The 57,671-nt window shown below is 43.0% G+C and carries 50 protein-coding genes, 1 pseudogene and 1 riboswitch (1 of these 52 only partly in view); of the genes and pseudogenes, 29 read left to right on the top strand and 22 right to left on the bottom strand.

The window, feature by feature from the left end; all coding sequences use genetic code 11:
* On the top strand, window positions 1–2,772 hold the 3' portion of the coding sequence (locus L2740_RS21445; protein WP_275974011.1) for a S8 family peptidase. Its footprint begins 2,136 nt before the window's first position; 2,772 of the gene's 4,908 nt are visible here — the last part of the coding sequence; its start codon lies beyond the left edge, outside the window; the stop codon is at window positions 2,770–2,772.
* A gap of 163 nt (window positions 2,773–2,935) precedes the next feature.
* Here the strand turns inward: L2740_RS21445 and rsuA are convergent, their stop codons facing one another.
* Window positions 2,936–3,628 (bottom strand): 16S rRNA pseudouridine(516) synthase RsuA, encoded by a 693-nt coding sequence (gene rsuA / locus L2740_RS05265; RefSeq protein ID WP_248469915.1) that lies wholly within the window; start codon window positions 3,626–3,628, stop codon window positions 2,936–2,938.
* A gap of 378 nt (window positions 3,629–4,006) precedes the next feature.
* On the opposite strand from rsuA, the gene L2740_RS05260 reads away from it, so the two are divergent.
* From L2740_RS05260 to L2740_RS05245, 4 genes are all read left to right on the top strand, one after another.
* Entirely contained in the window at window positions 4,007–6,091 is a 2,085-nt protein-coding gene (locus tag L2740_RS05260; RefSeq protein WP_248949061.1) for a M13 family metallopeptidase, read from the top strand.
* A gap of 184 nt (window positions 6,092–6,275) precedes the next feature.
* Window positions 6,276–7,061, top strand: a complete 786-nt coding sequence (locus tag L2740_RS05255) for a RelA/SpoT domain-containing protein (RefSeq protein ID WP_248949060.1) — start codon at window positions 6,276–6,278, stop codon at window positions 7,059–7,061.
* 244 nt (window positions 7,062–7,305) lie between these two features.
* Window positions 7,306–7,710, top strand: coding sequence for an SMI1/KNR4 family protein (locus L2740_RS05250; RefSeq protein ID WP_248469912.1), 405 nt, complete (start codon window positions 7,306–7,308; stop codon window positions 7,708–7,710).
* Window positions 7,711–7,760: 50 nt separating this feature from the next.
* Window positions 7,761–8,261, top strand: coding sequence for a DUF4447 family protein (locus L2740_RS05245; protein ID WP_248949059.1), 501 nt, complete (start codon window positions 7,761–7,763; stop codon window positions 8,259–8,261).
* Window positions 8,262–8,397: 136 nt separating this feature from the next.
* Here L2740_RS05245 and L2740_RS05240 read toward each other — a convergent pair whose 3' ends face one another.
* Window positions 8,398–9,021, bottom strand: a complete 624-nt coding sequence (locus L2740_RS05240) for a glutathione S-transferase family protein (protein WP_248949058.1) — start codon at window positions 9,019–9,021, stop codon at window positions 8,398–8,400.
* Window positions 9,022–9,264: 243 nt separating this feature from the next.
* Between L2740_RS05240 and L2740_RS21440 the strand changes: the two genes are divergently transcribed.
* The 5 genes from L2740_RS21440 (at window position 9,265) to L2740_RS05220 (ending at window position 14,344) form a co-directional block, all read left to right on the top strand.
* On the top strand, window positions 9,265–9,396 hold the full coding sequence (locus L2740_RS21440) for a hypothetical protein (protein ID WP_275974010.1): 132 nt from the start codon (window positions 9,265–9,267) through the stop codon (window positions 9,394–9,396).
* Window positions 9,397–9,407: 11 nt separating this feature from the next.
* A complete protein-coding gene (locus L2740_RS05235; RefSeq protein WP_248949057.1) occupies window positions 9,408–10,670 on the top strand; it encodes an Nramp family divalent metal transporter in 1,263 nt (420 codons plus the stop codon).
* A 182-nt stretch (window positions 10,671–10,852) separates the two neighbouring features.
* A complete protein-coding gene (locus tag L2740_RS05230) occupies window positions 10,853–11,869 on the top strand; it encodes a serine hydrolase domain-containing protein (RefSeq protein ID WP_248949056.1) in 1,017 nt (338 codons plus the stop codon).
* Window positions 11,870–11,954: 85 nt separating this feature from the next.
* Window positions 11,955–12,428 (top strand): YehS family protein, encoded by a 474-nt coding sequence (locus tag L2740_RS05225; protein ID WP_248949055.1) that lies wholly within the window; start codon window positions 11,955–11,957, stop codon window positions 12,426–12,428.
* Window positions 12,429–12,655: 227 nt separating this feature from the next.
* Window positions 12,656–14,344 carry an NAD-dependent malic enzyme gene (locus tag L2740_RS05220; protein WP_248949054.1) on the top strand — a complete coding sequence of 563 codons (1,689 nt, stop codon included), beginning with the start codon at window positions 12,656–12,658 and terminating at the stop codon, window positions 14,342–14,344.
* Between the two features lie 145 nt (window positions 14,345–14,489).
* On the opposite strand, the gene L2740_RS05215 is transcribed toward L2740_RS05220, so the two are convergent.
* Window positions 14,490–14,729, bottom strand: a complete 240-nt coding sequence (locus L2740_RS05215) for a hypothetical protein (RefSeq protein ID WP_248949053.1) — start codon at window positions 14,727–14,729, stop codon at window positions 14,490–14,492.
* 590 nt (window positions 14,730–15,319) lie between these two features.
* Between L2740_RS05215 and L2740_RS05210 the strand changes: the two genes are divergently transcribed.
* Together L2740_RS05210 and L2740_RS05205 are read left to right on the top strand one after the other, a co-directional pair.
* A complete protein-coding gene (locus tag L2740_RS05210; RefSeq protein ID WP_248949052.1) occupies window positions 15,320–15,631 on the top strand; it encodes a hypothetical protein in 312 nt (103 codons plus the stop codon).
* Window positions 15,632–15,748: 117 nt separating this feature from the next.
* A complete protein-coding gene (locus tag L2740_RS05205; RefSeq protein ID WP_248949051.1) occupies window positions 15,749–16,663 on the top strand; it encodes a hypothetical protein in 915 nt (304 codons plus the stop codon).
* 373 nt (window positions 16,664–17,036) lie between these two features.
* Here the strand turns inward: L2740_RS05205 and L2740_RS05200 are convergent, their stop codons facing one another.
* On the bottom strand, window positions 17,037–17,474 hold the full coding sequence (locus tag L2740_RS05200; protein WP_248469903.1) for a DUF3069 domain-containing protein: 438 nt from the start codon (window positions 17,472–17,474) through the stop codon (window positions 17,037–17,039).
* Between the two features lie 403 nt (window positions 17,475–17,877).
* Here L2740_RS05200 and L2740_RS05195 point away from each other — a divergent pair, with 403 nt between their 5' ends.
* The 3 genes from L2740_RS05195 (at window position 17,878) to queG (ending at window position 23,106) form a co-directional block, all read left to right on the top strand.
* Window positions 17,878–19,716, top strand: coding sequence for a diguanylate cyclase (locus tag L2740_RS05195; protein WP_248949050.1), 1,839 nt, complete (start codon window positions 17,878–17,880; stop codon window positions 19,714–19,716).
* Window positions 19,717–19,935: 219 nt separating this feature from the next.
* Window positions 19,936–21,822 carry a GGDEF domain-containing protein gene (locus L2740_RS05190; protein WP_248949049.1) on the top strand — a complete coding sequence of 629 codons (1,887 nt, stop codon included), beginning with the start codon at window positions 19,936–19,938 and terminating at the stop codon, window positions 21,820–21,822.
* Window positions 21,823–21,891: 69 nt separating this feature from the next.
* Entirely contained in the window at window positions 21,892–23,106 is a 1,215-nt protein-coding gene (gene queG, locus L2740_RS05185; RefSeq protein ID WP_248949048.1) for a tRNA epoxyqueuosine(34) reductase QueG, read from the top strand.
* A 53-nt stretch (window positions 23,107–23,159) separates the two neighbouring features.
* Here the strand turns inward: queG and L2740_RS05180 are convergent, their stop codons facing one another.
* From L2740_RS05180 to L2740_RS05160, 5 genes are all read right to left on the bottom strand, one after another.
* Window positions 23,160–23,372, bottom strand: coding sequence for a dodecin (locus L2740_RS05180; protein WP_248949047.1), 213 nt, complete (start codon window positions 23,370–23,372; stop codon window positions 23,160–23,162).
* A 157-nt stretch (window positions 23,373–23,529) separates the two neighbouring features.
* Window positions 23,530–24,078 carry a protein disulfide oxidoreductase gene (locus tag L2740_RS05175; RefSeq protein ID WP_248949046.1) on the bottom strand — a complete coding sequence of 183 codons (549 nt, stop codon included), beginning with the start codon at window positions 24,076–24,078 and terminating at the stop codon, window positions 23,530–23,532.
* Window positions 24,065–24,901, bottom strand: a complete 837-nt coding sequence (locus L2740_RS05170) for a DsbA family protein (RefSeq protein WP_248949045.1) — start codon at window positions 24,899–24,901, stop codon at window positions 24,065–24,067. The genes L2740_RS05175 and L2740_RS05170 overlap by 14 nt, the downstream gene beginning before the upstream one ends.
* Window positions 24,902–25,069: 168 nt before the next feature.
* The gene (locus L2740_RS05165; RefSeq protein ID WP_248949044.1) at window positions 25,070–27,127 is read right to left on the bottom strand and encodes a protein-disulfide reductase DsbD family protein; all 2,058 of its coding nucleotides are present in this window, start codon (window positions 27,125–27,127) and stop codon (window positions 25,070–25,072) included.
* A 137-nt stretch (window positions 27,128–27,264) separates the two neighbouring features.
* On the bottom strand, window positions 27,265–27,639 hold the full coding sequence (locus L2740_RS05160; RefSeq protein ID WP_248949043.1) for a hypothetical protein: 375 nt from the start codon (window positions 27,637–27,639) through the stop codon (window positions 27,265–27,267).
* A 589-nt stretch (window positions 27,640–28,228) separates the two neighbouring features.
* Between L2740_RS05160 and L2740_RS05155 the strand changes: the two genes are divergently transcribed.
* On the top strand, window positions 28,229–29,131 hold the full coding sequence (locus tag L2740_RS05155) for a LysR family transcriptional regulator (protein ID WP_248949042.1): 903 nt from the start codon (window positions 28,229–28,231) through the stop codon (window positions 29,129–29,131).
* Between the two features lie 65 nt (window positions 29,132–29,196).
* On the opposite strand, the gene L2740_RS05150 is transcribed toward L2740_RS05155, so the two are convergent.
* The 4 genes from L2740_RS05150 to L2740_RS05135 all read right to left on the bottom strand — a co-directional run bounded on the left by L2740_RS05150 (window position 29,197) and on the right by L2740_RS05135 (window position 34,060).
* Window positions 29,197–29,925, bottom strand: coding sequence for an HDOD domain-containing protein (locus tag L2740_RS05150; protein WP_248949041.1), 729 nt, complete (start codon window positions 29,923–29,925; stop codon window positions 29,197–29,199).
* Between the two features lie 260 nt (window positions 29,926–30,185).
* Window positions 30,186–30,785 (bottom strand): arylesterase, encoded by a 600-nt coding sequence (locus L2740_RS05145; RefSeq protein ID WP_248949040.1) that lies wholly within the window; start codon window positions 30,783–30,785, stop codon window positions 30,186–30,188.
* A 96-nt stretch (window positions 30,786–30,881) separates the two neighbouring features.
* Window positions 30,882–32,735: a TonB-dependent receptor domain-containing protein gene (locus L2740_RS05140; RefSeq protein WP_248949039.1), complete on the bottom strand. Its 1,854-nt coding sequence runs from the start codon at window positions 32,733–32,735 to the stop codon at window positions 30,882–30,884.
* 115 nt (window positions 32,736–32,850) lie between these two features.
* Window positions 32,851–33,054: riboswitch (cobalamin riboswitch) on the bottom strand.
* Between the two features lie 319 nt (window positions 33,055–33,373).
* Window positions 33,374–34,060 (bottom strand): hypothetical protein, encoded by a 687-nt coding sequence (locus tag L2740_RS05135; protein ID WP_248949038.1) that lies wholly within the window; start codon window positions 34,058–34,060, stop codon window positions 33,374–33,376.
* A 275-nt stretch (window positions 34,061–34,335) separates the two neighbouring features.
* On the opposite strand from L2740_RS05135, the gene L2740_RS05130 reads away from it, so the two are divergent.
* The 8 genes from L2740_RS05130 to L2740_RS05095 all read left to right on the top strand — a co-directional run bounded on the left by L2740_RS05130 (window position 34,336) and on the right by L2740_RS05095 (window position 42,363).
* On the top strand, window positions 34,336–34,713 hold the full coding sequence (locus L2740_RS05130) for a BlaI/MecI/CopY family transcriptional regulator (protein WP_248469888.1): 378 nt from the start codon (window positions 34,336–34,338) through the stop codon (window positions 34,711–34,713).
* Window positions 34,689–35,909, top strand: coding sequence for a M56 family metallopeptidase (locus L2740_RS05125; RefSeq protein ID WP_248949037.1), 1,221 nt, complete (start codon window positions 34,689–34,691; stop codon window positions 35,907–35,909). Before L2740_RS05130 ends, L2740_RS05125 begins: the two co-directional genes overlap by 25 nt.
* 199 nt (window positions 35,910–36,108) lie before the next feature.
* Window positions 36,109–36,564 carry an azurin gene (gene azu / locus L2740_RS05120; protein ID WP_248949036.1) on the top strand — a complete coding sequence of 152 codons (456 nt, stop codon included), beginning with the start codon at window positions 36,109–36,111 and terminating at the stop codon, window positions 36,562–36,564.
* Between the two features lie 227 nt (window positions 36,565–36,791).
* On the top strand, window positions 36,792–38,627 hold the full coding sequence (locus L2740_RS05115) for a pepsin/retropepsin-like aspartic protease family protein (RefSeq protein WP_248949035.1): 1,836 nt from the start codon (window positions 36,792–36,794) through the stop codon (window positions 38,625–38,627).
* A 13-nt stretch (window positions 38,628–38,640) separates the two neighbouring features.
* Complete coding sequence (locus L2740_RS05110) at window positions 38,641–39,204, top strand: GNAT family N-acetyltransferase (protein ID WP_248949034.1); 564 nt, start codon at window positions 38,641–38,643, stop codon at window positions 39,202–39,204.
* A gap of 104 nt (window positions 39,205–39,308) precedes the next feature.
* Window positions 39,309–40,133 carry an SAM-dependent methyltransferase gene (locus L2740_RS05105; RefSeq protein WP_248949033.1) on the top strand — a complete coding sequence of 275 codons (825 nt, stop codon included), beginning with the start codon at window positions 39,309–39,311 and terminating at the stop codon, window positions 40,131–40,133.
* 146 nt (window positions 40,134–40,279) lie between these two features.
* Window positions 40,280–40,543 carry a hypothetical protein gene (locus L2740_RS05100; protein ID WP_248949032.1) on the top strand — a complete coding sequence of 88 codons (264 nt, stop codon included), beginning with the start codon at window positions 40,280–40,282 and terminating at the stop codon, window positions 40,541–40,543.
* Between the two features lie 8 nt (window positions 40,544–40,551).
* A complete protein-coding gene (locus L2740_RS05095; RefSeq protein ID WP_248949031.1) occupies window positions 40,552–42,363 on the top strand; it encodes a tetratricopeptide repeat-containing diguanylate cyclase in 1,812 nt (603 codons plus the stop codon).
* 166 nt (window positions 42,364–42,529) lie between these two features.
* Here the strand turns inward: L2740_RS05095 and L2740_RS05090 are convergent, their stop codons facing one another.
* A complete protein-coding gene (locus L2740_RS05090; protein WP_248949030.1) occupies window positions 42,530–43,054 on the bottom strand; it encodes an NADPH-dependent FMN reductase in 525 nt (174 codons plus the stop codon).
* Between the two features lie 193 nt (window positions 43,055–43,247).
* On the opposite strand from L2740_RS05090, the gene L2740_RS05085 reads away from it, so the two are divergent.
* Together L2740_RS05085 and L2740_RS05080 are read left to right on the top strand one after the other, a co-directional pair.
* Entirely contained in the window at window positions 43,248–44,165 is a 918-nt protein-coding gene (locus L2740_RS05085; protein WP_248949029.1) for a LysR family transcriptional regulator, read from the top strand.
* 176 nt (window positions 44,166–44,341) lie between these two features.
* Complete coding sequence (locus L2740_RS05080; RefSeq protein ID WP_248949028.1) at window positions 44,342–46,519, top strand: cation:dicarboxylate symporter family transporter; 2,178 nt, start codon at window positions 44,342–44,344, stop codon at window positions 46,517–46,519.
* 66 nt (window positions 46,520–46,585) lie between these two features.
* Here L2740_RS05080 and L2740_RS05075 read toward each other — a convergent pair whose 3' ends face one another.
* Together L2740_RS05075 and L2740_RS21435 are read right to left on the bottom strand one after the other, a co-directional pair.
* Window positions 46,586–47,311: a pseudouridine synthase gene (locus L2740_RS05075; RefSeq protein WP_248949027.1), complete on the bottom strand. Its 726-nt coding sequence runs from the start codon at window positions 47,309–47,311 to the stop codon at window positions 46,586–46,588.
* 114 nt (window positions 47,312–47,425) lie between these two features.
* Complete coding sequence (locus L2740_RS21435) at window positions 47,426–47,956, bottom strand: type II secretion system protein (protein ID WP_275974009.1); 531 nt, start codon at window positions 47,954–47,956, stop codon at window positions 47,426–47,428.
* 284 nt (window positions 47,957–48,240) lie between these two features.
* On the opposite strand from L2740_RS21435, the gene pyrC reads away from it, so the two are divergent.
* Window positions 48,241–49,278: a dihydroorotase gene (gene pyrC, locus L2740_RS05065; protein ID WP_220779151.1), complete on the top strand. Its 1,038-nt coding sequence runs from the start codon at window positions 48,241–48,243 to the stop codon at window positions 49,276–49,278.
* Window positions 49,279–49,335: 57 nt separating this feature from the next.
* Here pyrC and L2740_RS05060 read toward each other — a convergent pair whose 3' ends face one another.
* The gene (locus tag L2740_RS05060) at window positions 49,336–50,115 is read right to left on the bottom strand and encodes a CLCA_X family protein (protein ID WP_248949026.1); all 780 of its coding nucleotides are present in this window, start codon (window positions 50,113–50,115) and stop codon (window positions 49,336–49,338) included.
* 171 nt (window positions 50,116–50,286) lie between these two features.
* On the opposite strand from L2740_RS05060, the gene ppiC reads away from it, so the two are divergent.
* Both ppiC and L2740_RS05045 read left to right on the top strand, forming a co-directional pair.
* A complete protein-coding gene (ppiC, locus tag L2740_RS05055; RefSeq protein ID WP_012156435.1) occupies window positions 50,287–50,565 on the top strand; it encodes a peptidylprolyl isomerase PpiC in 279 nt (92 codons plus the stop codon).
* A gap of 180 nt (window positions 50,566–50,745) precedes the next feature.
* A pseudogene (locus L2740_RS05045) lies at window positions 50,746–50,841 on the top strand (peptidylprolyl isomerase); the annotation flags it as partial.
* A 227-nt stretch (window positions 50,842–51,068) separates the two neighbouring features.
* Here the strand turns inward: L2740_RS05045 and L2740_RS05040 are convergent.
* The 5 genes from L2740_RS05040 to L2740_RS05020 all read right to left on the bottom strand — a co-directional run bounded on the left by L2740_RS05040 (window position 51,069) and on the right by L2740_RS05020 (window position 57,544).
* Window positions 51,069–52,145 (bottom strand): PQQ-dependent sugar dehydrogenase, encoded by a 1,077-nt coding sequence (locus L2740_RS05040; RefSeq protein ID WP_248949025.1) that lies wholly within the window; start codon window positions 52,143–52,145, stop codon window positions 51,069–51,071.
* Between the two features lie 175 nt (window positions 52,146–52,320).
* On the bottom strand, window positions 52,321–54,300 hold the full coding sequence (locus L2740_RS05035) for a flavohemoglobin expression-modulating QEGLA motif protein (RefSeq protein ID WP_248949024.1): 1,980 nt from the start codon (window positions 54,298–54,300) through the stop codon (window positions 52,321–52,323).
* On the bottom strand, window positions 54,284–55,321 hold the full coding sequence (gshB, locus tag L2740_RS05030; protein ID WP_275974007.1) for a glutathione synthase: 1,038 nt from the start codon (window positions 55,319–55,321) through the stop codon (window positions 54,284–54,286). Before gshB ends, L2740_RS05035 begins: the two co-directional genes overlap by 17 nt.
* 358 nt (window positions 55,322–55,679) lie before the next feature.
* Entirely contained in the window at window positions 55,680–57,284 is a 1,605-nt protein-coding gene (locus L2740_RS05025) for a PepSY-associated TM helix domain-containing protein (protein ID WP_248949023.1), read from the bottom strand.
* Window positions 57,281–57,544 (bottom strand): hypothetical protein, encoded by a 264-nt coding sequence (locus tag L2740_RS05020; RefSeq protein WP_248949022.1) that lies wholly within the window; start codon window positions 57,542–57,544, stop codon window positions 57,281–57,283. The genes L2740_RS05025 and L2740_RS05020 overlap by 4 nt, the downstream gene beginning before the upstream one ends.
* Window positions 57,545–57,671 lie beyond the last annotated feature (127 nt).

Genomic DNA, 57,671 nt, shown 5'->3' with positions numbered 1-57,671 from the left:
ATGATCCAGTCAGCATTAATGATGACGGCACAATCAGGTAAAGCCTATAACAACGATTATCCACCAACACTTGAAACTGCGACCTTCCACCAAATGGGTAGCGGTGTTATCAATGTTGCCCGTGCTGTAAAAGCCGGTCTAGTAATGGATGAAAATGGTGACAACTACCGCGCAGCTAACCCAATGGAAGGCGGTGATGTTACGGCACTAAACGTACCATATCTAGTCAATGCAGAGTGTAAGAGCACTTGTACTTGGATGCGTACTTTTACCGCAACTCAAGACGGCGAATGGACTGTTGATACTGAGGTCCTAGATATGGATGGCGCGCCATTCTTAGAGCTAGATGTTCACCCAAAAACCTTTACGGTAAAAGCTGGTGAAACACAGAGCATCATGGTCACGGCAAAAGTACTTGACGTAACCTCAGTAAATGCAAGTTCTGCTAATCTAGATTTATTTGGTAAGGTCAATCTAACCCCTGCAAATACATCGATTCCAGATCAGTACTTACCGGTTATAGCCAGCTTTAGCGGCTCAACCCTACCTGAAATCGTATCAGGCCTTATCCATCGCGATAACGGTACGTTATTAACTCCAGAACTCATGACTAAAGAGATCGCTGAACTGAATGTTAAAGTTCATGGTTTAACCGCGGGTAATGTTGTTGAAAGTCAACTGAGTGCTGCTTATATCGACTTTGAAGATCCTCAAACAATAGCCAATAACCCAGGTATTAACGTTCACTTCTTCGATGTACCAGAAGGAACCGCTCGCATAGTTTGGGAGCAGGTATCGCAAGATAAAGCTGCTGCAAGCTCACTCGATATCGGTATGGATCTCAATGAAAATGGTCTGGTTGAATGGTACGACGAAGCAATCTGTTATTCGTTTACCGATGTACAAGACTACTGCGCAATTAATAATCCGATGCCTGGTCGCTATTGGGCAATGTTAGGTAACTTCAAACGTCCTTGGGGTGATGAAGAAGACACATTAGATAGCATCACTACCAGCCTTGCGGTTATTCCAAGCACAGACAATGGCGATCTAAGCGTCACTGGCCCACAAACAACCAATGGTATTGATCCTTACAACCTAGCCATGAACTGGTCACTGGATGGTGCAACCAAAGGTGAGCGTTTTTACGGTTTAGTTGAAGTAGGTAATAGCGCTGACAATGTCGGTAATCTTGGCAAGATGGCGCTTAACTTAGTCCATGCCGGTGACGACCTGATGATTAGCACCAGCCAGCAGCAAGCTAAAGAAGGTGACATTGTTCAAGTAAACGTACAATTAGCACCAAACATGTTAGGTCTTGAGCGTGATGCCAACATGCGGATAGCCCTACCAGACGGCTTACAGCTAGTAGCAGATTCAGTAATGGCTAGCAGTAATAACCAAGACTTGGCCGATTCGCTGACAGTTGAAGGTAACCAAATTAATCTTGCAACTATGCAGCAAGCCAGTAATACACAAGCCCGAGAGTATCAATTTACTACCAGTGAAAATGACTTAACCTGTCGCGTTCCTGTAGGTTCAAATCCGTATTACTTAGACTTGTATAAAGAAGCTAATATTGAGCCAGAGTTTGCAATTAGCGGCCGCGCCAATGAGATCTTAACTATTCCACTTAGTCTATTTGGTATCGATAGGATCCCGCTTTATAACAACAACCCTGACTACATGGAAGAAGATGTTTTATCTATTTCACCAGGTGGTTTCATTCAGTTAGACAGCATGCCACTGTTCTGGTCATTGCACTTCCCAATGGATGGGCAATTCTTCCCAGATACAGTTATAGCGCCACTTTGGCGAGGCGATGGCATGATCATGCCTGAGTTCAACTTGAACACAGAGTCTTACGATGGTGTATCGCTTGCCTCGACAACTGACGGTCGTTACTTAATCGTTGAGTGGGACAACATGCGTCAAGAGTTTGCCTTTGGTGTTAACTTCGATCCTGACTACGATGCGCGTTATAGCTTTGAGCTCCTTGCCTCTACAGAGCTTAACTTTGCAGCAGGTGAGCATGAGTTTATTTTTGCCTACGATAAAATCAGTGGTCAGAAGTCGCACTTAGGCTCAATCGGTCTGCATGGTTTCCATGGTCCACGCGGCACCTTTGGTCCAGCATACGGTTACAGTGGTTCAAGTTTTGCTTTTGATGATGTCGATGAAAAAATCTCAGAAGGTCTAGTGGTTTGTGCTAACTACTTCGGTCCTGAGCAAACAGCCATTGATCTGTCATTCTCTGTACGTGTTGGTGCAGCCAGCGTAGGTCAAGATCTACAAATTGCTGTAGATAGCGACTACACAGGTAGCGACAGCATCACTACCAGTACTTCACTTAACGTGCCATCAAACCTTGCGATTGGTGCACTGAGTAACATGAGCGTTGATGAGAACAACAGCATCAGCTTTGAAGTCATGGTACAAGACAAAGAGAACACCGCTAATGGCATTCAAGTAGCTGCAGACAACGTGACTGCAACGGTTGAAGGCAATATGGTGACACTAACTCCTGATACTGATTGGCATGGTGAAACTATGGTGAGCGTAACAGCCCACGATATGGCTTTCCCGAATGATGCGGTTAGCACAAGTTTTATGCTTACCGTTAATTCTGACGGAACCGAACCGACAACAAGTACGCCACAACCAGAGGTGGCTGAGCCTGCACCGGAGACGGATTCAAGTGGTGGTAGTTTAGGTTTCTTAGGTCTTGCATTACTTGGCTTATTTGCAGCTGGTCGTAAAAAACTGCATTAATACCAAGATTTTTAGAGTACTAAGGTTAAGTAAACGTTTTCATTGTTTTCACAACGCTTAACCTTATTTTCTTCGGCCCTCAAATGAGGGCCTTTTTTTAGCACGAGAACGATTAACTGACTTGCTAAACACTTGCTTACTAATCTTTGTCGCTATAATAGCTTTATTTAACAGATTTAATCTCTGCATCAGTTAAATAGCGCCACTCACCCAGTTCAAGCTCAGCATCAAGTTCAATTGCCCCTACACTTTCACGGTGCAGTTTAGTCACTTTATTGCCAACAGCTGCCAGCATACGCTTTACTTGATGGTACTTACCTTCAGTAATCGTTAAACGTGCTTGATTCGAGCCTAAGATTTCAAGCTCTGCAGGCTTAGTTAAACCATCTTCATTATTAAGCTGTACACCATCTCTAAACTGCTGCACTAAATCGTCAGTCAGTGGCTCTGCTGTTTCTAATAAATAACGCTTGCCGCACTCTTTCTTTGGCGAAGTAATTTTATGTGACCACTGACCATCAGTCGTAATTAGCACCAGACCTGTAGTGTCTGCATCTAAACGGCCAGCAATATGTAAATCTTCAGGGCGGATAACGTCAAGCAAGCTAATAACTGACTGGTATTCTTCATCAATTGTTGAGCAAATTGTATCAACAGGCTTGTTTAACATGATAAAGCGCGGGCCAATAATAGTTAGCAGCTCACCCTCTAGGCGGATCTCATGCTCATCAGTGACCTTAAAGCCTGAGTTTTTAACCACTTCGCCATTACAAGTTACATCGCCACGATGTAGTGCTTTTTTGGCAGAAACACGAGAATGTGAAGTTGACTCACAAATAAATTTATCTAAACGCACAGGCAGAACTCAGCTATATAACCATAATGGCCGACATTATGAGGCCAGTGTGACTAAAGGGCAAAGTTTTGCGTACTTTCGATGGTAAACAAACAACATAGTTTTGCAGCGAGTCTGTGAAGTTCTATCAATAACAAGCTGTTCTTAAATGCTAGCTGGCGGCTTTTCATATAAGTAATTTTGTCAAAATAGTAATTAGTTACAAACTGACGCTTGTTGGAAGCACGCCAAAAACATTAACATAAGTAACCGTATGTATATTTATAGACCTAAAACAATCGGTAATTAAAGCGCACCAATATAGCGCTCAACTAGTCGTAATTGATAAAACAGACTAGATACAATAACAATTGACGATACAGACTAAAGGAAGAACAAATGAAAAAAGTACTCGTTGGGGGCTTCTGCGCTTCCCTTATCGTTGGCCTCAGCGCTTGTAATAGTGAACCTACCGAAGTAACGGCACCAGAAGCAAACAAAACAGAAACCGCTGTTGCGGTTGAGCAAGCGCTCACATCAGGCATCGACTTTGCTAATTTCGACAAATCAGTTCGCCCACAAGACAACTTCTATGAGTATGTAAACGGCACTTGGATTAAAGATACGGTCATTCCAAGCGATCGCACCAGCTCTGGTGCCTTTTACGACCTACGTGAAAAATCACGTGATGACGTAAAAGTCATTATCGAAGAAGTTGCCGCAATGCCAAATCTAAAAGATGGCAGCGACGAGCAAAAAGTGGCGGCTTTATATAATTCATTTATGGATGTCGATACCCTAAACAAGCTTGGCGTAACGCCTATTGCTAGCGAGCTTGAAAAAGTAAACGCGATTAAATCAAAAGACGAGCTAGTCACTTACTTTGCTCGCAGCCAAATTCAAGGCGGCGGCACGCCAATGGCGTTTTATATTAACGTCGATGCCAAAGACTCAAGCCGCTATGCCACTCATATTTGGCAATATGGCTTAAGCTTGCCAGAAAAAGATTACTACCTAAATCAGGACGAGCGCTTTGTGAATATTCGTAAAGCCTATCTTGAGCACATTGAAAAGATGTACAGCTTAGCGGGTCTGCCAAATCCAAAAGAGAGCGCAGCAGCTGTTTTGGCACTCGAGACCGAAATTGCCAAAAAGCATTGGGATGTGGTTGAAACGCGTGACAGCACTAAGACTTATAACAAATACCAAATCAAAGATCTGCCAACTTTAGCACCGGATATTAACTGGGACGGTTATTTAGCGACCCTTGGTGCTGACAAGCAAGCCGATATCATTATCAACCAACCAAGCTATATTCAAGGCCTAAACCAAGTCATTAAAGATACCGATTTAGCGACTTGGAAAACTTATATGCAGTGGCACGTGCTAACTCACGCAGCCAGCACGCTAAGTGAAGATCTTGATAACGAGAACTTTGAGTTCTTCTCTAAGACTCTAAATGGTCAACAAGAGCAAGAGCCACGTTGGAAGCGCGGGGTTTCAACCGTAAACAGCTTACTCGGTGAAGTTGTAGGTAAAGTGTACGTGAAACGCCACTTTAAGCCTGAAGCAAAAGAGCGCATGCAAGTGCTCGTTGAAAACCTACGTGGCGCATACGGCGACAGTATCGAGTCACTTGAATGGATGAGTGCTGACACCAAAGTCGCTGCTAAAGATAAACTGGCTAAGTTTGATCCTAAGATTGGCTACCCAGATCGCTGGGAAGACTACAGCAAACTCACCATTAAAGCCGATGACTTATATGGCAACAATGTACGTGCTAGCGAGCTAAGCCATGCTAAAGAGCTTGAAAAGCTAGGCAGCCCAATCCGTAAGTGGGAGTGGCACATGACGCCACAAACTGTAAACGCTTACTACAACCCAACCATGAATGAAATCGTGTTCCCAGCAGCGATTTTGCAGCCACCGTTCTTTAACATGCAAGCAGATGACGCCGTTAACTACGGTGGTATTGGCGCTGTTATTGGCCACGAAATGGGCCATGGTTTTGACGACCAAGGCGCTAAGTTTGATGGCGAAGGCAACATGCGTGACTGGTGGACCGAGCAAGATTTAACTGAGTTTGCCGCACGTGGTAAGGCGCTGGTTGATCAATACAACGACTACGCAGTATTTGACGACTTAAATGTTAATGGCGAACTAACTCTTGGCGAGAACATTGGTGATCTTTCAGGTGTAACCATTGCTTACCGTGCTTATAAAAAGTCACTTAACGGCAAGCCTGCACCTGTAATTGACGGCTTAACAGGCGACCAGCGTTTCTTTATTGGTTTCACCCAAATTTGGCGTGCAAAAATCAAAGAAGAATCAATGCGTAACCGTGTAGCAACCGACCCTCACTCACCAGCAGAGTTCCGTGCAGTAGGCGCATTATCAAATATGCCAGAATTCTACAGCACCTACGATGTTAAGCCGGGCGATGCAATGTATATCGCACCTGAAAAACGCGTCAAAATTTGGTAATCCAAGCTAGCTAAATTTAGCCTGTTTTGCACAAAATAAAAAAGCCGTTGAGAACACATTTCTCAACGGCTTTTTCACTTTTAAGCGATCTCTCCCACACTATGAACAAATGTTAATTTGCCATTCAGCGTAGCTTAAGCAATATCAAGTTAGATTACAGTCACAGCCACAAATTAGGACAGCTATGAACCGGATCTTACGGACATTTTTCATCTTCTTACTGTTACTGTCGACCCGTACAGCCTTTGCTCACACTGTTGATCACCAGCAAGGCAATACCAAGAATAACGGCAGTTACTGCGCCAAACTTGCTCTGTCTAAAAACCTTGATGGCCTTACCGCTATTCAGTCAATGCAATATCAAGTGCCGAGACAAACTAGCGCCGATCTCGACACCTTATACAGCCAAGCCAATGATGCTCAGCAAGAGCTAGCACAGCTACTTAATATGATCAGCAAAGAGTCTCAAACTCAATCAATACTTGCCGATATTAAAAGCCGTGAAAGAGCCGAAGCCAAAGTACAAAATAAGCTTGATAACGATGCTAGCCAACTTACCGACCTAGTACGCGCCAGCATTGTTAGTAACGATATTCACAACCTGATGCAAGCGTTTGATTTACTCAAAACAGACAGCCAAATTATTCAGGTTAAAAACCGCTTTGCAACGCCAAAAGAGTCTGGCTACCGTGACTTAAACCTGCTGGTAAAATTACCTAAATCTCAAATGATTGCTGAAGTGCAGCTACATCTAGCCGACATTGCAGAGATTAAAAGCGGCGCCGAGCATCAGGTTTATGAGCAAGTGCAATCAATTCAGGCATCGGCTAATAAACAGCAACGTGACTTAAGTGAAATTGAAACCGCAAAAATCACTCAGCTACGTCAAGAGTCACACAAGCTTTACCATAAAGCGTGGCTTAAATATAAGCGTAACGACCAAGCTAATATTATTAGCGCCGCGGCTTAATTCTCACCCAGTAAAACAAGCTTAAGCGAAACAGTTAAAATCAAGGAGCCAATATGGCTCCTTTTTTATTGTTTACCGCCCACCAGCTAGCCTGCATTAACGTCAATCACTATTACCAAAAGCCATGCTAGGCGAGCAACTTGTTATCTGATGGCTATATCTCATACATCAACCTGCACTTCTTAGCGATTTGGGTATATACTCCGCCCCAATAGTTAACAGACCCAAATGCCTCTAAGAACTTATGAACGATATCATTGAGCAACTCCAAGAAATGAGCGAAACGGTACCTGTACCGTTAGAGCTAGCAACTTTTGAACAAATTGTTGAAGTGGAAGAAGAAATTCTTATCCCACTACCAATGGAGCTAAAAGAATACTTACTTTATGCCAGTGATGTTATTTGCGGCAGCCTAGAGCCAGTAACCGCAAGCGACCCTAATTCGCATACTTACCTGCCAGAAGTGGCCGCGTATGCGTGGTCAATCGGCTTACCGCGTGAATATGTGCCAATCTGTCAGCAAGGCGATAGCTTTTTCTTCATTAGCCAAGAAGGCCAAATTCAACTTTGGCAAGATGATGAGATCTATGAAGACGACTCTTGGGAATCGTTCTGGGACTGGGCTGAAGAAGTTTGGATGCGCAGCTAATACAGCACGTATAAGCCCACGCGTCCACGAAAATTATTTAAGGAAACAACATGTCTAAAGAACTTGGCCTAAATGCCATTGAAATGCAGTACCTTCGTCATTCTCTTGCACTAACCACTGCGCAAGTTGCTGAAATCGGCAAAGTAACAGAAGCTGACGTCATCTCATGGGAAGCTGGCGAAAAGCCTGCACATATGCCTGTGCAAAAGAAGCTAATGGAAATAGATGAAGCGATTGAAATGCAAGTGCTTAATACTTGTGATGGTATCGAAGAGTTATTTAAGACTGAGCCAAAGCGCACCCTAAGCTTTGTGGTTTATCCAACTCAAGCTTTATATGCCCAGTACAACCCAGAGTTTTTAGGCACTTTGCCACTTGCTGAACTATATAACGTTTCGGCTTACCGCATTAAGAAAGAATGCAAACTCATGCTAGAAGTTGACGTGGTACTTGTGCCATTAGACTTTGAATCATACAAAGCATTCCGCGATAAAGACGGCTTAAAAGAAAGCCGTGAAAACCGCGCACTTTGGGCTAAAACTCAGCTATAAGCGTTAGATTCGAGGTCCTAGATTCTAGGTCCTAGGTACTAGGTCCTGCATTAAACAAGCATCCATCTATTTCATATAGTGGATGCTTTTTTATTACTGGGTTTTCAAGCCTAATAACATTACTACCAATAAAGGCTTATTCAGCTTTCCCCTCTTCTTTCGCCAAGCCTTTCACCATAGCTGCACGCTGAGTAATTCGGTCACGATACGCCGTCAATTTAGGTGGAATATCTTGCTCAAAACGGGTCGCCCACAACAATGTGTGACCCAATAAAATATCCGCCACGGTAAACTGCTCTCCCAATAAAAACTCACTATCAGGTAGCCACTTTTCAGCGATTGCCGCCGCTTTATCAAACTCCCACTTTGCTACAGGCAACATAGCCGCGAGTCGTTGTGGTTCGGGTAACGCAAACTTATGCTTGCCCATGCTCCAAAGCGGCTGTTCAAGCTCACTAATAATATAACTCACCCATTTATGGTGCAGTGCCGATTCATGCGTACCGGGCCTAGGAAGCAACTTACCCTCGCCATACTTCTCTGCCAGATATAATACAATGGCTGCAGACTCAGTAATCCCATAGCCATCATCAACTAATGCAGGTACTTTAGCGCAAGGGTTAACTGCTAAAAACTCAGGATCACGACCATCACCATTGGCAAAATTAATATGCTGATACTGCCAATCAAGCCCTAACTCTTCTAATGTCCACGACACCCGTAAAGACCTGCTACGTGGGATCCCATATAACTTAATCATCTGCGTTTCCTTATCGTAAATATCTTAAACAAACTAGCTGCAAACTAACCTACGCCGAGAAGCCAGCAATAGAAAGCCTGAGTTTGTTTCAAAATAATATGCCTTTAAATTAACCACAATATTGCTTAGGTTAGGGTTACAAGTCGTAACACCACAGTAACATCTAGTGTTCTTCACAGCTCACAAATACTAAACAGGGTTGCCGATACCCGAATAACTACATGAAACACTTAAGGAATGAACGTGGACAACAATCAAGAGCACATCATTAATCAAGATGAAAACAATGATGCTAGTGTTATCAGTATTTTACAGCAAATATCTGCTACGCTCGAACGTATTGAAGCCAATACTAACCACAATAAAAACGACTAACAGCAATCAATATGAATCAACAAAGTGCGACTCTCGCTAACCCCAAAATGAATCTATCACGACTTTTTAGCAGCATAGGACCTGGGCTACTGATGGCCGCAGCCGCTATTGGCGCCTCACATTTAGTCGCATCCACTCGCGCCGGTGCAGAGTTTGGTTGGCAACTTGCTTGGGTTATTTTGGCGGTAAACTTACTTAAATACCCATTTTTTGCCGCTGGCGCACGCTACACAGCAGCCACCGGCGAAAACCTACTACAAGGCTATTTAAAACAAGGACGTAAATACTTAATGGTATTTACGCTACTAAACAGTATTGCTGCGGTAGCCAGTACCGCTGGTGTTGCAATGCTCACCGCGGCCATGTTGACTCAATTTGTGCCTCTAGCAATTGATGTTCTAGCGCTACTGGTGCTGCTCTCTAGTTTGATTATTTTAATTTTTGGCCATTACGCCCTGCTCGATAAAATGACCAAGGTGATTATGCTCGCCCTCACCTTAACCACTTTAATTGCTGTAGCACTCGCCTTTAATGCACCAAGTTTGCTTGAGCCAAATTTTGTAAGTCAGTCACCTTGGCAATGGGCATATGTGGGATTTTTAGTGGCAATGATGGGCTGGATGCCCGCCCCGATTGAGGTCAGCGCATGGAACTCATTATGGTTAATTGAAAAGCAAAAGCTGCAACCAGTTAGTAAGCAACAAGCGCTGTTTGATTTTAACTTTGGCTACCTTATGACGGCTCTGCTAGCCGTAGTATTTCTCGCCTTAGGTGCGTTAGTGATGCATGGCAGCGGCGAGCAGTTCTCAGCGTCTGGAGTGAAATTTGCCAACCAGCTTATTAATCTCTACAGCCAAGTCATGGGCAGTGAAACCCGCTACCTTATCGGCGCAGTGGCGTTTTTATGTATTTTCAGTACCACAGTCACCGTAATTGACGGTTACAGCCGCACCTTAAATATGGGCTGGCAATTGCTAACTAAGCAAGGTGACAGTGAACGCAGACTAAACCTTGTAATGTTGGCGCTGTGTGTTTTTGGTCTTTGTATCATATTGTTTTTTAAAGGTGCTCTACTTCCTCTACTCGAATTTGTTATGATCCTCGCCTTTATGACAACAGTGGTTTTTGCTTGGCTTAACTATAAGTTGATGATCAGCACAGCACTTTTGCCAGCAGATAGGTATGGTAGCGCCATGCGAGTCCTTTCATGGCTAGGATTAATTTACTTAGTCAGTTTTGCCGCGCTCTTTATCTATTGGATGATAACCAAATAACGTAAACGGACACCGACACCTTAATGCACCTAATAACAAAAACACTTATAGGCTCAGTCGTTGTAGGCTGCTGCCTTTGGGCTGCAAACAAAGCAAGTGCAAATAGAACAGCAAATAGTGATCTCGCCAAACAACTGCCGACCATTATCAACCAAAGCGAGCGCCCTTTTAGTGGCGTGATAATGATTAAGCAAGATAGCCAACCTGTGTTTGCCTATATCTCTGGCGACCATATTGATAATGACTCAAGCTTTTTAATCGGCTCTTTATCCAAACAAGTAACAGCGACACTCGTTTTACAAGCCGTCGATGCCGGGCTAATTGATTTAGATAAAAGCGTCAGCCATTACTTACTAAAAGATGGCAATAAGCCTCGCGCCTATGTTCCGCCAAGTGTTACGGTATCGCAATTACTTAGCCACACATCGGGGCTGTTAAACCTTGGCGAATTACCAAGTTTTAAACCGGGAAGTCAATTTCAATACTCAAATTATGGTTACGCCCTACTTGGCGACATACTTGAAGTAGTTTACCAACTACCCATCAATGAACTAGTAAAACAGCTCAATCAACAAAATCAACTCGATGGCCTATTCGCCGAAACGGGCGATATCAATGACATTAAAACAACCCACGCTAACTTTATTTTAGGTAACAGCGAGACGTTAACTGAAGGTGCAGATGGAAAATCACTATCACAATTAACCCCGGTTGAACTTAGCATTGATAAGCCAATGATAGCCTTTGGCGGCATGGCTGCATCTGTTGAAGCCTATGGCCGTTTTCAAGATGCGCTGTATAACGGCAAACTGCTTAGCCCAAAGAGTCTGGCATTAATGACCTCTCCACAAGCCACACGCGAGCATAGGTGGGGCGTACTGGAATACGGCTACGGCACACAAATTAGCCGTGACGAACAACTCGTCGAATACAGTCACAGTGGCTATTTACCCGGTTATGTCAGCCTAGCTGTGTATTATCCTAAATCTAAAGTCAGTTTACTTATCTTAGAAAATACTGCTTGGGATCTCAGCGACCGAGAGCGAACCTTTGGCTTACACGATGATATTCGTAACAGTATTCGCAGCAGATTGATAGCGCTTGAAAATCGCCCGGTTGCCAAACTGTATCAGGCAGGTGTTAACGCAGTTGAAAATGCAATGGCTCCAGCAAATACGGCCGCAAGAGCTGCAGAGTAATTGCTATTTAAAGGCTAAATTCTGCTATACTTGCGCTCGATAATCGCGCAGCCGCGCGATCCTAAAGTTAGAAGAAATCAAATCCATGATTAACAATGATATTTTACGTAAAGTTCGCTATATCCTCGACTTAAGCAACGCAAAGATGATCCGAATTTTTGCTAAGACTAAGCACGAAGTGACACAAGAGCAAATGATCGACATGCTAAAAAAAGAGCATGAAGAAGGTTACGCGCCTCTTAATGACAAGAACATGTGTCGTTTCTTAGACGGTTTAGTGATTTACAAACGTGGCCTAAAGCCAGGTGCAGAAGCTCCAGAACCTGTATCTCAATTGACCAACAACCTTATCTTCAAGAAGTTAAGAGTGGCATTTGAACTACGTGAAGACGATATCATTGAAGCGCTAGAACTTGCAGAGTTCAACATGAGCAAGTCTGAGCTAGGCGCACTATTTAGAAAGCCTGGTCACAAGCATTACAAGCCATGTGGCGACCAAGTATTACGTAATTTCTTGATGGGCTTATCAATCAAGCACCGTCCAGAAAACGCTAACTAATTCAAAATAGAATTAGTCTATAAAGCGACTAAAAAAGCACTGCCACTGGCGGTGCTTTTTTATATCCGCGAATCTTTGTTTTAGCTCGCTAAATTAGCGGTTATTTAAACAAAAATGATGAAAATTTTTTGCCTAATTCCGCCGCAAACGCTAACAAAGATCACACTTTGTGTTAGTCTTCCGTGATTAGCGTCATCCATCCCACAATAACAACGAAAAGGTTTCCAATGGACGATAACAAACGCCCCCTCTATCTTCCTTTTGCCGGTCCAGCCATTTTAGAAGCCCCTTTGATCAACAAAGGTAGTGCTTTTACCGAAGAGGAAAGGATCTTTTTTAATCTTGAAGGCTTACTGCCGCACGTTATTGAGACTATTGAAGAGCAAGCATCACGTGCTTATGACCAATATAAAAACTTCAGCAATGATCTCGACAAGCATATCTATCTACGCAACATTCAAGATACCAACGAGACTCTTTACTACCGTCTAGTACAAAACCACATTACCGAGATGATGCCTATCATCTATACCCCAACAGTGGGTATGGCTTGTGAGCGCTTCTCTAAAGACTATCGCCGTAACCGTGGCCTGTTTATCTCTTACGCCAACAAAGACCGCATCGACGACATTCTTAATAACTCTACGCGCCAAAAAGTAAAAATCATCGTAGTCACTGACGGTGAGCGCATCTTAGGTCTAGGTGACCAAGGTATTGGCGGCATGGGGATCCCAATTGGTAAGCTATCGTTATACACCAGCTGTGGTGGTATTAGTCCAGCTTACACCTTACCAATCACTTTAGATGTGGGTACCGATAATCCGCATTTACTAGAGGACCCAATGTATATGGGCATGCGTAGCCCACGTATTGGCGGTGAAGAATACACTGAGTTTGTTGAAGCCTTTATGCAAGCCGTTAGCCGCCGCTGGCCAGATGCATTAATTCAGTTTGAAGATTTTGCGCAGAAGAACGCCATGCCACTGCTTGAGCGTTATAAAGATCAATACTGCTGCTTTAACGATGACATTCAAGGCACAGCAGCGGTAACCGTAGGTTCACTACTTGCCGCATGTAAAGCCGCCAAAAGTAAGCTAAGCGAGCAGCGCATTACCTTCTTAGGCGCAGGCTCAGCCGGCTGTGGTATTGCCGAGGCAATCGTGGCACAAATGGTGTCTGAAGGCATTAGCGAAGAGCAAGCACGCAAGCAAGTGTTTATGGTGGATCGCTGGGGCATGCTGCAGTCGAACATGCCTAACTTGCTGCCATTCCAGCAAAAGCTGGCACAAAACTGCGATAATATTGCTGACTGGGATAACTTCAGCGACAACATCTCACTACTTGATGTGGTAAATAACGCTAAACCAACAGTATTGATTGGTGTATCAGGCGCGCCGGGGTTATTTACAGAAGAGATCATCAAAGCGATGCATAGTCATTGCAAACGCCCAATTGTGTTCCCACTGTCGAATCCAACTAGCCGTGTTGAAGCAACGCCAAAAGACATTCTGCATTGGACTCAAGGCCAAGCATTAGTAGCAACCGGCAGCCCATTTGAGCCAGTAGTGGTTGACGATGTAACTTATGAAATCGCTCAGTGTAATAACAGCTATATCTTCCCTGGCATAGGTCTAGGTGTATTAGCTTCAGGTTCAAAGCGTGTTAGCGATGCCATGCTAATGGCATCAAGTCGCGCGTTAGCCGAGTGTTCACCGCTAGCGATTGATGGTGAAGGTTCACTGCTGCCTAAGCTTGAAGACATTCATAAGGTGAGTAAGCATATTGCCTTTGCTGTAGCGCGAATGGCGATTGAAGAAGGCCATGCCTTGCCTGTGACCCCAGAGCAACTGAATTATGCCATTGACGATAACTTTTGGATGGCAGAGTATCGACGTTATAAAAGAACTTCGTTCTAGTTCTGAACGTTAGTATTCGCAACGTTCATTAGCGAAGTTGAAATCAAAAGCAGTCATATTTGGCTGCTTTTTTGTTTTGGGCTTTGAGGTTATTTGGTCGTTAGTTTGCAATCAGGCTTCGCCTGACTTTTAAGTTAGACTGCGTCTAACAGTTAACATCATGGCTATGTCGCATATCAAGCTGCGCTTGATAAAAGTCGTGAGCTTCCAGCTCACACAAGGGAAAGAGGGGATCAACAGCAATCCCCTCTTTCACCGCCCCAGCCGCCCCGACGAAGTTACATGCATTAGATACGGGCCTCATACTCCAATAAAAATCGCCTAACGGCTCAGATGGGACATCCATGTCCCCCCAAGCCTGAACCATCATCCATGATGGCTCCACGGCATTTTCATCTCCGTATTTCGGCAACTTCGATGGGGGAATAGGTGTTTCCTGTAAGTGTCGTAGCTTACTTATCCCCAAAGTGAGTTCTGCCTTTTAGCTTCATGGCAGCTAATCGCCTGCGGCGGGCGTATGTGCAAACACTGCCGTGACACGCTATGAATACATCCTTGTAAGCTCGCCCATGACGAATAGCATCCCTGCTAAAAAGCCAGTTCGGCATCCTACCTCTCGTTCGATAGCTTGATAACTTCGTTATCTCTCACCATGTCATGGACCGTCACGTCCGTATCTACACTGAATTAGATAAGCATAATTCTGGTGATTTAGAGTTATGGCCATAAGGCTAATTTATTACCTGTCGCTAATTTGCTCCGCCCCCTTTATGTTGCACTTTATGCAATGTCGGAGCTTCTTTGTTTCACTCAGATAAATAAAAAAAGAGTCAGTTCTTTCCATACTTTAACTCATTGTTAACAGTATGGTTTACTGTTAGTCTTGAGTGATTAAAGTATTGGCGACCTGTTCTTATTAAGACCGTTCTTATTCGGAATTCAGCCTAATATACTGTTAAATGACAAGGAGGCATTGTGCCAAAAATTAGGATTCAACATTTTACAAAAACAAACTCTTTAATCGGTGACCCTGTTTTTATAGAGTCTGAATACGTTCCTCGTGTTGGGGAACTCTTAGATTCTGGGCATCTTTATGAACAGGAATTAAATAATATATTTATTGTTACTGGTGTGGTGCATCGTGTTACCAGTGAGGGTTTAATGCCCTGCATTACAGCTAAAAATTGGTATAAAGGTTTACGTGCTGAACTTCTAGAGGAGTTCGGTTGGTTGCCACAAACAATGGATACAAATTTTGGCTACGATGAAGATTTCTATTACGACTAAAGCCATTTAACAAGCGCTTAAACAAGGATAAATACTGGTTGATTCCTACGCTGCGCTTCGGATTTTAGCCAACCAGCATTTGCCTGTTAAGTGGGCGTTATATTTATGGGAGGCACCTTGGAATTTATCGATTTACTAGGTCCGACAATAGCTGGTTTAGCATTACTGTACACGTGGCGAAAAGACAAGGATAACACGAAAGAAATCAATAGGTTAATAGTCAGGCTTGAGGGGCTACACTCTGAATACTCGCATTTGAGGAATTCGGTAGCATTAAAAGAAGCTAGTGATGAGTATGTTTCCTTGCTCTATGAATCTAATGTGAAGCTCGTAGAACTTACTAAGAAGTTCATACCAACACTTGATAAAGCTAAGTTTGAAGTCTATTCCGTGCTCGAGAAATATGATGATAAAGTAGATCTATCACTTCACTTTCGGTGCATGGTTGATGATATATCCAAAATCATTTTGTCCAATAATTTAGACAATCCTGTGCTACTGAAGCATCAATTAAGAAATTTGAAATGGATAAATCAGTCGTTTGTTAGTGAGTGTGAAACTAAAAGTGATGGATTGATGAAGCTATTATTTTCGAAGAAAACAAAATTTGAGCCAACGGCTTCAGAAAAAATTGCGCGCTCATACTCAATTCAGAATGCATTCAAGGTTCTCTCTGCTGAATTGAGTTATGACAAAAGAAACGAGCTGTTTCAATCATTAATACCTTCAATGTTAGAGCATCGAGATAATTTTAACGTATTGGTGACGGAGATAGCTTTAATTGAAGAAGAGCTGAAAGAAGGGTTAAAAAGAAATTCTCTTGTACCAGATGCTTTTCAAATAAAAAGAAATGTCAATCTTTACTCTGAGTATTGTCGAACTTTAGTTACCACAAGAATGCTACAAGCTTTAACCTGCCATGATTTTGATGGATTAGAGAACTATGAAATCCCCCTTGCGCTTGAACATTTAATTTTTGCTTTAAGCTACATAAAGGTGTTTGAGACATTGTGTGAGCTGGAAAAAATATAACAAGAGACTATTGGATCCACAAAGGGGTCGGAGCGAATAACCAACATATAATGTTCTGCATTATTATAGCTCCGAATCCTCAGAGTAATGCTTGTCTAACCTAGTGTAGATGCGGCCGTGACCATCCATGACATGGATGTCATGGTCGAGCTTCCAGGGATGGACTTGCAGCGTGTCACTGCAGTATCTGCACATACGCCGGCCGCAGGCCATTGGAACCACTAATGGTTGATTTCAAGCAGTGCTTAAATAAGCTTACATTGCTAGCCTCGCTCTGTGAGATAGCAAAATACCCAATCACCACAAACAGAAACAAAAAAGGCTACAGAAACCCTGTAGCCTTTTTGACTTAACTTTTAGCAAAAAGTTAAAACTACTTTCCAGCAATCACAGCCTTAATGCTGTTAAGCATCGAACGGTCTGTTCGTGCTTTTTTCAACTTACGTACACTTTCTTTAAGCGAAGCGTCTGACAAGCGGGTGAAAATACCATTGTATTCTTTCTCAGCGATTTCATCGTCTGTATCAGCCATATCTGCAATGTCTTGTGCTACGCGGCTTAACTGGAACCAGGCGTTAGCAATGTAGAAACCGTGGAAATCTTCTTTTGGCAATAAGCTCTTAGCACTTGCAGGCAAGGCATCCCAACCGGCGCTGAATTTTAAGTCTTTATCTTCAATCAGCTCATTACAAAGATTGGCATAAGCTTCAAATAATCCCTCTGGGATATCGTTCATCGGCATTACGGTATTGCAAACATTAAGTGCCACTTGCTCGGCGCGCTCTTTATAAGCTTGAGTTACTTCAGTCATCTCTTTCTCTCTAAAATTAGCGCTGGTAATAGCACTCTTGGTGCAATTATATCAATCCTTGCTCAAATTCATTAGCCTTAAAATCATGGCTATTGCCAAAGTGAAGATAATGAGTATTTATCAGCCCCATAACGCTCTTATTTTTCGGCAAATATCTGCTAAAAAATAGCAATGCTATTGGCTGAAAGCTGTCGCGATTTTACTAAAGACCCTTACTACACAGACCGCTTAAGCTAAATGTAAAAAGACTTATAAAATGCATTTTTAACCAATAAAATTAGTACGTTAAAAAGAGATATAATTTATACGATATAGTGTATGCTTGCGCATGAATATCAATGATAGAGTCTGCTCAATGGCCAAGCCCGTTTTGTTAATAAGATTACTGCTTTTGCTAAGTCTGATGTCAATTAGCAATTTAAGTTATGCAGATCCAAATAATAATGCCAAAGCTGATGCGTTGTTTACTCGTATTGATAGCGGTGAGGCTGTTTATGATAATCAGCTTTACCACAAATTAGTTGCTGAGGTAGAGACTCTTATTGCCCACGATGATGTGGCGAGAAAACTTCGCTTAGCGCGTGCTCGTTGTTGGTCATACAATATTTTTGAAGAGGGTCAGGTTAGCGAGGCGCTCAGCTATGCAAAACATGCCCTTACCCATCCCGAGCTATCAAATTACCCGGACCACAAATTAGGGCTAGAGCTCTGCCAAAATTGGTATCTTGAGCGCGATGGCGATGTTGACACCGCACTCACTGGCTACAATAAAATACTGCAAAAAGCCTATGAAATAGAAGAATTGCGCCTTGTTGCAGACACTCGTGCCATGCGCGGCTATTTGCATTCATTCCAAGGTAACTTTACCCAAGCCTTAGAAGACTTAATTAGCGCGCAAACCTTATACGACAACCTCAAATTACCCATTTTTGTCGAAATAAACCTGTACGAAATTGCTAAAGCTTATCGCCGCTTTGGCGATCCTAAAAGTGCCATCCGCTATTTTAGAAAGCTTGAAGAACTTAAACGTAAAAACAACAACTTCGACTCAGCCAATACTATGCTGGCTTCGATTGCGATTGCAGAGGAAGAGCTAGGCAACTTACAACGCTCTAAGGCCTTATTTGAACAAAGCTATCGCTACTGGCAGCGCACAGGCGATACAGCCTTACAGGCAACAGTCGCAGTTAATATTGCCGGTACCTTAATTAAACTCGCTGAGTATAACCAAGCCAAACAATACTTAGCAGAAGCTGAGCTGACCATTTTTGAAAACGACCCCGGCTTTTACAGCTATATGCACTTGTTTTACGCTCAGGTTTATCTTGCAGAAAGCAAATTTGAGCAAGCACATAAGAGCATCGCACTTTCTCGCTCCGCATTTGAACGCCTGAAAAACGCCAGTGGTTTAGCGCAATTATTACAGATTGAAACCCAAGTTCTGCGTCAGCAAGATCTATGGCAACAAGCCTTTAATGCTCAGAGTCAATATATAGAACTAAGGCAACAGATAGATCAAAAGTTACTCTCTAGTTACACCACAGAGATGCGTACCCGTTTTAATACCGATCAGATTGAAAATGAAAATCGACACTTAATTGAAAACGAGCAGCTCAGAGAACTTGAGCTAGCTATGCTTGAGCAAAACAAGTTGCAGCAAGGCATTATTATCGTGCTTGGCGGACTAATTATTATCATTATCTCGCTATTTGCTTATAAACAGTCGCAAAAGAACAAATTATTGTCCACGCTCGCGCTTACTGATGACTTAACTAAGCTACCTAACCGCCGTTATATATATAGTAAAGCTCAGCGCTGCTTTGAGGCTGCGAAAATTTATGAACTACCACTGTCTTTTATTGCTTTTGATGCCGACTACTTTAAACGAGTAAACGATACATATGGCCATGACGTTGGCGATAATACTCTTAAGCTACTTGCCGATACATGTCGCTCAGTTTTAGGAGATAAATACACAGCAGCTCGCGTTGGCGGTGAAGAGTTTTTAATTGTGTTACCTCACACCGAAAAAGAACAGGCGATAATCGTCGCTCAGCATTTAGTAGAACAAGTTCGTAATGCTAACTTTAGCGCCTTCCCACCAGGGTTCTCAATCACCATCAGCGCCGGAGTTTCAAGCCTAAGTGTTAACGATCATAAACTACTGCCACTTTTGAAAAGAGCTGATGATGCACTTTATATAGCGAAGCATGAGGGGCGCGACCAAGTCCGCAGTCTGTAAAAAATATAAAGCGCTGCAATGCAGCGCTTAGGCAATACAAACGACCCAATGAAACATCAACAAACAGTGTAAACAACTTTAAACATTTATTTTTATTGCACCTTTTACGTGAGCAACTTTTACAACTGTGTACTACACTGTAAAAAACTATCCTTTTCAAGAGAATATGGTGTATGCTTGGCCATGTATATCAACGACTTCAATACAAAAACATTACAAATGGCAAAGTCTTTTTTCGTAGTAAAAGTTCTGCTTATTAGTTGCTTGCTTTTAGTCAGCAACCTAGGCTTTGCCAATTCTAAAAATCCCTTAAAAGCCGATGCCATTTTTACTGCGATTGATAATGGCATTGCGATCAATGACCATCAGCAATACCTTGCCTATATTGACGAGTTAGACAGCCTCATCGCACCAAATGATGCTTGGCGTCAATTACGTAAAGATCGTGCTCGCTGCTGGTCATTTGATATATACACTGAAGGTGAAATTGATAAGGCGCTAGCCTTTGTAGAAGAGGCATTAAAGAACCCACTATTGGCACAATACCCTAGCCATCAACTTGATTTAGCTATGTGTAAAGCTTGGTATTTAGAACAAAATGGTGAGGTTGAGGTCGCATTAAAAAGTTATAACAAAGCGGTAAATGATGCCTACAAAATAGAGGATTTACGCCTAGTCGCTGATGCTCGCAGCATTCGTGGCTACTTACACTCTTACCAAGGTAATTTTACCCAAGCACTTGAAGATTTAATCACGGCACAGTCGATGTATCAAAATCTCAACCTACCTGCTTGGGAAGAGCTCAACCTGTATGAAATTGCCAATGCTTATCGCCGACTGGGCGATCAAAAAAGTGCTATTCGGTATTTTAAGCAGCTACACCAAAGCAAAATTGCCAGCGGCAATTTTGATGTCGCAAATACAATCTCTGTTTCCATCGCTATTGCTGAAGAGGAGCTAGGTCATTTAGAACGGGCAAAAGCACGCTTTAATGAGGCTTATCTATATTGGGGCAAAAAAGGTGATCAAATGGGTCAGGCTACTGTTGGCGTAAATATCGCGGGCACTTTAATTAAGCTCGGTGAATTTGAGCAGGCTCAGCAATACTTAGACAGTGCAGCACCACATATTTTAGCTTCTGATGAAGGCTTCTACGCTTTTTTACACCTATTTCAAGCACAAATCTATCTAGCTGAAAATCAATTTGATAATGCTTTAGCAAGCGTTAACGAAGCCCGCGATGCCTTTGAACGTGTCAAAAACATCACAGGCTTAGCGCAACTGCAGCAACTCAAGAGTGAGATATTTGTAAAGCAACTAAACTGGCAACAAGCTTATGTCGCTCTCAACGAATATGTAAAACTGCATAATGAGCTCGACAAAAAACTACTCTCTAGCCATACCACAGAGATGCGTACCCGCTTTAACGCTGACCAAATAGAGCAGGAAAATAATCACCTAATTGAAAATCAGCAGCTCAGAGACATAGAGCTGGCCATGCTAGAGCAAAATAAGTTACAGCAGTGGATTATCATTATTTTAGGCGGCCTAATTCTGCTTATTCTTTCTGTTTTTGCCTACAAGCAGAGCCAAAAGAACAAGTTGCTATCAAGCCTTGCGCTAACCGACGACTTAACCCAGCTCCCTAACCGCCGCTATATTTATGACAAGGCTCAACTGTGTTTAGAGCAAGCGATAAAAGCACAAGTCGCGTTTTCAGTTATCAGTTTTGACGCAGATAACTTTAAAGCGATAAACGATAACTTTGGCCACGAAGTTGGCGATCTAGCGCTGAAATTACTAGCACAAATTTGCCGTAATGAACTAAGTGGTGACCAAGAAGCTGCGCGAGTAGGCGGTGAAGAGTTTTTAATTATCTTACCCAATACCAATAAAACTCAAGCTTACGAAATTGCATCGACTTTAGTACAAAAAATAAGTAACGCCGACTTCAAATCTTTCCCACAGGGTTTCAAACTAACCATTAGTGCCGGTGTTGCGAGTCTAAAGTCTGACAACCACAAACTATCTAGCCTATTAAAGCAAGCCGATAAAGCGCTGTATCAAGCCAAGGCTGATGGACGCAATCAAGCGCAAATGAGTTAGACACACGTATACCTATTTCCCTTGATTAACTGCTATCATTAGCGGTTAATCAAAGCCGTAAATAGATCTATGTCAGACTCACCTTCACAACTTGCTCCACTTACCAACTTAACCGCCGTTCAACTAGGCGAATTAGCCCTTAAAATTAAAGTTTGGGGGCAAGAGTTAGGCTTTGCGCAAATCGGAATTTGTGACACAGACCTTACAGATGAAGAGCCTAAACTGCAGCAGTGGCTAGACAATGGCTATCACGGTGAGATGGGCTACATGGCGAACCACGGCATGATGCGAGCCCGCCCACACGAGTTGCACCCTGGCACTCAACGGGTAATTTCAGCGCGGATGAATTACCTACCACCAGAAGCGGGGTTTGCCTTTAATCTTAATGATCCCAACCTAGCCTACATCTCTCGCTATGCAGGCGGCCGAGACTATCACAAGATGATCCGTAATCGCCTTAAAAAGCTCGGCGATAAGATTGAAGCAGAGCTAACAGGCCTAGGTATAACCAAGCCAAACTCACGCCCGTTTGTCGACTCGGCCCCTATTTTAGAGCGACCTCTAGCTGATAAAGCGGGTCTTGGTTGGACCGGCAAACACAGTTTATTACTCAGTGAAGACGTCGGTAGCTGGTTTTTTCTTGGCGAGCTATTAATCGATCTGCCACTGCCAGTAGATATCCCTGTAGCAGAGGGTTGTAAAACCTGCGTTGCTTGTATTAAGTCTTGCCCAACTAACGCCATTGTTGAGCCTTATATTGTTGATGGAAGCCGCTGTATCTCGTATCTCACTATTGAGTTACAAGGGGCGATTCCGCTTGAATTTAGACAAGCTATAGGTAACCGCATTTACGGCTGTGATGACTGCCAATTGGTTTGCCCAGTTAATAGTAAAGCGCCACTCACCGAGGAAAGCGATTTTCATACACGGTCGCAGCTCAAACAACCGCAGTTACTAGAACTGTTTGCTTGGAGTGAAGCAGAGTTTTTAAAGCTAACAGAAGGTAGCCCTATTCGGCGTATTGGCCATGCCCGTTGGCTAAGAAATATCGCCGTAGCCCTAGGTAACGCGCCTTATAACCAAGCCATAGTCCAAGCACTAGTGGCGCGCAAGCAATCTGATGAAGTCGATGACATGGTGCTTGAGCATATTGATTGGGCACTGGCAGAGCAAACCGCCAAACAAGGCAATATTGCGCAGAATGAACAAACTGCAGCATTGGTTAATCGAAAAACTCAAAGAGTGATCCGCAGTGTCGAAAAAGGCCTGCCGCGAGACGCATAAAAAATGGGCGCTAACTTAGCGCCCATTTTGTTTAATGCTATTTATTATAGCTACTACGCCTTGGGATCTAAGGTGAAGCCGACTTTAATTGTTACCTGCCAGTGCGCCACCATACCTTCTTCTAGATGACCTCGAGTTTCAACAACTTGAAACCAACGTAAATGTTTTAACGACTCGTTGGCCGCAGCAATCGCATTTTTTATCGCTTCATCAGAACTAATTGGAGACGATCCTGTTAGTTCGATGATCTTATAGGTATGACTCATAGTGACTCCAACAGTGTGCAAGTATTGATGTTAATCAGTATAGAACAACATCTGTTTTAGTCAGGTTTAAGCCATAATTATTAGCAATCTAGTTAACGCTCTTTAGTTTCTATGCCTTTAATAAGATAAGCCCATAGCAGTGATAACCATCATCACATTATGCAAATAGCATTCGCCACCAGATCCCCGGCAAGCTTGTAAAACCGCTAGTGTAATAAGCAAGCTCACCATCTTCAATCACCATGAGAGTCGGCGTGACTTGCATCGACCACTGCTGGGCAATTTCACCTTTTGGGTCGTTCACCACTGCAAACTCATACCCCTTATGCTGCAAGTATTGCTGCATTTTTTTATCAGGCCCTGATGTCATCGCCACACTCACTACCGGATAGCTACCCGCCATGATATTTACCGACGGGCTCACAAAGCTGCAAACCGGACACCAAGTGCCCCAAAAATACAGCAGCACAGGTTGCTCATGGCTCATCGCCAACAGATCTATTGCCTCGCCTTGCAGCGTAGTTGCTTGAATATTGGGTAAGTCAGTTTTAGGCATATCGCGGCTGCGCCATATATCCAGCGCAGCAGAGAACACAGTTAATAACACCAACATAAATAACAGCTGTTTCAGCCAGGCAAACAGCTTTTTACCCAAAGACTGCCGCTGACTACTTTCAGTCTGCTGCAGAGGGTCATTTATCGCCATTTTGCGCCTCCAATGCCAGTTCAACGTGCTGCTTTAACTGCTCAAATGGCACAAGTCCGGCAACAATTTGGTCGCCAATCACCATGCTTGGCGTGCCACCAATTCGCAAAGTACGCATAAGGTTCAAGTTAGCTGACACCGCATCAGCAACTCGGCTATCAGTATTGTTTAACCATTGCGTGGTGCCTGTGATACTCGCAACTTTAGCAATCGCTTGGCTGTCTAATCTGCGCGGTGCAGACATTAAGGTATCTTTTACTTTCAGATATTTCTCAGGCTCATTGAGCCAAACAGTTTGGGCGAAATCCACCGCATCAACTGCGCTTTGCCCTTGTAGTGGCACCATTTTGATAATGATTTTAAGCTGTGGAAACTCTGCCATTAACTTGTCTAATTCAGGCTCTAACTGTTTGCAATAAGGGCAGTTAAAGTCAGTAAAATATACCATGGTGATCTCGCCGTTTTCTGCACCTTTCCATGGATCAGTTGGCGTTTCAAATAACGCCTGCTGATTTGCTGAAATAATTTGCTCAATTCCAGCTTGCTCTTTCATCATCTCTCGAGTTTGCAGGGCAATAAACGCTTCTTTTAGTAGCTCAGGATCATTAACGAGCAGCTCTTTGACTATCGCTTTAACCTCTTGCTGCTGCGCTGCTGACAGGCTCGAATCGCTAGCACTAACAAGCTGACTTGTGGCTAACTGGCTACCGAGAAAGCCTATTGCAGTAAGGCTAAGTAATCCGATAAAGGTCAAAGCCGTCTTCTTGCTAAAACCGATAAAATTAGCACTTGTTAGTTCATTTTTGTTTAGTTGATTTTTCATAAAAGTCTCACTCGAGTCGCTGATGCCACTCAAAAAAAATGGGCTCGCTGCAGCCCGGTTATCAACTCAGGGCTGCAATAGATAGATGTGCGACAAAATCGTATTCATCGCCTTAGCAGTATTCGCTGTATAAGCCGTATAAGGGCTTATTAACCATATAAGTAGACGCTAGAACTTAGCCGACGCGGCATTAATCGCATTAATGACATCTGTGCTTGATAAGATCACTGGCAGCTCTATGCCATCGGGGGCGTTCGGGCCGTAGACCACATTAAATGGCACCCCAAAACGGTTGTGGCTTTGCAGATAGTCGGTAATCGGCTTCGATGGTTTTGTCCAATCACCAACCATCAATACCATCTCATCTGCTTTCAATTGGCTATAAACCGGATCTTGCAAGATCACCCCAACCTTGTTGGCTTTACAGGTAATACACCAGTCAGCAGTTACATCCACAAATACGGTTTTACCCGCGGCAACTTGCTGAGCAATTTCGGCTTCATTAAGTGGTCGCCAATCAAGGTCGGTAGGCAACGGCTGCGCCCATCTATCAGAAGTTGCAAACCCTGCAATAGCAACAACAGCAATACCGATACTAATACTGGCAATCGCCGCGGATTTACCGTGCACCTTGGCCATGGCAATTAAAAAACCAAGGGTTAATACAGCAGCAATCACCCACAATAAGCTACTCGCAACAAAATTGGCTAATAGGCTGATAAGCCACAAGCTCGTTAATAACAGCAAGCCTGAGAACACGATTTTGACCACGTTCATCCAGCGACCCGGTTTCGGGAAGTAACTCGCTATTTGCGGAAATGCAGCCACCAATAACCAAGGCAGTGCCATACCTAACGCCAGTGCGCTAAAAATAACAAATAGGCTCAATACGTCGGCACCAAGTGCAAAGGCAACAGCAGTGCCTAAGAAAGGCGCACTACAAGGAGTCGCCAGTAAGGTAGCAAACATGCCTTGTAAAAAATGACCTTTGTGATCATTGCCGCCTGTCGTTGCCAGCTTAGTTTGCAAGCTTGATGGCAAATTAATTTCAAATGCCCCCAGCATATTTATGGCAAACACTGAGGTCACCACAGCCATAAAACCAATAAACCAAGGGTTTTGGAACTGCACGCCCCAGCCTATCGCTTGGCCAGTAAATTTAAGCACCAGAATAAAGCCCGCTAAGATCCAAAACGAAACTAAAATCCCTAAGGCAGAGGCAATAAACTGTTTACGAATTTGGCTTTGTTGTAGGTTTGGCGCTGCTATCACCGAGCTAAGTTTCATCCCCAGCACAGGCAATACACATGGCATTACGTTAAGAATTAAGCCGCCAAGTAGCGCTACCAGCAAGATCTGTAGTAAAGATGAAGAGCTAGCTTGTACTGTGGTTGGTGTAACTTCGGCGCGATACTCTGCCGACTTATCATGACCAATAACGGTAAGGTTAAGGGATTTACCAATCAACTCTGGATCGCCTAACCAGCTCGACGCATCAAACACTGCGCGCAATTTATTAGTCGCTGATTCTGTTTCGAAACGCTCAAAACGCACAAACTTAAATGTGGTATCAGGCTCACCATCGATAATGAACTTAGGCATTACCCAGCCATTATCATCCATCTCAATTTGTAGCTGTTTAGCCGCTGCGTCCCAGCCGATATCTAGGCTCGCATTCGTGCTTTTTTGCGGAACCAACGACTGCGCTTTATTGTAGGCAAACATCGCATCGACATCGGCCGTCATGGTGTCAGGATCAATATCGAGGTTAATTTCATAGTCTGTTAATACGCACACATTGGTGCAAGACGACAGCGTAAACTTACCCTGTAAACGGGTCGGTTTATTGGCATCATCCACTTTAACTGAGATTGGGAATGTCGCTTGATTGTGGTAACCAAACGTTTGTAGCCCAAGTAATGAAAACTGCTCTGGTGCAGGCCATTGCCAGTCAACTTCGTCAAGGTTAGTTGAGCCGCTCCAGTCGATACTAGGCGCAATACCGCCCTCACCAGGGCTACGCCAATAGGTTTTCCAGTCACCATCGAGTTGCACCTCTAACACGCCAGGCAAGGTATTGGTTGCTTCATCTAACTCACCAGTAAGCATGAACTTGGCTTTAACTGGTGGATGATTTGGGTTCTCTAGCCAGCCTGTTGATTGGGCAAACACTGAACTTGTGAATGCAAACAGGCACGCTAAAATAATCTGGGTAAATAATTTCAATTTATTCTCCGTAAACACGGCTTATCAAGCCTTTATCACTGACGGCTTGAAACGACAATAACGGCATAATGTTAGTCTAACTAAGTGTTAGTTTCGCACACTAGCCAAATCTAAGTATTAGCAAATAACAGTTAGATTTATTCTTGAAAACGACACAAGGAAAGGTGTATTCGCCGCGGCTTAGGTAGTACAGGCACATCGAGGGCACGCTGTAGTTGGCGAGATGCCAGTGGAATAAGAGGGAAAATAAATAGTAATACCAATAGTGGCATTATTGGCGGTTCATCAAGGCAAACCCGCAACGATTTTTCAGACAACTCACACTTTTTAAACTCACTACTCTTAGCAGCCGAACCGCCACTTTGAGTTAACGAGGCTGTGGCAGCTGCGTCTACTGAGTCGTAAGTTATCGCCTTGGTCTGTCCGTTAGCAAGCAGACTTACTTGTTGCAGTGCGCTAAACACCCCACTATTTTGCGCCAAGCAGAAAAGCACCATTATGGAAAACACCATAACAGTCCAATTCGTTTTTGCTTTACTTACGCTCAAATGAGAAATAGTTACTCCGCTAAAGCACATAAGGCTTTGGTTGTTGATGTTACTAGTCAACAACCTAGCTATTAGCTGCAATTCGAATTCAGCCAATAATATACAGTTCACAACATAAGACCGGACATTGACAAAAATAGTTCATCATTCAGCAATATTTTGATCTGACCGCTTGAAAAACCAACAACTACGATAGTGAGGGGTTTAAGCTATTAGCTGTATTTATGCCTGCCAGAGTGAGTGTGCCTCACATATCCCTTTGGATATTTCAGCGAGTTGCGATTGCTCAACTTCAGCTTGCCAGTATTTTACTAGCACAAGTTTTAGCTCTACTAGATAACTAAAACGAATAAATCTCTGAACAAATAATTGCATATTGTATATCTTTTGATGTTAAGATGAGTAAAATTCAGACTTATCACCCATCTGAATGACATATAACAAAAACAGATCGCTGGGCGTCTGGACGTCTGGAAGTTTATTGTGTTAGCCTAAGGATTCGCAATCGAAACGAATTCAAGCGCTACATGAGCGGATTTCATATGAGGATAAAATGATAGAGCTTAGACATTTACGTACCTTAGTTGCCCTAAAAGAAAGCGGCAGCCTCGCTGGGGCTGCTAAGAAACGCTTCGTCACTCAGTCGGCATTGTCTCATCAAATTAAAGAGTTAGAGACTCGGATCAATTCCGCTATTTTTGTGCGCAAGAGTAAACCACTGTCATTTACCCAAGAAGGTGCACGCTTACTTAACCTAGCTGAAGATATTTTGCCTAAGGTGATTGAGACTGAGTTTGATCTAAAAAAAGGCTTAGAGGTTGGCGACAATCATCTAGGTGTGGGGATCGAGTGCCATAGCTGTTTTCGTTGGCTAATGCCGGTAATGGAACAATTCCGTCAGCAATATCCACAAGCGGATCTCGACCTATCTAGCCGTCATCTGTTTGATTCGCTCAACGCATTAGAGCAAGGTGAGTTGGATGTAGTGCTAACCTCTGATCCTGTTCCAGGTCAGGCTATTGCTTATCAGCACTTATTCGACTTTGAAGTTAGATTAGTTGTTGCTAGCGATCATCCACTTGCAGAGCAAGAGTTTGTTACCCCGCAACAGTTAGCAGGCTTACCCATACTCAGTTATCCTGTTTCGCTTGAGCGTTTAGATATTCATCGTCATTTCTTAGAGCCTGCTGGTGTAAAAGCTGGCCCACAAGTTAAATGCGATTTAACCATGATGTTACTGCAACGCATCGCCTGTAAAGACGGTATTGCCGCACTGCCAAGCTGGTCTATTAGCGAGGCTCATGGTCTTAGCTTAAAGAGCTTGAAGCTCGGCGTTGAAGGTTTGAAACGTCCGTTATTTGGCGCATATCGTCGCAATAGCGCAAATGCTCGTTTAGCTCAACATTGGTTAGAGTTAGTTGCGCAGGAAGGCTTGGCTAAGCAAAAAGTAAACTAATACTGAGTAGCTAAAATCAAATAAAAACAAAAAAGCCTGCAAATGCAGGCTTTTTAATCTGGCGCTCATATTGGCTTAAGTAACAAGCCTCTTTTAGCAAGTACGCGTTTTAACACTAAACCCGGAGAGTTAACGTTGTGAGTTGAGCGTAAGTTATGAGCAATCAAAAACTCAGTCTGTAACTCATCATCCAAGCCTAGTGACTCAAATGCTTCAAGGGTTAATGTCTGTTGTTGCCCCTCAATCACCGCCTTGAGTGCCGCAATTGGGTAATACTCGCTGCAGGCTGAGTTGAGGTATGCAAATGCCGTTAGCGCAATGATCTCGCCAAATACACTAAATAGCGCCAAAGTTTGCACTTCATCAGGGTTAATATTAACCCCTTCAAGTTGATGAAGCTGATCAACAGCATCAATCGCGATATTCTCAGTCAAAGCCCAATAGCCCTGAACCAACTTTTTGTAAGGTTCTTGCAGCTCATCTAAACGCTCTTTCAGATAAAAAGTAAACGCGTAGCGATAAATGTTCACTTGTCCCAAACGAACTAATGCATCTTTAAGCGAGCGGTTTTTAGATGCTTCTGGTGCGGCATGGTCAGCACTATTGCTGCGCCAAAGCAGATGGGCCGACAAAGCAGGATCTGAAGAAACAATATCGATTACATTGCGAATATCACCATCCGCAATAATGGCTTTTTTCAATGGGATAAGGATCCCCCGACGACCAATTACCTGCTCTTCATTGCTGATAATGGCACGTACTTGAGTAAATACTTGCTGCTCAAGATCTGTCATGCGAAACGTTAAACCCTATTAGATTTTTAATAATTATATACATTAAACTTTATGTAAATTAACCCATAATTTGCCTGTATAGGTCAAGCCATAAAAGCCAATAACTTTGTAAGTTTTAACTGTTTTCTATGTATAAATTTTTCAAAGCTGGTTAATTCAGTATTTTCCTATATAAGCGTTGCTCTCACCCTGCGGCTTTGAGTTTGCTAAATAGTAAAAATTTCTTCAACCAATTTAGTGTAAATGATTGTTATAAAACACTAACCATCAATTACAGCTTGAAAAATAGCATTAGCCAGCGCTAAATAACCTTGATCATTTAAATGTATGGTATCTGATTTCATTGCAGAGGTTTTTAATAGGTTGCTTAATGTATCTTCAACCAAAACTAGCTCATATTGGTCTGCTAATTCGGCATAAATTGGTGAGGGCGACAAAAACAGACTTTTTTGCGGTACAGCGACTAATACAATCGGAACTTGATGTAATTGCGCCATTTCTATCATGCTGGCTAAATTTGCTTTGGTGGCCTGTACAGAATGATTCCTTAAAAAATCATTACCACCTTCCAGTAAGATCAATAACTCAGGAGAATGTGCGTTAAGTAAAGCCTCTAAACGCGCAGCACCTTGAGTGGTAGTTTCCCCCGATACGCCAGCATTAATCACTTCAAAGCCGCTCAGTCTGGCTAACTGGCTTGGATAGTCTTGGCCTTTCGATGCGCCAACACCATAAGTTAGGCTGTCACCAAAGGCTAACACCCGTGCATTATCTGATAATGGCGGAATACTCGGCTCAGAGCACGCCGTCAATAACACTAGCAACGCCGAAATTAACCAATGACCTAATAGTTTGCGCATTAAAAACAGCCTTTTTAATACTAGTTACTCAAAAAATAACATAAAAAAAGCCAGACACAAGGTCTGGCTTTCAATCTATTTTACGAGCACTCAGCCTTAAAAGGCTTGGTAACTGACACTTAGGAAGAATTCTCTACCAGGGCTAAAGTAATTTTGCGCTGAGATAATCTCTTCATCAAATAAGTTATTGGCTTTTAAACGTAGGCTCCAAGCATCATCTAACTGATAACCTATGCTCAAATCAACTTGATGAGTCGCATCAAAATACTCACTGTAACCGGCGTAACGCTTGCCTTGATAATGGTAGTTAGCAAGCACGTCAATTTGCTCCCAGTTATAACTTAACTGGTAGTTAAACTCGTTTTCACTGCGGCCAATTAACTCTTCGCCTGTCTGTTTGTTTTCAGCATCAAGGAAAGTATAAGCCACTTGGTGATCTAGGCTGAACACACTAAAACTAGCTGAAAATTCTACACCCTGAATTTTTGCTTCATTAATATTGGCAGGCTTCCAGATATCCCAACCAAAATCATCTTTTTCACCGGTAGGCGCCCAAGCAATCAGGTTATCGATGCTGTTTTCAAATACACTAATGTAAGCACGAATATCGTCAGCTTGATAATGCAGAGTCAAATCATAACTTTTAGCGGTTTCTGAAATCAGATCAGGATTACCAGATCCTGGCCAGTATAAGTCATTGAAAGTAGGCGCTTTAAACGCTGTACCTGTTGATGCCGCTAAACGCCATTGATCATTGAACTGATATGCAAGGCTAGCATTGTAAGACACTTCGCTATCGATATTTTCAACGTCATCATAACGTACAGCAGCCTCAGCTAATAACTGGCTCCACTGCTTTTGCACTAAAACATATGCACCAAAAATATCACGCTCATCTTGAGCGTAATCACCTTTAACCGCTTCGTTAGACCAATCGATACCACCGGTAAATGTCAGTTCATTTGCCGCTAAATATTGGTTGCTCCAGTTAACTTGATCGCGCTTAGTCTCAAATTCTGAAACAGGTACATTGATGTCGTCACCACGAAAGTTCTCGTTATAGTCACGTGACTGGCTGAGTGCCAATTTACTAGTGAATTTATCGTTGCTGTATTGAGTCGCAAGATTCCACAGGTAGTTGGCATAGTCAGATTCGTCAGCAGATCCCGAGGCATAAACATCATCGTATTGAGTGTTGCCTTTATCGTATTGAGCATTCCACTGCGCTTGCCAGTTTTGATTGATTTGCTGACTGCCTTTTAGCGAAATAGTATTACGCTTATAGCCGTCATCATCATTTTCAACAGGTGCGCCATTATAAACATCATAGCCATCAGACTGTTCGTGGTTAACCGTTAGCGTAGTGCTGCCGTTACCATGATCCATACCAGTACCAAATGAGCCACGAATGTAATCATTGCTGCCATATTCAGCACCAGCAAACCACTCACCGCCTTTAAGTTGGCGAGTAAAAACTTGAATCACGCCACCAATAGCATCGCTGCCCCAAACAGAGGCACGTGGTCCTTTTAGCACTTCAATACGTTCAATATTCTCTGGCGATAAAGTATTAAAGCTAACGGTACCTAAAGTCGCAGAGCCCACTTTGACACCGTCAATAAGCACTAAAACATGATTAGAGTTACTACCACGGATACTCACTGAAGTAGCCTGACCAGCGCCGCCGTTACGTGAAATGCTCACACCTGGTAATGTTTCTAATACATCAGCAACTGATTTAGGGTTTAGACGCGCAATTTCTTCACGTTCAATGGTGTTGATAACGGTTAGCTGTTGATCCGCCGTTCTATCAAAACGCGAACCGGTAACCGTAATGGTTTCGTCAACGTTTGCAGCAGAGGTTGTCGCTTCTTCAGCTGTTGCTGAAAATGCAGATAAGCTTAAAAGACTGCTAACTAGCAGTGCGATTTTTGATGGTTGTGTTCCCATTTACCTTTGACTCCTAAAAGGAAAACGGGGCAAAAACGTCACGGTGATCCGGAGCAAAAGTTAACTTATGCCTAGCCGTCAATATGCCGCATCTCGAGATCTGCCCGCCGAAATCATCGAAATCACTTTACTGGCCGGTCTCCGGACTTAGGTTCTGTATTAGCAATTTAATACGCGAGTACAAGCTTTAAACACCTTTCCATTAAGGCGCACCTGTCTCTCACCATTCACCGTTGCGGGGGCAGTGTCAGAATCAAACTGACTTCCCGATTATCCTCTGTTACTAAGTAACTAAGGCACCAACAAAGTTGACTAAAATACTCTTTTTATGAGCTGTTTTTTATAAGCTATTTCTATAAATAGCTAACTAACAAAAAACCAAAATATGGGCTTTTCATTATTGGATTACATCATTTTAAGTACTACTTTTTGCAGTAGTATGCATTGCACCCACTCAAGAGCAAAAAAGCGCCACCAATGAGTGCGCGCATTATAGACGTCTATACGGTTAAATGTCTAACTTAACCTAAGGTAAAACAGCAGGATTAGCGGTAGGGATAACGCATCAATTTGATATCAGCTAGAATATTTGCTTTAAAAGCAAACATAAAAAGCAAGTAAACAGATAGATGCGCTTATCAATGTAGGCTTAGCGGAGTAATGCTCGATAAAAATTCTTGATAGTTTTGCGATTTAACCGGCGGATTAGCTTTACTAAAGCTGTCACCTCTAATCGATTTATGGATCAAATACAGATCAGCTTTACCTTTAACCGCAGTGTAGTGGCCAATTTCACCTAAACCGTGGTTGGCCTCATAAGCGGTAGTTTTATCAATCGACTTAATATGTGAATTCGGCATTTTCGTGCAGCCGATAATCGCACTAGCAGTTTCATGGCCATTTAATGGCTCACTGGGTAAAGTTTCAAACACCATTTCACCTTGGCAATTTTCAAGGTACACATTGGCCATTGTTTCCAAAAAAAGCTCAGGTTCAATATCTGCAGCCACACCTTTAAAGCCTTGTACACACACCATAGACGACCAAGTTTGTAACTCTTGATTAGCAGGCACAAACTCCGCAGAAAACATCGTTTCTTGTTGTTCTGAATGCGCTAATTTCCAATCTGAGGGTAAGTTAAAGTTAATGGTCTGCTCAAAGATCACCAACTGCTGCGATGATTGATGAATCGTTTGATTACTTGGCGCTTTTGCCGCGTTAGCAGCGGTGACTTCAGCAGAGGCTTTATCTGCAACAGCGGCAAGAGGCTGAGACACAAGCAATATAATACTGCTGAACAAAGCAAATGTGATACGAGATAACATTGAGGGCATACCTTTACAATCCTTGTTTAGGGTATTTTCTATACTTCTCATTCTAAATGCGCTTCGGCAAAAGTGGTAATTAAAAAGCCAATTAGTTTTGCCCTCTCTCCAGTAAATACACATTAATAACAAAATAAGCTTAATTAATAACTACTTATAAAGACAAAAACAAACAAGATTAAAAATCAGCCAAAAAATACTTGCACATTTTGATTACATTTGTAATCTTAATTATAAATTACAAGTGTAATCATAAGTACAAGGAAGCGCTAAACATGAAAGAGATCAGCAATGCTGAGCTATCGGTTCTCAATATTTTGTGGCAGTCATCACCACAAAGTGCCAGCGAGGTGATTAACCAATTATCGCGCAGCCATGATTGGCACGAAAAAACCGTTAAAACGTTACTAAACCGATTAGTCAAAAAGCAAGCCATTGGTTTTGAAAAACAAGGCCGTTCGTACCTGTACTCGCCGTTAATTGATCAGAGCGAATACCAGCTAAAAGAAACTGAATCCTTTATTGATCGCTTATTTTCAGGCCGCATTGCCCCACTCGTCGCAGGCTTTGCTAAGCAAAACAAACTTAATGCGCAAGATGTTGCTGAGCTGCAGCAGTTAATTGATACATGGCAAAAGGAAAACAAGTCATGATGCTATGGATGGCGCAACAAACCCTACTACTCAGCCTAATTTGTGTAGGCTTACTGATTTGCCACAAGCCGCTACAAAAATACTTAGGCTCACACCAGACTTATCATCTTTGGCTCGCAGTGCCTATTCTATTACTTAGCTCAGCTATTATCGCTGCCATGCCAAACCTATTTGCAGCAGTTCAGTCTCAGCAAATCGCTCATTACAGCGTTTTGGCAAGCAAAGTAATTCAAGCTAAAAACACAACAAACTATGTGCTATTTGTAAGCTATGTATGGCTTGGCGGAATTGCCATCATGCTTATGCTGCTTGTGCTGCAGCTTGTATCAATCAAAGCCCTTGCTCGCAGCGCGACTAAAGTAAGCAACCCATTTTCACGCCTAGCGACTTACGTTCACCCCAAAGTGCAGTCGCCGATGCTTATAGGCATTGTGAACCCAAAAATCATCTTGCCAGTAAACTTCAACCAACTTAATGCACAAGAGCAGCAAGCCATTATCAGTCACGAGCAATATCACCACCAGCGTGGCGATCTACAGTGCAACTTATTGGCGTATGGCGTGTTATGTCTGTTTTGGTTTAACCCCATTTGCTGGCTTGCATACCGTCGCTTTCGCGATGATCAAGAGCTAGCCTGCGATGCCTATGTTACTCAGTCACTCAACAAGCAACAAAAAATCAGTTATAGCCAAGTGCTGTTGGCTTATTCACAGCAGGCCCAGCACGGCTTGCTACACACTCACTACGGAAATAAAAACATACTCAAGGAACGTATTATGCAAATGAAAACACAGCAAAAAGGCCAAAGCAGCATTGCAGTTATAGGATTAATCATGGTTTTAGGGCTTTGCGGCCTAATGCTAAATCAACAAGTTCAAGCCGGCGGAGTTGATAAACAATCTGTGGTATATCCAACAGTGCGTATTGAGCCCAAGTATCCAGCGGAAGCTATCGAAGCCAATCAAAACGGCTTTGTGCAGCTCAAATTTGATATTACCCCAAGTGGCGCAGTAACCAATGTTAGCGTAATAAAATCATCACCTGAGAAAGTGTTTGATGCAGTGGCTATTACCGCATTAAAGCAATGGCAATACCAGAGTTCAGTTAAAGGCGTACAAGGCTCAAAAGTACAACTCGACTTTGAAATTGAAGCGCCTGCCACCGATGTCGAACGCATCAAGGTCACCTCAAAATAACACTCTCTAATGGTCAATTGGGCTTAGCTTACTAAGTCCAATTGTTAATCTATATTGCTTAGCCATAACAAGCGCAGTTTTTAACTTTGCAGTTAGTCAAAGAGCCAATCTTTAAAAACAATTTACAATTGATTATCATTCTCATTTAAGCAGTTTTACATTAGGATGTTAACGTCTTTTACTATATGAGAAGTTAACAATGCATACTCTAATCAAGTTTGTCGCAGCAGCTCTGCTGCTCAGTATTTCAAGTTTTGCTAGCGCTAACACATGCCAACTCGATATTAATGCTACCGATGCAATGCAGTTCGACAAAAAGGAACTAACATTGCCAGCGGGCTGCACTGAAGTCACCTTAAACTTACACCACACAGGCACCTTGCCAAAAAGTGCCATGGGCCATAACTGGGTGTTAACCGAAACCGCCAATATGTCAGCTGTTGCTAACGAAGGCATGGCCGCTGGCGCAGCAAACAGCTACGTAAAAGCCGATGATCCACGCGTACTGGCTCATACCGACATTATTGGCGGCGGCGAAAGCACTAGCATTACCTTTAGCACCGCTGATCTCGATCCAGCAAAACAGTACAGCTTCTTCTGCTCGTTCCCTGGTCACTGGGCAATTATGCAAGGCCAATTTGTCATTGCCTCATAGTTAACCAACGAGGTGCAAATATACTCCCCCAACTTGATTTGCACCTCGCTCAAGCATTTAACGGCAAAACCTACCTCAACCTAAGCAGCACGCCTTAGTAAAACCACACGCAAATTAACAATTAATTAACCTGCAGACCGATTTCTGCTATTGTGATTTTCGCTATCAAAGCAGCTTTATCTCGTTAGCTCGCAAGCTTTAAAAACAATAACAATCAGGCGCAATCAATGTCAGATAAAACACCATTAATCACTCCACGCACTTTAAAAGTACCGATAACCAATGTTTACGCAATGGGCGGTTACTGCGCCCAACTTAGATTTGGCGCTAATAAAACCCCAGCAAATCTGATTATTGATACAGGCAGTAGTACTTTAGTGGTGAGCGACAGTGATTATGACGATGAGCAAGACATTAGCTTAGTGGCCACCAGCTTTGCTCAAGAAGTATTATACGGTGCGGGCGGCTGGGACGGCCCAGTAGTGCATACCCGAGTCGGACTCAGAGAAGAAGAGATTGATTTTAACCTAAGCGACGGTTATCAGTTAGAGCCAAATCCTGATGCCCATGCACCCATAGTGCTTAACGATTGTCCAGTGGCGATAGTGTCGTCGATTAAACAAGAGGGCACATTTTTACACGCCGACGGCATACTCGGTCTTGCTTACCATCAGCTAAACAAAAGCTACAATCTCAAACACTATTTTGACAAATACAATATCAGTCCAGCGCTCACTTACCCTTGGCCATTTGACGATGAAATTAGTATTTGCAGTAATGATTATCACGCCCACTTAAATGCAAACCAAGTAGAAAACCAAGTCGAAAACAAGGCGGCTTACTCTGAGCAAGATTGCGATAATCGCTTTACCAGCCACGATTTACGTCAGTTTAAAGCCTTTTTAAAACAGCAGCCCACGCAAGATATTATTCCCTACTTTACTGAGCTCACCCAACATGGTTTAACTGCCAATAAGTTTGCTTTTTACAGCCGCCGCTCAAGCGTACACTTTTCTACCGATATTAGCGCAGCCACCTTTAGTGCAAAAAAGAGCGCCGATAAAGCTGAAAAAACAGATAAGGCAACACAACAAGCACACTTCGCACAGTTAAACCAAGACTCGCTCAATCAGGGCTGGTTAATTATTGGTGGCGGCGAAGAACATACCGAGCTTTATCAAGGCGAGTTCACCACTATCTCTGTGGTAGAAGACAAGTATTACAACGTTAACCTCATCTCTATCCAAGTCGGCGACCAAACCGAAATCGACAGCCTACTCACCGAGGAAATAGAGAACAGCCTTGAGCCAGACGAAAGTACTGAGCCAGACGAAAGTCTTGAGCGAGAAAACAGCCCTGAGCGTGCAGAAAGCCTTGAGCCAGATAACAGCCCTGAGCTAATAGAAAGCCCTGAGCCAATAGAAAGCCTTGAGCCAATAGAAAGTACTGAGCATCTAGCAAACCATGACCACGCCCTACTCTCGGCCATCGGCATGAACAAACAGCTGCGTGGTCGCAGTAACGCCATTATCGACACAGGTGTATCAGGCATAGTGTTTACCAAGCATTTATACAACGCCATGGTGGAACACTTCAGCGCGCTAAACCCCAAATTTGCAGCACTGATAAAGCCCTTTAGCGATATCGCCATGCAATATCAAGGCATCGACATGAACCAGTTAAACCTTGATGAATGGCCCACGCTCACACTGCATTTTGTCGGCGAGCGCAATCACCATAGCCAACACACTCATAGTAGCTATGACAATACCAGTAAAAATAGCAGTGAAAATAGCAGTGAAAATAGCAGTATAAATAGTCGTGACCATAGCAGTGACAACAAGCAAAACAGCCCAGAAAAAGTCAGCATTCACATAAAGCCCGAACACTACTGGCAAACCAACACCCCAGCAAAGGGCAAGGCCTGTTTTAAGATTTTGTCACAGCTTGCTGGCTGGCCTAATCAGTCGCTACTCGGTTTACCGCTAATGAATGATCACTACGTGATTTTCGACCGCTCCGCCCATCAAACCGGCGTTATCCACTTTGCTAAACAGCGTTAATTAGAGAGACACCATGGCTAACTCAGCACACCAATTTGAAACCGAACGACTATCCATGCGCTTACTCGATGAGCGAGATAAAGACTTATATGCTCAGATTTATACCGATGAAAAAATAATGAGAAAAATTTCAGCGCCGCTATCAGTTGAAAAAGCGCACAAAAGCTTTGCTATCGCATTAAAAAAAAATGCCCAACCACAATCCCCTTTTCTAACTTGGGTCATCACCAATAAAACAACTAATGAAACTATTGGTATACAAGGTTTAACTCAACATAAAGAACAGCCTGCATTTGCAGATGTAGGCATCATGCTACTTCGTAACGCCCAAGGAAAACTGTTGCCGGAAGAGTCTATAAGTGGGTTATTTTATTACGCATTCTCAAAACTAAATTATCTGCGTATCTACGCTCATTATTCAAAAACTAACTATGCAACCCACAGGGTGACCCAGAAAATGGGCTTCACTCCTGCCTCCGCTAGCACAGCAGAAAGTAACGCCTGTTTTTTAGATACCAAATGGTTAGAAAAACAAGAACACACCCAACCAATTTACAATTCCAATACAAGTTCATAACTGATATCTTGTTTCAGCATAAACAATGCGTCTTCTGTAGATGGATGAACTGTAGGAGCAGAGATACTCCTCTAACAAAATAATAAAAATAATAAAGGGTAACCATGTCAGGTAGTTTAGCGTGTGTTGGAATAGGAATGACTTTAGGGGCACATATTTGCCCATTAGCAAAAAGCTATATAGAACAGGCCGATGTGGTATTTTCAGGCATGTCTAACGGCATAGTTGAGCTCTGGCTGCAAGAGATGCACCCCGACGTGCGCTCGCTGCAAGGCTTTTATCAACCCGGAAAATCTCGCCATATTACCTACCGTGAAATGGTCGATGCGATTATGACCGAAGTGCGCGCCGGCAAAAAAGTCGTCGGTGCATTTTATGGTCACCCAGGGGTATTCGCCCACGCGCCACATAAATCTATCGAAATAGCCAAGGCTGAGGGTTTTCACGCTGTCATGGTACCGGGAATATCGGCAGAAGACTGCCTAATTGCCGATTTAGGCATAGATCCCGGGCAATATGGTTGCCAGCAGTTTGAAGCCAGCCAGTTTATGTTCTACCAGCGCCGCTTTGATCCCTCATGTTACCTAGTGCTGTGGCAAATCGGCCTTGCTGGTGACAAAAGCCTAACCAAGTTTGCTACGGGTGCGGCGCACCGCCAAGTATTAATTGAGCTGCTGAGTAAAGACTACCCACTTGAGCATCAAGTGATTTTATATGAAGCCGCCGTACTGCCTATAGACACAGTGCGTAAGCAAACACTCACCCTAGCAGAATTGGCCGATGCCGATATTTACATGCACACCACACTAGTTATTCCGCCAAGCCAAAAGATGCAGCCCAATCAAGCAGTATTAGACCGCCTTGCGCAAGTAGAAGCCCAACTGCTAGCTGAGCAAAGTGGCGCACTTGCTGAGGCAAATAGTGAATGAATGAAATCAACAAGTTGATAAACAAGTAGATAAAGAAACGGATTAACAAAAGCTAAAAGGTCGGTCTCCGTAAGCAGGCAAGTCCTTCCTAAGAAAGAGAAAAGAGAAAAGAGAAAACCATAAACGACAATCAACAAGGAAATAGTATGTCAAACATCATTCAACTGCTGGAACGCATGGGTCAAGATGCAAGTCTGCAAACAGAAACTAACTTTGAGCAAGCGATTGCCGAATCCGCACTAACCGAATCATTAAAACAAGCGCTAATCAACAGAGATGATATTAGCCTTAAGCGCGAGCTAGATGTCTGCCCAGATGTCGTTTGTGTACTTTTACCTGCCGAAGATGACGAAGAAAAGACTGAGGATTCGCCAAAAGAAGATGAAACAGAAATCAGCGTGAATTCATAAACTATAAAATGAGCTCTTTAAAAATCGTTTGGATTTTAATTATTACCTTCGTTTTCATCAGTGCCTCCCGCGCTGATGAAAATTCTGATATCACTAATTTACTTCAAACCGCTGATAACATAAGAAGTAGTAATCCAAAAGACTTCAACATTATGCTCGAGGATTTAGAAGACCGCCATGACGAATTCTCAACAGAGCAATTACATTATTTCAATTATTTAAATGCGTATAGGTTTGCTTTTCAGGGAAAATTCGAAGACTCATTAGAGCTATGGAAACAAGTGTCTTTAGCTAAATCCTCCCCACTGCTTAGCTTTAGAGCGAACTTATCTCTAGTCAATATTTATGCAATATCAAAAAACTGGGCAGATGGGTTAACCCACCTCGCTATAAACTTAGATATTCTCCCGCAAATTACTGAACCTGAATTTCAAGAGTTAGGCCTGCTTATAGCTGCCATGTTCTACAACCAACTTGGTCAATATGAGCTAGGGCTAAAATACGCTAATCGCTTAGGCTCACAACTATCACAAGGGCGCAATTATTGCCTAGCTAAACAGCTCGCCTTAGAATCCCAATTTAAACTGGGCCAGCTCAGTGAAGACTCTGCGCAAATAGCCCAAGGTCTGCAAGCCTGCCAGCAGAGCAACGAAGTGGTGATGGAAAGCGCCATTTATAGCTATTTAGCTGAACTATATTTAGATAATAACCAGCCACTACAAGCAATCGCCACGCTAGAAAAGCAGCTAGTTGCCATTGAGCAGACAAAATATGCGCCCATTCTTGCTCAATACTATGCTTTATTAGCAGACTCATACTTTCAAACCCAGTCATACTCTTTAGCGAGCGACTTTGCATCTAAAGCAACTAGTCAGACTCAAAATATTGCTAACTCTAAGCCAGAGGTCACCGCTTACAACATTCTATTTCAAATCGCTGAATCTCGCGGTGAACACCAGCAAGCCTTGGCATATCACCGAGAGTACGCAGCTGCCGATAAAGCCTATTTGGATGAAGTTAAAACCAAGCATCTCGCATTTCAGCTAGCGCAGCATCAAGCGACTGAGCAAAAAAACCAGATCAAGCTTTTAGATGACCAAAACCGTTTACTGCGCTTGGAGCAAAAACTCAGCCGCAGTGAAACCGAAAATAACCGCTTGTTTATTTCGCTACTATTTGTGTCGATACTGTTATTGGTTGGCATGGTGTATAAATCACGTACCACACAAAAGCGTTTAAAATTGCTGGCGGAGTATGATGCGCTGACTAAGGTACATAACCGTGGCCACTTTACCCAATTGGCATTAAGCGCCATTGACTACTGCAGCAAGAACAAACAAGTGGCTAGCTGTATCTTGTTTGATTTAGATAAGTTTAAAAGCATTAACGACACCTACGGCCATGCAACGGGTGATTGGGTGTTAAAACAAGTCGCCAATGTGTGTCAGTCGCAATGCCGCAAGAATGACCTATTTGCCCGCCTAGGCGGTGAAGAGTTTTGTATTTTCTTGCCTAGCTGCGATGTGGCCACCGCCGCACAGCTGGCTGAAGAATACCGTAAGCTGATAGCAACTATCGACAGCAAAGACTCGGGCTTTGAGTTTGCGATTAGCGCCAGCTTTGGAGTAACAGACTTTAGCTTATCGGGGACTAACCTAGATAAAATGGTGGCCGACAGTGACCACGCTATGTATGTGTCGAAAAAGACTGGCCGCAATCGAGTGACCATATTCTCAGATGGCATTGCTGAGTTTAAGCGCAATAAGCAGGCTAACAGTGCCATAAGCAACCAAACACCTGAGGCAGCAATACAAAGCTAACCGTCTGTTGCTCTGTTACAAAGCTCTCTGTAGTAAAGCCATCGCTAGCAAAAAAAACTTGTAAAGAGGCAAACTGCTACCGTTTCAACTTATCTCAAGACCAGACAAGCAGATAAAAAATAAGCCTGACATGATGTCAGGCTTATTTTTGTTTAACGCTTTAGCGCTATTTCAAATTACTTAGCGCTTCAAGCAGTGCTGATTGTAGCTCTGGGTTACGTAGCGCCTGTGTTTCCATATCGAAGTTATCGAAAAAGCTTGGAATAGACAGGGTCGCTCTAACATCGGCGGCAAAATATGGTGCTGAACCTGCAGCTGCAGCTAATACTGTTGCCGCGCCGCCAGGGCCCGGTGAGGTTGCTAACATCACCATCGGCTTATTTTGGAACACTTTCATGTCGATGCGTGACGTCCAGTCAAACAAGTTCTTGTAAGCCGCCGTGTATGAGCCATTATGTTCGGCAAATGAGATAATAATCGCGTCAGCTTCACCTAGTTTGGCAAAGAACTTTTGCGCTTGCTCAGGTTGACCTAACTCTTCTTCACGATCTTGGCTAAAAAGTGGCATTTCGTAATCGTTGATATCGAGGATTTCAACATCTGCTCCGGCGACTTGTGACGCTGCATAAGCGGCAAGTTGCTTGTTAATTGATTTAGAGCTGCTGCTGGCTGCAAAGGCTAATAGTTTCATAATATTCTCTCTGTACTGTTATTACAGGTAACGCCTGCAAAAAATTAGGTTCAATTGCCGTACTCTGCTGCAAGCTAAAGATTAACTTTTGAGCGACAACTCGATGTAGAGCAGTGTATATTGGTGACGAATAAAGATTAATAACCTTAAAAGATAATAACTATTTCCATATAACTGTTAATAGGCGGTATTGGTGACAATAAATAAACTGTTTGATGGCATAGTGATTTTTGCACAAGTGGTTAAAAGCGGTGGTTTCTCGGCAGCAGCAGAAGCCTTAGGCCATTCAACCTCTTATGTAAGTAAAGAGGTCAATAAGCTTGAAGCTCGTCTAGGTGTGCGCTTGCTTAACCGTACTACCCGCTCAATAGGTTTAACGCCTGAGGGCGAAGCTTATTACCAGCAGTGCCAACAATTGATAAGTGACGCTGAGCTTGCTATTGGCTTAATCACTCAACACGATGTAAGCCCGCGCGGAGTATTAAAACTCAGCTGCCCTGTTGGCTTTGCCCAAAGTCACTTACAAGAAATTATTTCTGAATACATCAAGCGCTACCCAAATGTGAGTTTAGAGCTCGATTTAAGCGATCAGCGCACCGATGTGATTGCCGACGGTTATGATCTCGCAATACGCGCCTCAGCCCAACTGGAAGAGTCGAGCCTTATTTGCCGTAAAATATACAGCAGCAAGGCATATACGGTCGCCTCGAAAGAGTACATTTCTCGCCACGGTAAGCCACATCACCCTAGAGAGTTAGCCACTCACAACGGCATTTGCTATTCCAATTTAAAGCAGCCTAGCCGCTGGGATTATATTGACGCTACGGGAAAAGCTTTCCATGTCGATATTCGCCAAAAAGTGCTATGTAATAATGGTGATATGCAATTGGCTATGGTGCTTGCCGGCCATGGCATTGCCCGCTTGCCGAGTTTTTATATGGAGGCAGCACTTAACGATAATCGTCTAGAGATTTTATTTGAGAACTGCCCCAACACCGAAATAGACGTTTATGTGGTTTATCCAAGCCGTAAACACTTGTCGCCTAAAGTCAGAGCCTTTATTGATTTAGCCGCCGAGCGACTAGGAGAGTCAAACAGCAATGTTAATTAACATGCTGAATTTTTAACGATATCAGTTTAAAGTTAACGCTTAGCGAACTTATAATAAAAGCATGCTTGTGCAGGCTATGCAGACACTAGAAATAATGACTTATTATTAGCAATGCGCTAAACAAAAGTAATAGAGCAAACCAATAGTTCTAAAATAAACAAAACTAATAACTTAGGATGGAACCCGTGCTAAAAAAAGTCCTCGCGATGACCAGCTCAACCCAAATGTTAGTCGCCATGTTTGTTGGTTTTGGCGTTGGCTTGTTTTTTGGTGAATCTGTTGGCTGGATGGGCACCATTGGCACCAGTGTTATTTTACTGATGCAGATGACGGTTCTGCCTTATATTGTGGTGTCGCTGGTTGGCGGTATTGGTAAGCTACAAAAAAGCACCGCAAAACTGATTTTTAGTCGAGCAGGCTTAATCATGTTATTGCTTTGGTTACTGGCGATTGTAATGATTGCACTGGTGCCACTGTCGTTCCCGATCATTGAATCGGCGTCTTTCTTTAGTACCAGTAGCATAGAACCTGTTACGCCCATTGATTACTTTAAACTGTATATCCCCTCTAATCCGTTTGAGTCGATGGCTGATGGTTACGTGCCTGCTATGGTGGTGTTTAGTATCGCCATGGGGCTTGCGCTTATAGGTATGCAAGGTGAGCATAAACAGCAAATACTAACCTTTATGCATACCAGTTCGGAGATTTTTTCTCGCATTACTCAAGGCCTAGTTAAAATTCTACCTATTGGTATTTTCGCTATGTCAGCGTCAGCAGCAGGCACCATGGGCGTTGATGAATTTGCCAGTATGCAAGTTTACTTAATCAGCTATTTTGTACTTTGCTTATTGCTAACTTTTTGGGTACTGCCTTGGATTGTGGCCTCGCTCACCCCGATTACCTTCGCCCAAGCGCTACGTATTTCAAAGTCCAGCTTAGTGACCGCCTTTGCCACCGGTAACATTTTTATTGTTATTCCGGTAATTGTTGAAGAGTGTAAGCAAGTGATGCGCGAGCACGACAACCTGTGTGAAGACGGCGCCACCTTGATTGAAATCTTAGTGCCCATTGCCTTTACCTTCCCGAATATTGGCAAACTCACGGTTATTCTATTTGTGTATTTTGCTGGCTGGTTTAACGGTACTCCGGTAGATATTAGCAGTATTCCGTCGCTATCAATTAGTGGCCTGTTGGCACTATTTGGCAGTGTGTATGTAGCGATTCCATTTATGTTGGACTTGGTAAAACTGCCAGCCGATCTGTTCCAACTGTTTGTGATGTCAGGATTTATTACCGGCAAGTTTAACTCTATTGCCGCGGTGATGAATCTATTTGTACTTACCCTACTGACTGCGTCACTGTTTCAAAAGTCACTCAAACTGCGTCCGCCGCAACTGCTTAAAATGGGCATAGGCATTGGCGCTAGCGTAGTAGTCACTTTACTTGTTTGCCGCGTGGGAATGGGCACATTTATCCAAAGTCCTGAGATCACCAGTGGTGTGATTGCCAATATGCAAGTGGCTGACAAAGTACCAACTAAGGTAAAAAGGCAGTTCCCAGTCATAGGCCAAACACCAGCAACTCCTATTCGTAGCGTACAAGACATTCGCGATGCAGGTACATTGAGAGTGGGCTACATACCGAGTAACGTACCCTTTAGTTACTATAACAATGCGGGTCAATTGGTAGGCTTTGACACGGCAATGGCCAATAAGCTGGCTGAAGATTTAAAAGTTAAAATTGAATTTATTCCGTTTAGAAAAGATAAGTTAGCCGCATCGCTCAAGGCGGGATTCTTTGATATTGCTATGTCGGGTCTTGCAATGGATATTGAGCAAATGGATGCGCTAAGTTATGCCAATCCAGTACTTGAACTCAACATTGCCATCGCGACTCGCGACCACTTGGTAAATGATTTTAAGAGTAACGACAAGATCAAACAGATGCAGGGCATGACCGTTGCTTATGTTGAGCATAGTGATGCAATTGAAGATGCGAAAAAGATGGCGCCAAACATTAAGTTTGTCAAAATCGAAGGCTATAAAGACTTTTTCAGGCAGAAAAAACAGAAGTACGATGCGGTAGTGATTAGTGCTCAAGCTGGCTCGGCTTGGACCTTGTTCTTCCCGGGTTACGGTATTGCGCTGCTGGAAAACAAATCCCATTACCCTGTAGCCTATGCTGTGGCGCAAAATAACCAATCGCTACTTAATTACATTAATAACTGGCAGCGACTGCGCAAAGTCGATGGCACTCAAGAGCAGATTTATGATTATTGGATGCTAGGTAAAGGCGCTGAGAAAGTTGAGCCGCGCTGGTCAATTATCCGCAATGTGCTGCATTGGGTTGATTAATCGCAATCAGTATAAAAATTTGATTTACTAGCAAAACGCCCGCTTATTAGCGGGCGTTGTTTATTGTCACGCCGATATCTGACTTGGCGTTGGCGTTGCTAACAATGCCACTTCATCTGCTGTTAAGTAACGCCATAGCCCCACTTCAACATCAAGCTTCAACGCGCCTATTTGCTCACGGTGCAATCCATTAACTCGGTTACCAATCGCGGCGAACATACGCTTTACTTGATGGTATTTCCCCTCAGTAATGGTTAACAACACCTCGGTTGATGTTACCAACTCAAGCTTAGCCGGCTGAGTTAATGCCTTTTCATTTTGTAGTTGTAAACCACTGACAAAGCTTGCAATTACCTCAGCGACATTATCAGCCGTGATAGGGTCACGCAGCGTTACTCGGTAGGTTTTTTCACATAGTTTGTCGGGGCGAATAATATCAAACGACCAGCGACCATCGTCGGTTAATAACACTAAACCTGTGGTATCGGCATCGAGCCTGCCGACTATATGCAAGTCTTCAACCCGCTCAAGTTCAATGCAGTTAAATAAGCTGGGGTAATCGCCATCCACGTTAGAGCTTAAGGTATGCATGGGTTTATGCAGCATGATGTAACGTGACGGCCGTGCAATCAGCTTTCGTCCGTCTAAAGTTATGTGATTGCTTTCATGAACTTGAAAGCTGATATCGGTTATCACCGCATCATTAACACTGATCTTGCCAGCATTAATGCACTCACTCGCCTCTGCACGATTAAGCGCTGTGCTTTTACAGATAAATTTGTCTAAACGCATTTTTCAACTAACTAATGTAACTAACAAACGAATATAACCGACTCATTTAACTAGCCAATATAACGAACTAGGTAAAACTGCAAACTGACTAGCAGCTGCAATTATCAGCACTAATTAACAACCGTCAGTAAAATAAGTCACAGTGTAACGGGTTGCAGAGGTACCACCTGTGCCACCTGGCTCGCTATATCGTAAATAGCAAGCGTCTGCGTCTGCAGGGAGTGATTGTCCAGCTTCAAGATTATAACCGATTTGTACCCGGCTAGAGTTACTCGAATTACTACAACTGCTACCAAAACACACATCGATTGAATCGTCTAGGTCAACCATGTCTAAAATGCCTAAACCATCTTCAGGCCAAGCTTCAGGGTAGCCATATTTTAACTCAAAAATACCTGCTGGAATTTCAACATAAGGCGGATTTGAATCTGAACTTCGCGCTTGTTCTGCAGCACCTTCGATTTGTGCCTTTAAATAAGTTTCATCAGCCGCAAAAGTGATTGCAGCGCCAATACCTTCAAGAGCGCTAATCTTACTATCGCGAGATAAGTTGATAAATTTAGGTGCGGCTGTAACGGCCAAAATACCTAAAATAATAATCACCACCACCAGCTCTATCAGTGTGAATCCTTGCTGCTTCTTCATTGATTAATCCTTAATAGTGCCTTTGTCAGCCAATCTATCATCGACTCAGTAAGTGCTGTAAACACAGCCGTTGAGGCTTAACATTTAACAGAAATTGATCATAACGTGAGTTTAATACTTTCTACAGTATTAAATGACATGTCCTATTAGTTGATTTATTCAGTTACGCTTTAATATTCAAAGGTTCAGCTATTAAGCGGCGGCGATTTCAGGCACAATAGCGCCCTAAGTAAAAGCTTATAAAAAAGCTGACGTATTTTGTCGTAAACGCTTAGGAACCTACAATGACGCAAATCACCCTACTAACTCCTGACGATTGGCACCTTCATTTTCGCGATGGCGATATGCTACAAGAAACCGTTCCAGCAACGGCACGCTTGTTCCAACGCGCAATTGTAATGCCTAACCTATTGCCACCTGTTACCAATGCCCAAATGGTCACCGAGTATCGTGAGCGTATTTTAGCAGCGCGCCCAGCAGGTTCGACTTTTGAACCGCTAATGACAATTTTCTTAACCAATAACACCACAGAGCAAGACATCATTGATGCTAAAGCTGCTGGTGTTGTTGCAGCGAAACTTTACCCAGCGGGCGCAACGACTAATTCTGATGCGGCAGTTAAAGCGCTTGATTCACTATTTCCAGTATTTGAAGCCATGGCTAAGCACGGTATGTTGCTATTGGTTCACGGTGAAGTGACCGAATCGCACATCGATATTTTCGACCGTGAAGCTATGTTTATTGAGCGTTACCTTGCACGTATTGTGGCGTCTTTCCCAACGTTGAAAGTAGTATTTGAGCATATCACCACTAAAGATGCGGCTGACTTTGTTATGGAAGCCGCTGACAACGTGGCAGCGACAATTACCCCACAGCATTTACTACTAAACCGTAACGACTTGCTAGTTGGTGGTGTTCGCCCACATAACTTCTGTTTGCCAGTACTTAAGCGCAGCACTCACCAAGAAGCACTGCGTGCAGTAGTTGCAACGGGTTCAAGTAAGTTCTTCTTAGGTACAGATTCAGCGCCGCACGAGAAGCATCGCAAAGAATCAGCTTGTGGTTGTGCTGGTTGCTACAGCGCATGGAGTGCATTAGAACTTTACGCCCAAGTATTTGATGACTTAGGCGCATTAGATAAGCTTGAAGGTTTTGCTAGTAAGCACGGCCCAGATTTTTACGGCCTACCGCGCAACACCAGCACAGTGACCCTAGTAAAAGAAAAATGGACAGTACCGAGCGAGATCATCTTGCCAAACGGTAGCCCGATTGTGCCTTTCTTTGCCGGCGAAGAAGTAAACTGGAAAGTAAAAACAGCTTAAGCGTTGAAGACCTGTATTAACTAAAAAGCCCGCATATGCGGGCTTTTTTTTAACTTTCTACTCTCGCCCAAGCGCATCGCCAAGAGGCTCAAAATAGTTTATCAAGGCCTCAAATATCTGCTCTCTATGCTCTAGAGTTGGGTATCCGCCTGCATCAAATAGTGGTGACTTTAAGGTTTCATCAACCAAATAAGGGTTAGTGATATCGTTATAAGACTCGATACACGACTCAAACGCCCGCGCCATTAACTCAGTTGGCCGCGAAAAGTATTGGCTATTATGTTGTTTATCCAAAGCGATTGCTCGGTTGACATAATCATGGCCATCTTCACCGTTTTCATTGAGCAATGCCACTTCAAAAACTCGCTCTAAGCGTTGATTTAATGGATGCTTAATTGGTTTTACATCTGCTAGCCAGCTATGACTAGCAAAGGAAATACCATTAGGCGAAGTACGGTAAGACTTAGGCGCAATGTAGTGATCAAACGCATGCCAAAACTCATGGGCTAACGCGCCAGCGCCAGCATTTTTGGCTAAAGCTAATTCACGTTTATGGGGTGCATAATGGGCTTGCACACCTTTTTGGCCGCCACTGCCAAAGGCAAGGTTTAGGGTTTCGCGCAGCCCCAGAGCTTTAGGCGGTAGTTTTAAAATAAAAGCTAAATCGGCTAATGAGTCAAAAATCAGATTTGCAGCTTTATCGCGCTCTTCGTTTTCAACCCATTTGCCCAAGCGTATATGCCCAAGACCAAATACCTGCTTGATATCAACAAAGCTGACTTGTTCATCAAAGCGATAATCGGGGCCGATGCGGCGGTAACTTTTACTTTTTAACACTTCAACCCGCCTCTATTATTTGAATTAACGTCAATCAGATTAAACCTATATAAGAGTCTCGATTATAAAGTTAAATGGCTAATTTAGATATCAATAGCTCATAGACTAGCTTGCCAATAGCCATAACCGTTATAATGCTGGCAATTAGTTTCAAGCATATTAGGTTCCACCATGGCGCGCACCGCAGCAGCATTACACATATTAGTTAAGCACCAAACACTGGCTGAAGATATCATCAAGCAACTGAATAAAGGCGCCAAGTTCGACGTACTTGCTAAAAAGCACTCAACTTGTCCATCAGGTAAGAAAGGTGGCAGTTTAGGCGAATTTAAGAAAGGCCAGATGGTGCCACAATTTGATAAGGTTTGTTTTACGGGTGAGTTAATCACACCACATTTAGTCAAAACCAAGTTCGGTTGGCATGTAATTAAGGTTTTATATCGCACTTAGGTTTAATTATATTGAAAGGCCAAATGGGTATACCCACAAGAATTTGATAAGGTTTGTTTTACGGGTGAGTTAATCACGCCACACTTGGTTAAGACTAAGTTCGGTTGGCATGTGATAAAGGTTTTATATCGCACTTAGGTTTAATTATATTGAAAGGCCAAATGGGTATACCCACAAGAATTCGATAAGGTTTGTTTTACGGGTGAGTTAATCACGCCACACTTGGTTAAGACTAAGTTCGGTTGGCATGTGATAAAGATCCTTTATAGAACCTAATTCCTAGGGCGCTTTGCTACGAGGGCGGGCTTCGCCCTGCTAGAAAAGTCAACAGCGAATAGCGCCACCATTGCCTTTCCGGCCTTTGCCTTCCCCCGCTTTTCCGTAAGCGCAGCGTTCCGTGAGTGACGCAGTCACATTCTTAAGACCGCTGACCGTTCGGCTCTTGACGTCTTCGCTTTTCCTAGGTCCTAGAACCTTCTCTTCCTAGGACCTCGAAACTATTTTTACCGCTTAAGCCGATAAAGGTTACCGCTGTCGGTACTGAAATAGATATCACCTTTTGGAGAGACCTCGATATCGCGAATGCGCTCTCCAAGTTTGGCCATTATGCGCTGCTCATCAATCGCTTTTCCTGCATCAGAAACAGTGACCACATTAATGTGAGTCAGCTTTAATGCGCCCGCGAGTAACTTACCATTAAGCTCTAGAAATTTATCACCGCGATACAAGACTAAACTGCCCGGCGCGATTGACGGGATATAGACTTTAACTGGCGGCTCAATCCCCTCTTTTACTTTACCGTCGCCAACACTGATTGGTCCCCAATACTCTTTACCGTGTGAGGTAATTGGCCAGCCGTAATTTGCACCAGCTTTAATTAGGTTAATTTCATCGCCACCGCGTGGCCCGTGCTCAATTGACCACAGCTTTTTGCTTTGCACATCATAAACTAGGCCTTGTGGGTTACGGTGACCATAGCTCCAGATCTCATCTAAAACCGCTTTGTCTGCGATAAATGGATTATCACTTGGTACGCTGCCATCTGGATTTAAGCGTAAAATAGCACCGGCATGGGTAAGTGTATCTTGGCCATTGTCGCGCACACCACGGTCACCAATGGAAAAGTATAAACTGTTGTCATCAAACGTAATCCGGCTACCAAAGTGTCTACCTGTGTCTGAGCGAGAGTTGGAAACAAAAATGTCTTGCCAGTTAGATAGCTTACCGTTTTGATAAGTGGCAGATGCCAGCGTTGTTGCGCCCTCACCTTCTATATCTTTGCTATAGGTTAGGTAAAGGGTATTGGCGGCAAAAGGCGATAGGGCAATATCCAGTAAACCGCCTTGCCCTTGTGCCCAAACATTATCAGGCTTGGCAATGACTTGCTGGCTACCGGTTTTAAGATTCACTTGCTTAATTAGCCCAGACCTTTCGCTTACCAGCATAGTGTTGTCGTCCACATAAGCTAGCCCCCAAGGGATGTTCAGATCTGATGCCACTTTTTCGGCCTCAAATGCGTTAGCATTACTTAAGACCAACATACTCAAGGTCATTAAAGTGATTCGCTTAATCCTTATCATCTGCTTATCTCCCCAGCTCAAATAGCCTATTCATTTTTGGCTTAGTTATTTATGTAATGACTTCCTAGACTGTTCAATTAATCTACCACGATAAAGCTTGTAAGCTAATAAAAGACATAAAAAAGCGCCTTATTCCGTTAAGAATAAGGCGCTTTTATTGTTTGCTTATTGCAGCTTATCGAATCGCCGAAATAAGATAATCAATCACCGCAGTTTCTGGTGTTGATTTATGTTTAAGCTCAAATAACGGTACTGGACGCTCTAACATATTACGCTCGACCATTTCACTGACAATTGGCATGTCTAATATGCCTGCTTTACCTGCCAATAAGTTATCTAGCGGCGTGGTTTTGCTTAAATTAACTATGTCTCTAAAGCCTTTTAAGTACAGGAAGTCTTTAGTGAAACCGCCGCCACGATACACACGAGTGGTTAAGGTAAAGGCTTGTTCGGTCGTTTGGCCATATTCGCGCTTTAAGGTCTCAAATGTCATCGAGAAGTCACGCTGCTCTAGCATTAAATTAACCGCGATCACTCGCATTGCTAGAATTTTTAAACGGTTTAGGGTCAAGTTACCTGAACAGTATTCACTGTAAATCGCCACCCCTTCTTGGGTGTGGGTATTGCCCACTAAGCCAAGTGACATCACTCGTAGCTTTTGGCTACGGGCATTGACGGTTGTTAGCATGTGCACGCCTAGCTCATGGTAAGCAAAAGCCACCAACTCTTTGCTAGTGAACATGGCATCTTTGTTAATCATCAAGCTACCACGAGCACTATTAACCATCGCCTTAGCTACGATGCGCGATGACTTTTCAACTTTACACTTTAGGCCCCAGTCATCGGCATACTTTTGGAATGACTTAACCGCATAAGCTGCATCATAGATAGGCTCTTCGTCATCACCCTCAATGGCTGGCGCACGCAGCAAAAATTCAGCGTTGGCAATATCTTCTTTGTCTGGCTGGCCATAATATTTCAATGAGTTGTAAACAAACTCATCAGTACCTATCGAGCAAAGTAGGTCAATTTTAGTCGCGAGGTTATCAATCACATGGCGATAAAGTTGCTGAATATCGGCATCCATAATATTCGACACTGGCAGCTTATAAAGCTGCTCGCGGAATTGATATGGATTAATGTTTAGCTGCTTATAGCTAAACTCTGGTGCTACTGCACCTTTGCGGGCTAAGAACTTTTTACGCTCACTGGCGATATTAACTGGGTTGATATACTTCAGTGTGGCGACATTGCTAGCAAGCTTATACAAGCTCTTATCTAGCGATAAAATTTCAGACGGTAAAGTCGATGACAGTAGATCGACATTACGCACTGATTTACGCTTACCAAAGCGGCGCATAAAGTAAGCGGCAGACTCAGAAATAGCTTGTTTCACGCCGCCTTTTAGCTCTTCTAACACCAGTGGATATAGCTCGCCGGTGGTTTCGTCCATAAACACTTTTTTCACTTCAAGTGGTAAGACTAAAGTGTGGTCAAAATGGGCGTTAACGTGGGCAATTAAATAACCGCGACCTTGAAACACTTCATCACGTGCCGCGCGCACAGCAATGTTTGGCAGCTCAATTTTATTAAGCTGTTTTTCAAAGTTCTGGCAGGTGGTGCCCCAGCGCTCGATATCTATCTGACTAGTGCCAATATTGAAGGTTGGCGTGTCAGCTTCAATCTGCTGATAGTTAAATGAGTGCACATCAAATACGATGCTATTTTTAAACTGCTTTTCTAAACGCGCAACTAAAGCGCTCAGTACGTTATAAAAAGACTGATGCTTCGCATGGCTTTCATTACGTTGCTTAGTGGTTAATGGCTTTTTCCACGCCGTTTTGTAATGGGTTGAATGCGCTTTAGGTCGGTTTAAGTCATATTCAAAACGTGAGTCATTACCCGTCAATACAATAGGGAATGATGACAGCATGTCTGCGGTATATGGCGCTTCAGCAAAACGACGCTCTTCATCTGTTAAGCGGCAGTTATTTTGCAAGTCTTCACGCAGGCGATGGCCATTATGAATAGCGGTACACACAAATGGTGAGTACTCATCGATTTTTACGGTAAATGCGCCCGCTTCGACTTCTGCGTGGAAGCACTCGCCTTTATTTATTAGTGCAATACATTCTTTTTCAGATAACTTGAGCATCTTCAATCGCCTTTCTAAATTCTGTTTTTCTTGTGCTTAACGCTTCTTTGGCTTGAATTACGCTTTCAATAAAATCGATAACTTTACGCTGTAATTTCACGTTGTTTAATTTATTGATCCGCATAATACCGCCAGGGCTTTGCACGTTTACTTCAATCAACTTTTCATTGATTACATCAATACCGACAAAGAACAAACCGTCACGTACTAGCTTAGGGCCAATATGTTTACACAGTTCTTTCTCTTTTTTGGTTAGCACGTGCTTTACCACGCTGCCACCAGCATGAATATTTGAGCGGACTTCTCCCGCTGCTGGTACTCGTTTCATGGCGCCAATTGGCTCACCATTTAACATCAAAATTCGTACGTCGCCTTCGTCTGCGCCTTCAACATATTCTTGCAGAATAACGTAATTGCCACCTTTGCCACTGTTGATGTAAAACTGCAGCAATGAATGAAAACTCTTTTGCGCCGCTTTTTCTACCAAAATAACGCCTTGACCACCAAAGCCGTCGAGCGGCTTCATGATCATCTTGTCAGTTTTAGACTCGCGTAACACTTGCTCTAAATATTCAGGTGTTTTCGACACATGAGTAGAGGGAATAAAAGTATTGTTTGGGTCGTCAAATGACGCGGTATAAAGTTTATTGTTAGCAATACGCAGGCCGTCAATATCGTTCATGATGAACACTTCATCACGCACTGAATCTAAGAAGTTTAGTGCAATAGGGTCAAGCGGTGGGCTGGCTCGCATAAAGATGCTATCAAAGCCTGCCAAGGGTAATTGCAGCTTTTTAAACTGAGCTTTTTTATAAAAAGAAACGATATTACTCGGGGTTGCCTGCTCTTTATTAAACACTTGGCAAAATGCACTGGCTTCAGAGTCGCGCATGGTCAAATTGCTAGTAGTTGCTACTGCAACAGTATGCCCCCTTGACACGCATTCATGGATTAACCGCAGTGTGGTGTCGGTTTCAGGTACGATCATCGACCACGGGTACATCAAAAATAAAATATTCAATGGGATCTCTTTATAAAACGGAATGCTCTAAAGATCTTGGGCCAGATGGTGGCTTGGGGAGGTGTAGAGTATTCAAAATAAATAACACAACAGGCTTAGTTCAGGTTATGAGCAAACCAACAATGGCATCTATCTATCAATACAAGTTGTACTAGATATGGTTAAGCTAATTTACACCATAATTTGAAATTGGAATATAAAAAAATAACCACAAAATAAAATAATTTTAGTCACTTTGAAACCCGAGCGTTAACAACAAGCTAGCGTTGCATGTATTGTTTAAATTAGCCTAAACACCACACTTGATAAAAAAATGCAGCCCTAAGCTGCATTTTTTTATGTTTACTAATAACTTGTGTTAACTAACCGGCTGCAAGCTAAGTGATTGCTGCGATGGCAAATGACTAAGCTTTCGCACAATGTATAGCCCACTAATGATCATTAACAGCATACCTATTTCAACGCCAACAATGCCATAAAAACCTTGCCGAGTAAGCTGAATGATTTCACTGGCAAACAAGTACCAATCCGCCGCTATTGTTGCGGTTAACACTAAGCAGCTCAGCATTATCATTTGAGTTAAGTAGCGTCGTTTATTGCTAATGCTATAACTCAACACAATTGCCATCGCTAAAGTGAGTATAAAGCTGGCAATTAAGTAATCCGCTCGCGCTTGCATACCTGCGGGCAGCACACGCTCAACAAAGAAAGCCACGGTTGTAGCAACAATTAAACCACCGCAACCACCTAAGGTTAATCCCCTTACAATACTTATGTTGCGAGGCGATACATTTTGCTGCAAGGTACGCTTATCAAGCCACAACATATTGCCAATAACGATCATCGCACAGATGGCAACCGAGAGAATAAAATACAAAATACGCACATCTACACCGGCAAAATCGCCAAAATGTAGGGTCGCAATAATCTCGCGACCTTTACGAAATACATTGTAGTTTTCAATGTCGGTTTTATTGAGTAATTCACCTGTATTTACTCGATAAAAGAACTCATCTTTCTGCGAAAAATTCGCTAAATCATTACCGCGTAATTGGATAATCGCTGACTCATCACCGTAGTTATAAAAGATAACATTTCTTAAATAGAAATCAGGCTGCTGACGTGCTTGCTCAATAATCGTATATGCATTACTCATATCAATGCTTTGCTCGATTCTAGGCTCATCAAATAAGGTAAAACCTGCGTCTTTAAATAATGTGTCTTGATCGCCTTGGTAGATAAACACCACAAAGGCAATTTGGTAAACAATGGCTAAATTAAACACTAAGCCACTTAATGCATACATTAGAGTAAATGGCAGCGTCATCACGCCTACGACATTGTGTAAATCCAGTAACTGGTCACGACGGTTTTTATCATTGCGATATAAGAAAAAGTGTTTAAATAACTTTTTGGCGTGAATAAACACACCTGACACCAAAGCAAAAAAGAAGAACAAGCTAATGATGCCAATTAAGTAAGTCCCACCAGGCAAATTTAAGTCGTAATGTAACCGGTAGATAAAATCACCAAGAAAAAAGTCATCTCTATTGGCCACACTAGCGCCAGTATTTGGGTCGATGAGCAAAGACACCACTTCACCATGTTCATCTTCCATGCCCTCTTCACGAACGAGATCTAAGAACACTTTATAGTAAGGGTCATGTTCAGATGGCATTTGCACCATAAGGTGCTCTTCATAATCAAAATCATGCTGTGCCAGCTTATCTTCGACTATCTGCTGTAATGGCATTTTTGTTTGCTCTATTGCTACTGGAAACTGCGGCACAATAGCCCACTGCTTCACTTCTTCATAAAACAGCGTAACAGCACCAGCCCAAAAGATAACAAACAGCAGAGGTGAAATGATCACCCCTATCCAGCTATGAGATTCCGTTAGATTTTTAACCCACTGACTTCGCGGATTTCTACTTGTAGTAGCGTACATAGGTTGAGTATTCATAGGAGCGACTGGTACCAATAAAGAAGGAAGTTCACTGCCACAGAAAGCAGTAAGAATTTGCCACAAGCCAAAGCACTGGTTTTAGCGCTATTGAAGCTATAGTAATAAACCATGGCTGCGACCCAGATGCTAAAACCTGCCAATAATCCCACCAGCAATTTGATATCTATTGCTATTGGTAACAATAAATACAGACTCAACATCATACTGACGGACAGTAGTAAACCACCAAAAAAGGCAGTCAGAGATTTAGGCCACATGGTTAATTAATCCCTAATAGAAAGATACTTGGAAATATTGCTGCGCCGATTGCGAACACCAATATGCTGCGCTCTTTAGCGTGAGCAGCCACCACAACTAACAACAGCCACATTGCCATGGTTAATA

This window comes from Shewanella pneumatophori (assembly GCF_023283895.1).
GTDB classification, from domain to species: domain Bacteria; phylum Pseudomonadota; class Gammaproteobacteria; order Enterobacterales; family Shewanellaceae; genus Shewanella; species Shewanella pneumatophori.
The sequence above is the reverse complement of the archived record's forward strand: the minus strand, read 5'-3'. Positions and strand labels throughout refer to the sequence as shown.

Excerpts from the sequence above, each read along its gene's own strand:
- L2740_RS05180 (WP_248949047.1), bottom strand. The coding sequence starts at position 23,372 with ATGAGTCATACCTATAAGATCATCGAACTAACAGGATCGTCTCCAATT.
- L2740_RS05105 (WP_248949033.1), top strand. The coding sequence starts at position 39,309 with ATGTCAGGTAGTTTAGCGTGTGTTGGAATAGGAATGACTTTAGGGGCA.
- L2740_RS05250 (WP_248469912.1), top strand. The coding sequence starts at position 7,306 with ATGAACGATATCATTGAGCAACTCCAAGAAATGAGCGAAACGGTACCT.
- ppiC (WP_012156435.1), top strand. The coding sequence starts at position 50,287 with ATGGCGCGCACCGCAGCAGCATTACACATATTAGTTAAGCACCAAACA.
- L2740_RS05110 (WP_248949034.1), top strand. The coding sequence starts at position 38,641 with ATGGCTAACTCAGCACACCAATTTGAAACCGAACGACTATCCATGCGC.
- L2740_RS05025 (WP_248949023.1), bottom strand. The coding sequence starts at position 57,284 with ATGAATACTCAACCTATGTACGCTACTACAAGTAGAAATCCGCGAAGT.
- L2740_RS05230 (WP_248949056.1), top strand. The coding sequence starts at position 10,853 with ATGATTAAGCAAGATAGCCAACCTGTGTTTGCCTATATCTCTGGCGAC.
- L2740_RS05160 (WP_248949043.1), bottom strand. The coding sequence starts at position 27,639 with ATGGTGTTTTCCATAATGGTGCTTTTCTGCTTGGCGCAAAATAGTGGG.
- L2740_RS05040 (WP_248949025.1), bottom strand. The coding sequence starts at position 52,145 with ATGATAAGGATTAAGCGAATCACTTTAATGACCTTGAGTATGTTGGTC.
- L2740_RS05245 (WP_248949059.1), top strand. The coding sequence starts at position 7,761 with ATGTCTAAAGAACTTGGCCTAAATGCCATTGAAATGCAGTACCTTCGT.
- L2740_RS05075 (WP_248949027.1), bottom strand. The coding sequence starts at position 47,311 with ATGCGTTTAGACAAATTTATCTGTAAAAGCACAGCGCTTAATCGTGCA.
- L2740_RS05255 (WP_248949060.1), top strand. The coding sequence starts at position 6,276 with ATGAACCGGATCTTACGGACATTTTTCATCTTCTTACTGTTACTGTCG.
- L2740_RS05130 (WP_248469888.1), top strand. The coding sequence starts at position 34,336 with ATGAAAGAGATCAGCAATGCTGAGCTATCGGTTCTCAATATTTTGTGG.
- L2740_RS05020 (WP_248949022.1), bottom strand. The coding sequence starts at position 57,544 with ATGTGGCCTAAATCTCTGACTGCCTTTTTTGGTGGTTTACTACTGTCC.
- pyrC (WP_220779151.1), top strand. The coding sequence starts at position 48,241 with ATGACGCAAATCACCCTACTAACTCCTGACGATTGGCACCTTCATTTT.
- L2740_RS05140 (WP_248949039.1), bottom strand. The coding sequence starts at position 32,735 with ATGGGAACACAACCATCAAAAATCGCACTGCTAGTTAGCAGTCTTTTA.
- L2740_RS05190 (WP_248949049.1), top strand. The coding sequence starts at position 19,936 with ATGGCAAAGTCTTTTTTCGTAGTAAAAGTTCTGCTTATTAGTTGCTTG.
- queG (WP_248949048.1), top strand. The coding sequence starts at position 21,892 with ATGTCAGACTCACCTTCACAACTTGCTCCACTTACCAACTTAACCGCC.
- L2740_RS05260 (WP_248949061.1), top strand. The coding sequence starts at position 4,007 with ATGAAAAAAGTACTCGTTGGGGGCTTCTGCGCTTCCCTTATCGTTGGC.
- L2740_RS05225 (WP_248949055.1), top strand. The coding sequence starts at position 11,955 with ATGATTAACAATGATATTTTACGTAAAGTTCGCTATATCCTCGACTTA.
- L2740_RS05115 (WP_248949035.1), top strand. The coding sequence starts at position 36,792 with ATGTCAGATAAAACACCATTAATCACTCCACGCACTTTAAAAGTACCG.
- L2740_RS05095 (WP_248949031.1), top strand. The coding sequence starts at position 40,552 with ATGAGCTCTTTAAAAATCGTTTGGATTTTAATTATTACCTTCGTTTTC.
- L2740_RS21435 (WP_275974009.1), bottom strand. The coding sequence starts at position 47,956 with ATGAAGAAGCAGCAAGGATTCACACTGATAGAGCTGGTGGTGGTGATT.
- L2740_RS05220 (WP_248949054.1), top strand. The coding sequence starts at position 12,656 with ATGGACGATAACAAACGCCCCCTCTATCTTCCTTTTGCCGGTCCAGCC.
- L2740_RS05240 (WP_248949058.1), bottom strand. The coding sequence starts at position 9,021 with ATGATTAAGTTATATGGGATCCCACGTAGCAGGTCTTTACGGGTGTCG.
- L2740_RS05150 (WP_248949041.1), bottom strand. The coding sequence starts at position 29,925 with ATGACAGATCTTGAGCAGCAAGTATTTACTCAAGTACGTGCCATTATC.
- L2740_RS05035 (WP_248949024.1), bottom strand. The coding sequence starts at position 54,300 with ATGCTCAAGTTATCTGAAAAAGAATGTATTGCACTAATAAATAAAGGC.
- L2740_RS05175 (WP_248949046.1), bottom strand. The coding sequence starts at position 24,078 with ATGGCGATAAATGACCCTCTGCAGCAGACTGAAAGTAGTCAGCGGCAG.
- L2740_RS05145 (WP_248949040.1), bottom strand. The coding sequence starts at position 30,785 with ATGCGCAAACTATTAGGTCATTGGTTAATTTCGGCGTTGCTAGTGTTA.
- L2740_RS05200 (WP_248469903.1), bottom strand. The coding sequence starts at position 17,474 with ATGACTGAAGTAACTCAAGCTTATAAAGAGCGCGCCGAGCAAGTGGCA.
- L2740_RS05235 (WP_248949057.1), top strand. The coding sequence starts at position 9,408 with ATGAATCAACAAAGTGCGACTCTCGCTAACCCCAAAATGAATCTATCA.
- azu (WP_248949036.1), top strand. The coding sequence starts at position 36,109 with ATGCATACTCTAATCAAGTTTGTCGCAGCAGCTCTGCTGCTCAGTATT.
- L2740_RS05080 (WP_248949028.1), top strand. The coding sequence starts at position 44,342 with ATGGAACCCGTGCTAAAAAAAGTCCTCGCGATGACCAGCTCAACCCAA.
- L2740_RS05195 (WP_248949050.1), top strand. The coding sequence starts at position 17,878 with ATGTCAATTAGCAATTTAAGTTATGCAGATCCAAATAATAATGCCAAA.
- L2740_RS05135 (WP_248949038.1), bottom strand. The coding sequence starts at position 34,060 with ATGTTATCTCGTATCACATTTGCTTTGTTCAGCAGTATTATATTGCTT.
- L2740_RS05170 (WP_248949045.1), bottom strand. The coding sequence starts at position 24,901 with ATGAAAAATCAACTAAACAAAAATGAACTAACAAGTGCTAATTTTATC.
- L2740_RS05125 (WP_248949037.1), top strand. The coding sequence starts at position 34,689 with ATGGCAAAAGGAAAACAAGTCATGATGCTATGGATGGCGCAACAAACC.
- L2740_RS05100 (WP_248949032.1), top strand. The coding sequence starts at position 40,280 with ATGTCAAACATCATTCAACTGCTGGAACGCATGGGTCAAGATGCAAGT.
- L2740_RS05155 (WP_248949042.1), top strand. The coding sequence starts at position 28,229 with ATGATAGAGCTTAGACATTTACGTACCTTAGTTGCCCTAAAAGAAAGC.
- L2740_RS05090 (WP_248949030.1), bottom strand. The coding sequence starts at position 43,054 with ATGAAACTATTAGCCTTTGCAGCCAGCAGCAGCTCTAAATCAATTAAC.